General features: G+C 61.3%; 46 protein-coding genes and 1 pseudogene (1 of these 47 cut by a window edge). 28 read left to right on the top strand and 19 right to left on the bottom strand.

Annotation, left to right across the window (positions count from 1 at the left end; all coding sequences use genetic code 11):
- Nucleotides 1–473, bottom strand: partial view of a TraX family protein gene (locus tag PCOSP_RS26875; protein WP_464709863.1) — the 5' portion only. It extends 232 nt beyond the left edge of the window; 473 of the gene's 705 nt are visible here — the first part of the coding sequence; its start codon is at nt 471–473; its stop codon lies off the left edge, out of view.
- A 192-nt stretch (nt 474–665) separates the two neighbouring features.
- Here PCOSP_RS26875 and PCOSP_RS26880 point away from each other — a divergent pair, with 192 nt between their 5' ends.
- Nucleotides 666–1,706: a threonine aldolase family protein gene (locus tag PCOSP_RS26880; RefSeq protein ID WP_139640710.1), complete on the top strand. Its 1,041-nt coding sequence runs from the start codon at nt 666–668 to the stop codon at nt 1,704–1,706.
- A 343-nt stretch (nt 1,707–2,049) separates the two neighbouring features.
- Here PCOSP_RS26880 and gbcB read toward each other — a convergent pair whose 3' ends face one another.
- Nucleotides 2,050–3,150 carry a glycine-betaine demethylase subunit GbcB gene (gene gbcB / locus PCOSP_RS26885; RefSeq protein ID WP_175362378.1) on the bottom strand — a complete coding sequence of 367 codons (1,101 nt, stop codon included), beginning with the start codon at nt 3,148–3,150 and terminating at the stop codon, nt 2,050–2,052.
- Nucleotides 3,151–3,433: 283 nt separating this feature from the next.
- Between gbcB and gbcA the strand changes: the two genes are divergently transcribed.
- A complete protein-coding gene (gene gbcA / locus PCOSP_RS26890; protein WP_139640716.1) occupies nt 3,434–4,729 on the top strand; it encodes a glycine-betaine demethylase subunit GbcA in 1,296 nt (431 codons plus the stop codon).
- 241 nt (nt 4,730–4,970) lie between these two features.
- Here the strand turns inward: gbcA and PCOSP_RS26895 are convergent, their stop codons facing one another.
- The 10 genes from PCOSP_RS26895 to PCOSP_RS26940 form a co-directional block, all read right to left on the bottom strand.
- Complete coding sequence (locus PCOSP_RS26895; protein WP_464709864.1) at nt 4,971–6,215, bottom strand: metallophosphoesterase family protein; 1,245 nt, start codon at nt 6,213–6,215, stop codon at nt 4,971–4,973.
- Nucleotides 6,216–6,242: 27 nt separating this feature from the next.
- On the bottom strand, nt 6,243–8,111 hold the full coding sequence (locus tag PCOSP_RS26900) for a c-type cytochrome (protein WP_464709865.1): 1,869 nt from the start codon (nt 8,109–8,111) through the stop codon (nt 6,243–6,245).
- Nucleotides 8,112–8,143: 32 nt separating this feature from the next.
- Nucleotides 8,144–11,596, bottom strand: a complete 3,453-nt coding sequence (locus tag PCOSP_RS26905) for a GMC oxidoreductase (protein ID WP_139640722.1) — start codon at nt 11,594–11,596, stop codon at nt 8,144–8,146.
- 1,038 nt (nt 11,597–12,634) lie between these two features.
- On the bottom strand, nt 12,635–13,201 hold the full coding sequence (locus tag PCOSP_RS26910) for an N-acetyltransferase family protein (protein ID WP_464709866.1): 567 nt from the start codon (nt 13,199–13,201) through the stop codon (nt 12,635–12,637).
- A gap of 198 nt (nt 13,202–13,399) precedes the next feature.
- A complete protein-coding gene (gene etfB / locus PCOSP_RS26915; protein ID WP_175362373.1) occupies nt 13,400–14,170 on the bottom strand; it encodes an electron transfer flavoprotein subunit beta in 771 nt (256 codons plus the stop codon).
- A 15-nt stretch (nt 14,171–14,185) separates the two neighbouring features.
- Complete coding sequence (etfA, locus tag PCOSP_RS26920; protein WP_139640727.1) at nt 14,186–15,406, bottom strand: electron transfer flavoprotein subunit alpha; 1,221 nt, start codon at nt 15,404–15,406, stop codon at nt 14,186–14,188.
- Nucleotides 15,406–17,355, bottom strand: a complete 1,950-nt coding sequence (dgcB, locus tag PCOSP_RS26925; protein WP_175362372.1) for a dimethylglycine demethylation protein DgcB — start codon at nt 17,353–17,355, stop codon at nt 15,406–15,408. Before dgcB ends, etfA begins: the two co-directional genes overlap by 1 nt.
- Nucleotides 17,356–17,524: 169 nt before the next feature.
- Nucleotides 17,525–19,585 carry a dimethylglycine demethylation protein DgcA gene (gene dgcA, locus PCOSP_RS26930; RefSeq protein ID WP_047702362.1) on the bottom strand — a complete coding sequence of 687 codons (2,061 nt, stop codon included), beginning with the start codon at nt 19,583–19,585 and terminating at the stop codon, nt 17,525–17,527.
- A gap of 15 nt (nt 19,586–19,600) precedes the next feature.
- Nucleotides 19,601–20,131: a DUF5943 domain-containing protein gene (locus PCOSP_RS26935; RefSeq protein WP_024776567.1), complete on the bottom strand. Its 531-nt coding sequence runs from the start codon at nt 20,129–20,131 to the stop codon at nt 19,601–19,603.
- Between the two features lie 80 nt (nt 20,132–20,211).
- Nucleotides 20,212–21,189: a dipeptidase gene (locus PCOSP_RS26940; protein ID WP_024776566.1), complete on the bottom strand. Its 978-nt coding sequence runs from the start codon at nt 21,187–21,189 to the stop codon at nt 20,212–20,214.
- Between the two features lie 234 nt (nt 21,190–21,423).
- Here PCOSP_RS26940 and PCOSP_RS26945 point away from each other — a divergent pair, with 234 nt between their 5' ends.
- The 6 genes and pseudogenes from PCOSP_RS26945 to PCOSP_RS26970 all read left to right on the top strand — a co-directional run bounded on the left by PCOSP_RS26945 (nt 21,424) and on the right by PCOSP_RS26970 (nt 24,418).
- Nucleotides 21,424–21,825 (top strand): lysozyme inhibitor LprI family protein, encoded by a 402-nt coding sequence (locus PCOSP_RS26945; protein WP_175362371.1) that lies wholly within the window; start codon nt 21,424–21,426, stop codon nt 21,823–21,825.
- Nucleotides 21,826–21,918: 93 nt separating this feature from the next.
- Nucleotides 21,919–22,172: pseudogene (locus PCOSP_RS26950) on the top strand (type II toxin-antitoxin system RelE family toxin).
- Nucleotides 22,156–22,479 (top strand): helix-turn-helix domain-containing protein, encoded by a 324-nt coding sequence (locus PCOSP_RS26955; RefSeq protein ID WP_464709868.1) that lies wholly within the window; start codon nt 22,156–22,158, stop codon nt 22,477–22,479. The pseudogene PCOSP_RS26950 and the gene PCOSP_RS26955 overlap by 17 nt, the downstream one beginning before the upstream one ends.
- Before the next feature lie 235 nt (nt 22,480–22,714).
- On the top strand, nt 22,715–23,077 hold the full coding sequence (locus PCOSP_RS26960) for a hypothetical protein (RefSeq protein ID WP_464709869.1): 363 nt from the start codon (nt 22,715–22,717) through the stop codon (nt 23,075–23,077).
- Between the two features lie 69 nt (nt 23,078–23,146).
- Nucleotides 23,147–23,923, top strand: a complete 777-nt coding sequence (locus PCOSP_RS26965; protein WP_464709870.1) for a bestrophin-like domain — start codon at nt 23,147–23,149, stop codon at nt 23,921–23,923.
- A 78-nt stretch (nt 23,924–24,001) separates the two neighbouring features.
- Nucleotides 24,002–24,418 carry a DUF3010 family protein gene (locus tag PCOSP_RS26970; protein WP_139640740.1) on the top strand — a complete coding sequence of 139 codons (417 nt, stop codon included), beginning with the start codon at nt 24,002–24,004 and terminating at the stop codon, nt 24,416–24,418.
- Nucleotides 24,419–24,535: 117 nt separating this feature from the next.
- On the opposite strand, the gene PCOSP_RS26975 is transcribed toward PCOSP_RS26970, so the two are convergent.
- Nucleotides 24,536–25,477, bottom strand: a complete 942-nt coding sequence (locus PCOSP_RS26975) for a GlxA family transcriptional regulator (RefSeq protein WP_139640742.1) — start codon at nt 25,475–25,477, stop codon at nt 24,536–24,538.
- Between the two features lie 185 nt (nt 25,478–25,662).
- Between PCOSP_RS26975 and PCOSP_RS26980 the strand changes: the two genes are divergently transcribed.
- From PCOSP_RS26980 to PCOSP_RS27005, 6 genes are all read left to right on the top strand, one after another.
- A complete protein-coding gene (locus tag PCOSP_RS26980; RefSeq protein ID WP_041021085.1) occupies nt 25,663–26,613 on the top strand; it encodes a choline ABC transporter substrate-binding protein in 951 nt (316 codons plus the stop codon).
- A gap of 72 nt (nt 26,614–26,685) precedes the next feature.
- The gene (cdhC, locus tag PCOSP_RS26985; RefSeq protein WP_139640747.1) at nt 26,686–27,573 is read left to right on the top strand and encodes a 3-dehydrocarnitine:acetyl-CoA trimethylamine transferase CdhC; all 888 of its coding nucleotides are present in this window, start codon (nt 26,686–26,688) and stop codon (nt 27,571–27,573) included.
- Nucleotides 27,574–27,714: 141 nt separating this feature from the next.
- Nucleotides 27,715–28,680: an L-carnitine dehydrogenase gene (locus PCOSP_RS26990; RefSeq protein ID WP_464709872.1), complete on the top strand. Its 966-nt coding sequence runs from the start codon at nt 27,715–27,717 to the stop codon at nt 28,678–28,680.
- 164 nt (nt 28,681–28,844) lie between these two features.
- Nucleotides 28,845–29,327, top strand: a complete 483-nt coding sequence (locus PCOSP_RS26995) for a thioesterase family protein (protein WP_139640751.1) — start codon at nt 28,845–28,847, stop codon at nt 29,325–29,327.
- A 14-nt stretch (nt 29,328–29,341) separates the two neighbouring features.
- Nucleotides 29,342–30,505 carry a gamma-butyrobetaine dioxygenase gene (locus PCOSP_RS27000; protein WP_464709873.1) on the top strand — a complete coding sequence of 388 codons (1,164 nt, stop codon included), beginning with the start codon at nt 29,342–29,344 and terminating at the stop codon, nt 30,503–30,505.
- Between the two features lie 350 nt (nt 30,506–30,855).
- Nucleotides 30,856–31,119, top strand: a complete 264-nt coding sequence (locus PCOSP_RS27005; RefSeq protein WP_024776555.1) for a hypothetical protein — start codon at nt 30,856–30,858, stop codon at nt 31,117–31,119.
- 142 nt (nt 31,120–31,261) lie between these two features.
- On the opposite strand, the gene gbdR is transcribed toward PCOSP_RS27005, so the two are convergent.
- Both gbdR and PCOSP_RS27015 read right to left on the bottom strand, forming a co-directional pair.
- Nucleotides 31,262–32,365 carry a choline metabolism transcriptional regulator GbdR gene (gene gbdR, locus PCOSP_RS27010; protein WP_024776554.1) on the bottom strand — a complete coding sequence of 368 codons (1,104 nt, stop codon included), beginning with the start codon at nt 32,363–32,365 and terminating at the stop codon, nt 31,262–31,264.
- Between the two features lie 563 nt (nt 32,366–32,928).
- Entirely contained in the window at nt 32,929–34,305 is a 1,377-nt protein-coding gene (locus tag PCOSP_RS27015) for an L-serine ammonia-lyase (RefSeq protein WP_024776553.1), read from the bottom strand.
- Nucleotides 34,306–34,730: 425 nt separating this feature from the next.
- Here PCOSP_RS27015 and PCOSP_RS27020 point away from each other — a divergent pair, with 425 nt between their 5' ends.
- The 12 genes from PCOSP_RS27020 to yccS all read left to right on the top strand — a co-directional run bounded on the left by PCOSP_RS27020 (nt 34,731) and on the right by yccS (nt 51,943).
- On the top strand, nt 34,731–35,678 hold the full coding sequence (locus tag PCOSP_RS27020) for a choline ABC transporter substrate-binding protein (RefSeq protein ID WP_041021079.1): 948 nt from the start codon (nt 34,731–34,733) through the stop codon (nt 35,676–35,678).
- 64 nt (nt 35,679–35,742) lie between these two features.
- Nucleotides 35,743–36,588, top strand: a complete 846-nt coding sequence (choW, locus tag PCOSP_RS27025) for a choline ABC transporter permease subunit (RefSeq protein WP_139640754.1) — start codon at nt 35,743–35,745, stop codon at nt 36,586–36,588.
- Nucleotides 36,585–37,763 carry a choline ABC transporter ATP-binding protein gene (gene choV / locus PCOSP_RS27030; RefSeq protein ID WP_041021077.1) on the top strand — a complete coding sequence of 393 codons (1,179 nt, stop codon included), beginning with the start codon at nt 36,585–36,587 and terminating at the stop codon, nt 37,761–37,763. The genes choW and choV overlap by 4 nt, the downstream gene beginning before the upstream one ends.
- A 274-nt stretch (nt 37,764–38,037) precedes the next feature.
- The gene (betI, locus tag PCOSP_RS27035; RefSeq protein WP_139640756.1) at nt 38,038–38,658 is read left to right on the top strand and encodes a transcriptional regulator BetI; all 621 of its coding nucleotides are present in this window, start codon (nt 38,038–38,040) and stop codon (nt 38,656–38,658) included.
- Nucleotides 38,659–38,736: 78 nt separating this feature from the next.
- Nucleotides 38,737–40,209: a betaine-aldehyde dehydrogenase gene (gene betB / locus PCOSP_RS27040; RefSeq protein ID WP_139640758.1), complete on the top strand. Its 1,473-nt coding sequence runs from the start codon at nt 38,737–38,739 to the stop codon at nt 40,207–40,209.
- Between the two features lie 180 nt (nt 40,210–40,389).
- Nucleotides 40,390–42,093: a choline dehydrogenase gene (betA, locus tag PCOSP_RS27045; RefSeq protein WP_139640760.1), complete on the top strand. Its 1,704-nt coding sequence runs from the start codon at nt 40,390–40,392 to the stop codon at nt 42,091–42,093.
- 250 nt (nt 42,094–42,343) lie between these two features.
- Nucleotides 42,344–43,786, top strand: a complete 1,443-nt coding sequence (locus PCOSP_RS27050; protein ID WP_139640763.1) for a TldD/PmbA family protein — start codon at nt 42,344–42,346, stop codon at nt 43,784–43,786.
- Entirely contained in the window at nt 43,786–45,123 is a 1,338-nt protein-coding gene (locus PCOSP_RS27055; protein WP_175362362.1) for a TldD/PmbA family protein, read from the top strand. Before PCOSP_RS27050 ends, PCOSP_RS27055 begins: the two co-directional genes overlap by 1 nt.
- A 108-nt stretch (nt 45,124–45,231) precedes the next feature.
- Nucleotides 45,232–46,659: a multidrug transporter subunit MdtD gene (gene mdtD, locus PCOSP_RS27060; RefSeq protein WP_139640767.1), complete on the top strand. Its 1,428-nt coding sequence runs from the start codon at nt 45,232–45,234 to the stop codon at nt 46,657–46,659.
- A 223-nt stretch (nt 46,660–46,882) separates the two neighbouring features.
- The gene (gene dbpA, locus PCOSP_RS27065) at nt 46,883–48,220 is read left to right on the top strand and encodes an ATP-dependent RNA helicase DbpA (RefSeq protein ID WP_231995077.1); all 1,338 of its coding nucleotides are present in this window, start codon (nt 46,883–46,885) and stop codon (nt 48,218–48,220) included.
- 147 nt (nt 48,221–48,367) lie between these two features.
- A complete protein-coding gene (locus PCOSP_RS27070; RefSeq protein ID WP_139640770.1) occupies nt 48,368–49,546 on the top strand; it encodes a BaiN/RdsA family NAD(P)/FAD-dependent oxidoreductase in 1,179 nt (392 codons plus the stop codon).
- A gap of 213 nt (nt 49,547–49,759) precedes the next feature.
- Nucleotides 49,760–51,943, top strand: a complete 2,184-nt coding sequence (yccS, locus tag PCOSP_RS27075; protein WP_175362360.1) for a YccS family putative transporter — start codon at nt 49,760–49,762, stop codon at nt 51,941–51,943.
- Nucleotides 51,944–52,061: 118 nt separating this feature from the next.
- Here the strand turns inward: yccS and PCOSP_RS27080 are convergent, their stop codons facing one another.
- Nucleotides 52,062–52,799: a substrate-binding periplasmic protein gene (locus PCOSP_RS27080; protein WP_175362359.1), complete on the bottom strand. Its 738-nt coding sequence runs from the start codon at nt 52,797–52,799 to the stop codon at nt 52,062–52,064.
- 255 nt (nt 52,800–53,054) lie between these two features.
- On the opposite strand from PCOSP_RS27080, the gene PCOSP_RS27085 reads away from it, so the two are divergent.
- The gene (locus tag PCOSP_RS27085) at nt 53,055–53,507 is read left to right on the top strand and encodes a GNAT family N-acetyltransferase (protein WP_139640777.1); all 453 of its coding nucleotides are present in this window, start codon (nt 53,055–53,057) and stop codon (nt 53,505–53,507) included.
- Nucleotides 53,508–53,604: 97 nt separating this feature from the next.
- Here PCOSP_RS27085 and PCOSP_RS27090 read toward each other — a convergent pair whose 3' ends face one another.
- From PCOSP_RS27090 to PCOSP_RS27100, 3 genes are read right to left on the bottom strand one after another with little or no spacing between them, the layout of a single operon-like run.
- The gene (locus tag PCOSP_RS27090) at nt 53,605–53,901 is read right to left on the bottom strand and encodes a winged helix-turn-helix domain-containing protein (protein ID WP_175362358.1); all 297 of its coding nucleotides are present in this window, start codon (nt 53,899–53,901) and stop codon (nt 53,605–53,607) included.
- Nucleotides 53,902–53,905: 4 nt separating this feature from the next.
- Entirely contained in the window at nt 53,906–54,409 is a 504-nt protein-coding gene (locus tag PCOSP_RS27095) for a M48 metallopeptidase family protein (protein ID WP_464709875.1), read from the bottom strand.
- A gap of 42 nt (nt 54,410–54,451) precedes the next feature.
- Nucleotides 54,452–56,575 (bottom strand): putative bifunctional diguanylate cyclase/phosphodiesterase, encoded by a 2,124-nt coding sequence (locus tag PCOSP_RS27100; protein WP_464709876.1) that lies wholly within the window; start codon nt 56,573–56,575, stop codon nt 54,452–54,454.
- 312 nt (nt 56,576–56,887) lie between these two features.
- Here PCOSP_RS27100 and PCOSP_RS27105 point away from each other — a divergent pair, with 312 nt between their 5' ends.
- Nucleotides 56,888–57,559 (top strand): polysaccharide lyase family 7 protein, encoded by a 672-nt coding sequence (locus PCOSP_RS27105; protein ID WP_464709877.1) that lies wholly within the window; start codon nt 56,888–56,890, stop codon nt 57,557–57,559.
- The last annotated feature ends 112 nt before the right edge of the window (nt 57,560–57,671 follow it).

The raw sequence follows: 57,671 nt of genomic DNA on the forward strand, positions 1-57,671 counted from the left end.
GGTAACCATGCGAAGTACCAGGGCCGACGAAACACCACCAACATCGCCAAGGGCAGCAGCACGCCGAAGAAACCGAACATCAGGTGTGAAGCGCACAGTGCCGCCAGCAGCAATGCCCCCAACGCCAGGCACCGGGCCTCCCATTGCGATGCCTGCCAACCACGCGCCACCAACAGCCCCAGGATCAGTGTCGGCAATACATTCAACGTAGAGGGGTCGGGGATGAACAATCGATAAGGTATTTCACTGATCGCGCTGAACAGTAACAGCCAGCCCAGATAACGCCACGGCATGAAACCGGCCCCGTTCCGCGCCAGGTTCGCCGCCATCGCCAGGCAGAACCCGGGAAACGCCAGGCGTCCCGGCACGTAGAGCCAATCGGCGGAAAAACCGACATATCGCAGATGATCGAGCACCATCGCCAACAAAGCCAGCCACTTGAGCATGTCCAACGCCCCGTCGCGCCGACTCATGTAAAGGGCGATCCACTGAAGTTGAGATTTCCTGACAGAAACATCCGGTGTGTTCCCTCGCTAATCTTGGGTAAAGTGCGCACCAACATCGACCACGGCGCCGTTGATCAAACACGCCGAACCATGAAGCTCCCCACCCGGGAATTTCTGCCAGGGATCTTTACCCAGGACCTCTACTTCAGGAGCAAGGCCATGACCGACAAGAGTCAACAGTTCGCCAGCGACAACTATTCCGGCATTTGCCCCGAAGCCTGGGCGGCCATGGAAGAAGCCAACCAGGGCCACCAGCGCGCCTACGGCGACGACGAATGGACCCACCGGGCGGCCGACGATTTCCGCGCCCTGTTCGAAACCGACTGCGAAGTGTTCTTCGCGTTCAACGGCACCGCGGCCAACTCCCTGGCACTGTCCTCGTTGTGCCAGAGTTACCACAGCGTGATCTGCTCGGAAACCGCCCACGTCGAAACCGACGAATGCGGCGCACCGGAGTTCTTTTCCAACGGCTCCAAACTGCTGGTGGCTCGCACTGAAAACGGCAAGCTGACGCCTGACTCGATCCGCGAAATCGCCCTCAAGCGCCAGGACATCCACTACCCCAAGCCCCGGGTCGTGACCCTGACCCAGGCGACGGAAGTCGGTAGCGTCTATACACCGGACGAAATCCGCGCCATCAGCACCACCTGCAAGGAACTGGGGCTGAACCTGCACATGGACGGCGCGCGCTTTTCCAATGCCTGCGCCTTCCTCGGCTGCTCACCGGCAGACCTGACCTGGAAGGTGGGCGTGGACGTGTTGTGCTTCGGCGGCACGAAAAACGGCATGGCGGTGGGTGAAGCCATTCTGTTCTTCAACCACGACCTGGCGGTGGACTTCGACTATCGCTGCAAACAGGCCGGGCAACTGGCATCGAAAATGCGCTTCCTCTCCGCCCCCTGGGTCGGCCTCCTGCAAAACGACGCCTGGCTCAAGCATGCCCGCCATGCCAACCACTGCGCCCAACTGCTGGCGCAACTGGTGAGCGATATCCCTGGCGTGGAACTGATGTTCCCGGTCCAGGCCAACGGCGTGTTCCTGCAACTCTCGGAACCCGCCATCGCTGCCCTCACCGCCCGCGGCTGGCGCTTCTACACCTTCATCGGCAAGGGCGGCGCACGGTTCATGTGCTCGTGGGATACCGAAGAGGCGCGGGTAAGGGAATTGGCGGCGGATATTCGGGAAGTGATGAGCGCCTAAAGCCAGGCGCCCGGGCTACTGATCGTTCCCACGCAGAACGAGGGAACGATCAGCAGGAAGGCTGTCGACATCACACCGATCGTTCCCACGCTCTGCGTGGGAACGCCTCCACGGACGCTCCGCGTTCGGCGCCTGAAAAACGAACTGCTCTCACCTGCCACGCACTCTTTTCGCCTATCAACATTGGCGGTATTCCAATGCGCAATTACGCGGGATGGAAGGCTTGATCGGATTCAACGACGGTAGCGTGCAGACGACCGGGGAGCTGGGACGCGGAGCGTCCCTGGCGGCATTCCCACGCAGAGCGTGGGAACGATCAGCAGGAAGACCTGGATGTTCCGGATCAGAACTCGATCCGCACATCTCCCTTCGGCACGCTGCAGCACGACAGGATGTAGCCTTCGGCTTCGTCGTCCTCGGTGATCCCGCCGTTGTGGTCCATCTCCACTTCCCCACCCAGCTTCAACACCTTGCAGGTGCCGCAGATGCCCATGCCGCAGGCCTTGGGGATCATCATGCCGAGCTTGGCGGCGGCGGCGTGGACGGTTTCGCCCGGTGCCACGCGGATGCTCTTGCCGGAGGAGGTGAATTCCACCAGGTGCAGGTCCGCCGCATCGACCTCAGGGGCGTCGGCGGCTTGCTCAGCCTGTTCCACCGCGTCGGCACGGGCTTCCGGTGGCGTGGCGCCGAAGGACTCCTCGTGGTAACGCTTCATGTCGAAGCCGGCGGCTTCCAGCAGGCGCTTGACCGCGTTCATGTACGGCGTCGGGCCGCAGCAGAACACTTCGCGCTCCATGAAGTCTGGCGCCATCAGCTCCAGCATCTTGTGGTTCAGGTAGCCGCGATAGCCGGCCCAGGGTTCGCCCAGGCCATGTTTTTCACAGATCAGGTGCAGGCTGAAGTTGTCGATCCGCGACGCCATGTGCTCCAGCTCGCGGTGATAGATGATGTCTTTGGGCGAACGGGCGCTGTGGATGAACACCATGTCGACGTTGCCGTTGGTATCGTAGTACCAGCGCGCCATGGACATGACCGGGGTGATGCCGACGCCGCCGCTGAGGTAGAGCACCTTCGGGCTGGAGAAGTCGATGGCATTGAACAGCCCTACCGGCCCGTGCACCGCCAGTTCCTGACCTTCGTGCAGGGTGTCGTGCAGCCAATTGGAGACCTTGCCCCCTGGCACACGCTTGATGGTCACCGAAAAGCTGTAGGGAACCGACGGCGAGCTGGAAATGGTGTAGGAGCGCATGATCGGCTGGCCATCGATTTCCAGCTCCAGGGTGACGAACTGCCCGGGCTTGAAAAAGAACATGATCGGCTGGTCAGCCATGAAGCAGAATGTGCGCACATCCCAGGTTTCCTGGATGACTTTGACGCAACGTACGATATGTCGGCCATTGGCCCAGGTCTGGGTGGTGACCGGGTTCAGGAAATTATTGGACATGTTGATCTCCACGGCCGACTGCCGGCCTTCATGGTGGCGATTGTGCGCAGGCGCCAGAACGGCCATTTACCTATCTGCGACATTCACATACTTATCGCGACCAGCCCCTAACTACCGGCTCTGGCGCGTCGGGAACAGATTGGGCCATGTCGCCCATGGATAAGGTTCCAGCCTGGCGCGGCCCCACACTCGCCCCAACAGACAAACAACGTTTTCTGCCTTGCGTAGCACAACCGATTAGCCATATTTCGCCGGCCACACAGATGGCCATGAGGATACAACGATGGACGTGACCACAACCCTGAGCCTGGGCGATCCACTGGAACCCGCACGCAAGGCCACCGTGCAGATGCTACAGGAACGCGAGCGTACCTATTCGCTGCCGCAGCCATTCTATAGCGACGAGCGCCTGTTCGACATCGACATGCAGGAGATCTTCCAGAAGGAATGGCTGATCGCCGGCATGACCTGCGAGATACCGACCAAGGGCAACTACCTGACCCTGCAAGTGGGCAAGAACCCGATCATCGTGATCCGTGGCGCCGACGGTGTGGTTCACGCTTTCCACAACGTCTGCCGCCACCGTGGTTCACGCCTGTGCACCAGCGACAAGGGCAAGGTTGCCAAGCTGGTCTGCCATTATCACCAGTGGACCTACGAGCTGGACGGTCGCCTGCTGTTCGCCGGCACCGAAATGGGCGCCGACTTCGACATGAAGGAATACGGCCTCAAGCCTGTGAACGTGAAGACCGCTGGTGGCTACATCTTCATCAGTCTGGCGGAGAACCCACCGGCCATCGATGATTTCCTGTCGACCCTGAGCCATTACATGGAACCCTACGACATGGAAAACACCAAGGTGGCGGTGCAAACCACCTTGATGGAGAAGGCCAACTGGAAACTGGTGCTGGAAAACAACCGCGAGTGCTACCACTGCGGCGGTTCGCACCCGGAACTGCTCAAGACCCTGCTGGAATGGGACGACGTCACCGACCCGCGCGCCGACCAGGCGTTCAAGGACCACGTGGCCGCTTCCGCCGCCGCCTGGGAAGCCGAGAAGATCCCTTACGCCCACGCCAGCTTCGGCCTGCGTAACCGCATCGTGCGCATGCCGCTGCTCAAGGGCACCGTCTCGATGACCATGGACGGCAAGCAGGGCTGCGCCAAGCTGATGGGCCGCATCAAGAACCCGGACCTGGGCTCGATGCGTATCCTGCACCTGCCGCACTCGTGGAACCACTGCATGGGCGACCACATCATCGTGTTCACCGTGTGGCCGATCAGCGCCCAGGAAACCATGGTCACCACCAAGTGGATCGTGCACAAGGACGCGGTCGAAGGCGTGGACTACGACGTGGCGCGCATGCGCGAAGTCTGGGACGCCACCAACGACCAGGACCGTCGCCTGGCCGAAGAAAACCAGCGCGGCATCAACTCCACCGCCTACCAGCCGGGCCCATACTCCAAGACCTATGAGTTCGGCGTGGTTAACTTCGTGGACTGGTACAGCGGCCGCATGCTGAACAACCTGGGCGCCGAGCCTGCACCGTACCTCAAGGGCATCAAGGTCCAGGCCTAAGGCAAAAAGCATCGCGAGCAGGCTCGCTCCCACATTCGATCTTCGGTCCGCCAAAGATCCCCTGTGGGAGCGAGCCTGCTCGCGATAGCGTTGGATCAACTCGCATCAATGTTGTTTGTACCACCGTCTTCGCGGGCAAGCCCGGCTCCCACAGGTCCCGCATCATGCGTAAATATCGCATACACCACAAATTCACTGTGGGAGCGAGCCTGCTCGCGATAGCGGCCTGACTATCAACCTATTACTTCGAAGACCACCGCACCGAGCCATCCTCCCCGTAGAACGTCTCTTCGATGTTCTCGCCCACCAGCCGCACCTTCACATACCCGTTCAGCACCCGCTCCGGATACACCTCATCCCCGGCCAGTTCCGTTTCCGACCACAATATCCGCGCATGCCCATTCAGCTCGCTGGTGGTGCCATAGGGAATCGCCCCATGCCCGGCGCAACGCGCGTGCAACCCGCCTTGGGTGGCGTAGCAGATGCCGTTGTGCAGATGGCCCCAGTACCAATAGTCCGGCTCACGCCCCAGCGCATCGCACACCGGTTGGTATAGCGCGGTCTTGTTGTGCCCGGAAATATCGAATCCCTGGTGGTGACTGAGCACCATCAGCTTCTTGCGCTTGGGCAGGCTTTTCATCCATTCGATCTGCTGGCTGTTGAGCGTGCCGTCCATGTACAGGTTCATGGCGTCCGAGGCGTAGGCGCTGTCGAGGCCGACCACCAGCCAGTCGTCGTTGTACAAGGCGAAGTAACTGGTGCCCTGCTGTCCCGGAAAACGCTTGGCCAGCTCCTTGAAATAACCATGGGCGCCGCTGTACATCTCGTGGTTGGAATTGAGAGTGAACGAGCCATGCTTGCCCTGGGGCCAGCCGACCATGTCGACGTCTTCCTGGGAATGTGAACCGGCGTAGTAGACATCCCCCAGGTGAATGGTGAAATCAGCCTGGGCCAGTTGCATCTGATTGGCCACCGCCACCGCCGGGGCGTGGCTGTCGAACGGTCCGGTGCCCCAGTCGCCAGCGATGGCCAGCACCACGTCGCTGTCCATTTTCACCAGTGCCGGCGTGGTGCCGAACGTCGCGTGGTGGCGCAGGTTCTCGATCCACTTGAGCAGCGCCTCGCTCCACAACAGGTCCAGCAGTTCCCATTTGCGACAGCCCAACAAAGTGCCGTCCTTGAGCACCCGTGTCGGCAATTCGTCTTCGCTTTGCGGCAACGGCGTGGCGTTGCCGATCTTCAGGATCGACAGGCCGTGGGACAGCTCCCACGGCACGGCCGGTTCGTCGTCCGGCAGGTCGCCATGTTCGATCGTGTACCGAGCCTGGTCGTGGCCCCGTTGCAACAGCTTGACGATGGCCTCGAACTCCTCGGGCTCCAGATCGTTGACGAGCTTTTTCCAGGACATTTCCAGCCGCGTGACCAACCCATGCAGGCGGACCTTGACCTTGTCGAACTCATGTTCCCAATGATGCAGTAATGACATGTGGACGCTCCTTCGCAGTGCCCTGGACTACAGGGTCTTCATGAATTCGATCAGGGCCCGTTTGTCGGTGTCCGACAGTTGCGTGCCATACAGATGACCGCCGTTGTGGTTGCCTTCCAGGCGGGTGTCGTATTTGAAATCCGCCGACGCCTTCATCTGCGCGCCGCTGGTGATAAAGCCGACCTTCTGCGGGTCGTAGATATCGGAGCCGGTGTAGAACACTTGCGGACGCTGCTCCGGCGGCAGCAACAGGTCCCACAAGGTCGGCACCGAGCCGTTGTGCAGGTACGGCGCACGCAACCAGACGCCGTCGGTGGGGGTGTTGCTGTAGCTTTGGGTCTTGCGGTAAGCGTTAAAATCGAATGGCGGCTTCTTGAAGCCGTGGAACGCCGTCACCAACCCGGTGGTGAAGGAATTCAGGCGATGGGGATCGGTGCCCAACTGGTCGATGTTGGTGGTGACCTGACCCGTGTCGGTACGACCGAAGTCGTGGCAACCGGCACAGTTCTTCTCCCAGATCGGTTTGCCCTGGGCCACCTTCGCCTGATCCAGGGCGAACGGCCAGGCCGGCGCCTTGTGCCCCAGCAACCAGTTGGTCACCCGGTTGAAGCTGGGCGGCAGCACCGACTCCGGCGTCGCGCCCACGGCCATGGCGGCGGCGTAGTTGCGCTCGTGAATGTTGTTGTTATTGCCGTCCCAGTGCAGATACATCGACTCGCGAGGCTTCTGGTTCCAGACCTGCGGCAGATCCACAGTGCCGATGGTCGAGTCGTCCGGGAAGCCGAACACCACCATTTTGGTCGGGTTGAAGGTGTCGGTCCGCCCGGGGCCCTGAGCCGGGCGCAGTTTCTGCCAGGCGTAGGCCTGCTTCTGCTTGAGCAGCGCGCTCTTGGCCATCGGGATGATCAGGTAGCGGTTGTACAGCTTCTCGAAAAAGCCCAGTTGGAACTTGCCGTTGATCGCGGCCATGATCGCATCGGGGGTGAATTTCGGGTCGCTGGCACAATCGTAGGCAAACCACTGGAAGGCTTGCAGTTGCAAGGTATTGGCCGGCGCGGTGGCGACCGGAACCGCTACGTCGGTGGCGTTGGCCCGGTATGAGCCGGTATGGCACAGGGCGCAGTTCGGCTCCACGGTGGGGTAGCCCAGTTGTCGCTTGGCCATGCCGATGGGCAGGTCCTTACCGTTTTCATAAAGGAAACCGAACACTTCGTAGCCACCCGGCTTGGGCATCTTTTCCGGGCACATCTGCGGCAGCACGGCGAACAGGTAGTAGGGAATCCGCGCCTCGATACCGAGGCCGATGGCCGCGTACTTGTAGTGGTCTTCGTCGGAAGCGAAGTCCGGTTGCGGGACTTCGCGGATCATCTGGTACCAGGTCTGGTAACCGATGAAGCCCAGCACCAGTACCACGACCAGCACACCGGTCCTGAAGCGCGGACTGTGCCAGTGCCGCGTCCAGCCTTCACGCCACTCCCGGCACCCCGTACAGAGCAAGGCCAGCGGGCGATGGGCAACCGGGCTGCCCAGGTACAGCAGCACGCCCAGTATCAGGAACATGCTCAGGTCACCCACCAGCATTGGAACGAACAACGAGCCCTGGTTGTTGGTGTTGATCAGGTAGATCCAGAACGCCACCGCCACCAGCCGCGAGAGCACGCACAACCACGAATTCACCACGAAACGCGGCGCATTGAACCCCGAGGGCATGTAGAACAGGCTGATCCCCACCAGCAACATGCCGGTGTTTTCCAGCCAGGGATCGGACAGCACAGGGGGCAGGCCGAGCATGGACGTCAACAATGCCGGCGCGAACAGCGCCGGAATCGCGAAGAACATGTTCATGACAATCCCGACCCAGATGATGCGTTGGTACCAGCGGATGTAAGTGTTCATGGCATTTCCCCAGAGCGTGGGAACGATCCCGGCTAGCCGAGCGCGGTCTTCTCCAAGTGCTGGAGGATGATTGGATACACGTCCATCACCGCATCCTTGCCGAAGATGCAGTCGATATGACCGTAGCCCGGTACCTCGTGGCGGCTGAACAGTTGCGGACCATGCATGTCGCACAGCCGCTCATAGGTCTTGAGGGTGCTTTGCGGCAAGTAGCACTGGTTGTCGGCGCCGCTGATGAAGCAGATCGGCAATTTCAACCGATCGAAATGCGGCATGTAGACATCATTGCCCTTGAAGTCCACCAGATGCCCCTTGCGCACGATCAGCGCCAGGTGCTCGAAGGTGTGCATGTTCGATTCGCCGAACAGTTCATGCAGGTTGTCGTGCAGGGTTTCGTTGAGAGTGTCGTGGCGGTACAGCGACGCATACATGAAAGTGATGCGATGGCAGACCGGGTTGGTGCAGTAGCCCTGGGCTTCGATCCGGGCATAGCCGTTCAGCGCTTTGTCATAGAGTTTGTTGAACCAGTTCTCCTTGGTGTCGGCGTAGGCGGTAAGGGACTTGATGCCAATGGCGTCGAGCATGCCCGGCAGGTGCAGGCCAGCCTTCAGGCCGGTGGCAGTGGCGACCACCGTATCGGCGGCAATCTGCGAGCAGACCACCGAGCGCACGCCTTGCAACCCCGCCAGCATCGACATGAAGAAGGTCGTCGCACCGTAGCAATGCACCACGCATTGCACGTCGCGGGCGAGGGTCGCCTGCTGGATCTGTTCGATGGCCGCCTTGAAGTCGTACTGGGCCACCTGGTCGCCGTTCCACTCATGCTTGCTGGCGGGCAGCAGGATGCTCACCCGCAGGTCCAGCAACCAGACGTCGTACTCGTGCTTGCACAGGTACTCCAGCAAGTTGGTGTGAATGGTATCGGTGGAGAAGATGTTCGAGCCCACGCCCAGGCCGTGAACCAGCATTACCGGGCCCTTGCTGCCCGCCTGATAGCGGGTCAAACGCAGTTGGACGTTGTCTTCGGTTTCGAAGAAATGCACGGTCGGCGCCGGTGCGTCCAGCGGCCGCTTGATCCGCGGTGGCGCATCCGGGTTGAAGTAGATATCGCCGGCGAACACCCCACCGTAGCTCTCCCACAGGATGCCGGCAAAGAACTTGCCGAACCGCGCCAGGGCCTCGACCCGCTCGCGTTCATTGCGGGCGTTGAGCACCTTCATGGTGGTCATCTGCTTGGCGAAGTCCGCCGGCAGGATGTGCATCACCCCCGAGCCGAGTACCGCGCCGGTCTTGTCCGGCCCGCGATAGAGGGTGACATAGAGGGTGCTGGTGTCATGCCAGATGTTCAGCACGCCATTGTCCTCGGGCACGGTCTTGAAGGCACTGAAGTAATAATCGCTGCCGTCCTCGGCGGTCAGCTTCATGTCGTAGTTCATGTGCCGCACGCCCACCTGCTCCTGGTATTGCTCGAACAGGTTGAATACGCCGTTACTGGCGACCAGCGGCTGTGGCGAAAGCATGGGAGCATCCAGAGTCCCCACCAGCGTGGCGGCGTGTTCCGGCTCCTTGATCATCCGATTGAGGTCATCGGCGGTGATGGTCAGAGTGAACTCGATGGTCGAGTTGTCGGTTTTTCCGCGTTTGGCTGCCGCTTCGTAAAGCGTGAGATCGGTGCCTTGGGCCTGGGTGAAGGCCGTGGAGAAATAGCCCGTCATGGTTTCGGTGAACTGCACGCCGAGGGTGGGCGCTGCCACCGACTTGCGCGGGGCCGAAGGCAATGTGTAATCGATCAACCAGCCGCGATCCGCCGCCAGCAGCCCCATGTTGCGCTCGCTCACAGCCGAAATGGTCAGCAGTGGGTTTACCGCCAGGGAAGTCGGAATCACCGCACCGTCGGCCACGTACAGGCCGGGATAGACATCCGTGCCGCTGGCGCCACTGAACACCTGGCCCTTGTGGTTGACCACGCCTTGCGTCGCGTCTTCGCCCATCACGCAACCACCCAGAGGGTGGACCGAGACAATGCTGTGCTTGAGCAACTTGGTCCAGATCGGGTTTTCGACCCAGATCCCTCCCAGCGCCTTGGTACTCTGGTGCAGACGCTCATTGCCGAGGGTGACGTTCTCCTGTTCGCCGACACCGGGCCAGTCGATGCGCAACTGGTCCTTGCTGTCGAGCACCATGCGGCCCTTGCCGTTGTCGTGGCTCATGATCAGGTAGGTTTGCATGTTATGCAGCGCGCCGTGATACGGGCCGCGCAAGAAGCTTTCGGCTTCCCGCCCCTTGTATTTGAGGCTGGCGCCGAAGCCGGTGTCGGTGGGCACGCCAATCATTTCGGCGAACGCCGCCATGCTCGGCACCATCGGCCGGCCGAGCGCGCCGGGAATCGAGCCTTCCTCGATGACCATGCGGCTGCGCCAGTCGCCCTCGGTGCGCATGTCGATGACCGAGGTGATGCACGGCCCCACCGGCTCCAGTTCCTTGGCCGAATGGGCACCGAAACCGATGCCGTTGATAGTCTGATCGCAGTTGTGGCCGAACCCGAGGATGTCGCCGTTACCGCTCATGTTCTCGCCCAGTTGACTGGACATCGACAGGCCTTTGTCCCGGGAGCGCAGCATGATCTCGGTGGAACCCAGGGTGCCGGCGGACACCACCACGATGTCGGCCCGCACGAACAGTGTCGGCGCCGAGAACAGTTCGCGGCCGCTGTCCAGGTACTGGAAGTGCACGATCCAACCGTTGCCGTCGCGCTCCAGGTGCCGCACCTCGGCCTGGCAGAAAATTTCCGCGCCGTGGTTCCAGGCATCCGGCAGGTAATTCATCAGCGTGGTGTTCTTGGCCTTGTTGTTACACCCGGAGACGCAGTCGCCACAGCCGTTGCACGGCAATTGTTCGACGCCGACGTGGTTGAGGTTGTTAGGCAGCCTGTCGAACGTGACGTTGATGGGCGGTTTGTAGAAATGCGCGCCTTGCTTGAGGTAATCAGCCGACTTCTTGTGGGCGTCGAGCTTGGGCAGATTCGGCTCCGAGGCCGGGTAAGGGTTGGGCTTGAGCATTTCGCGAGCGCGCTCGTAACCCTCCTTGAGCAGCGTGTCACGGTGTTCACGCACCGCCAACGGCCAGCGTGGATCCTCGAACACGCCGGGCTCCGGCTCCAGCGCGACGTTGGCGTTGATCAGCGAAGTACCACCCAGACCACAGCCCACCACCACGTTCTGTTGAGCATTGACGTGCAGGTCGAACATCCCGGTGCGCGAGCCGATGTGCCCGTCCGGGTCATGCACCTGCAACTCTTCCGTGGCCGCCAGCATGGTGTTGGGGTATTCGCCGGGTTGCATCTCCCGGCCCCGCTCCAGCAGACACACCTTGCGCCCGGCCCGGGACAGCCGTGAAGCGGCAATACCGCCGCCATAACCGGAGCCGATGACGATAACGTCGTAATGCTCCTTGATATCACTGATGGGGGTCGAGATCCGTGTCATGTCCAAGTCCTCTCAGGCAGAAGGGGCAACTCTGCGGTTGCCTGTAAATCCAAGGCGTACAGACGCCTGGCCGCTGTCCCCTGGAGGTACGCGCGGCAGTCAACGGTGTTACGGAGGAAACGAGGTGCGGGGGAACGCTATTGACGCGCACGCTGGTTAGCGGCGCGACGACGAATGCGTCGGGGCAACAACATGGGCGGCGTCGGGGTGCAATTCACCGATGAGGGGAGGTACGCGTGAGGGTGTCGGCTATCCATCCTGTGCTCTCCCTGAACCGGATGTGGATAAAAACGCTGAGTCCTTGTGGTTTGGAGTGAAGACACACGACCGCCACGCGTCAAGGCAGTTCCTTAGAACTGTATGAAATTTGATCTATCGCGTTTCGGACTATGCCCGCCGGGGTCTGGAGCCTTTCGCAAACAAGTTATCCACATGACCACCCACAGTTAATGGGGACAAGTACACCTTGGCAAGACAGTTCTTGGGGATAAAGCCATGAAAAACCGTGGCTTATGCATAAAGAAGGTTTTTCTGTCATATCGGTTATTTTTTGAACAAATGCCTGTAGGCCCTTATCCATAAGGCCTACAGCTGGAAGCGAACACCTTATCCACAGAAGCGCCAACAGTGTTTGGGGGTAATTTTGACGTCTTGTGGAAAAGCGTTGCCAGGCCCTGTAAATAAAGGTTTTTCGAGCAATTTTCCAATCCAGAAGACAAATTGATCATTTAATGATCAACCGAGCGAAAAGCCCGTCTCGCGTGGCTTGCAGAGGATAGCGAACATCTTATCCACAGAGGCACCAACAAGTATTGGGGGCAAAAATGTGGATCAGTCTTTCCTCATTGGTCAAAAAAACCAATAAAAACCGTGGGTTGGACTGATCACTTTTTGAGCGAAGCCTTGGAGGGCTTGATTGGCAAGGGGTATGGCAAGGGACGAACAGGTTATCCACAAGACGGTGTACAGCAATTGTGAGTAACCACCAAACTCCTGTGAAGAAGCCGCTCGTTTCCCACGAGTTCCATCCTGCAGCGGTCAGGGCCGATACATCAGATACGCTTCTCCCGTTACCCGAATCATCGGGTGCGGGACAATCCGACAGGTTTTAACAATGCCAAAGCCATGGCGCTCATAGAAACGCCGGGCGCCGGTGTTCGCAGCGTAGTCGATCAGGCTCAACCCCTTGAGCTTCAATTCAACGGCCCGCTGCTGCGCCAGCTCGAGGAAGCGCACGCCCAACCCCTTGTTACGCCAACCTTCATGCAGCGCCAGGCTCGATATATAGAGCGTATCGGGAATTTCCATATCAGCGTAGGGCGCCAGGACCGGATCCGTGACCGGAGTCGCCAGTGGATCATGACGCATCACATAGCAGTGCATCATCCCGATGACCCGCCCCTCAGCCTCTGCAATGACGCAGTTCTGGTAGGAGAAATCAACATCCTCACGTGCGTAGCGAGCTGCGCCCACCTCCACGAGATCCTGTCCAGGCTCCGCCAGCTGGCTCCAGATGTAATCGGAAGCACCTTCGGAGGAAATCTGGAACAAGCGAGCAATCTCGGGCGTATCCGCGGGTAAAGCCGGACGAAATGCAATGTCCATGAAAGGGGATTCCAATAGCTATCAGACGCCTTTTTTGGCTTATCCACAGAGGCGCACACGGGAGTTGTGGGTAAACCCGAATCCCTTGTGGGAGCGAGCCTGCTCGCGATAGCGGCGTATCCGCGACAACAGTGTCACCTGATACCCAGCCATCGCGAGCAGGCTCGCTCCCACATGGGGTTTTGCGGGGATGTGGGGTTAGCGAACCACCCCTTCCTCCACCAACAGCTTGAGAATCGCCTCGGCACCGGCCTCCGGGCTCAGGCCCTTGAGCACTTGCCCGCCTCCACCGCTGGCCTTGGCCGTGGCGGCTTTCATGCGGTCGGCGCCGCTCTTGGCCTTGATGACTTTCAAGCGCTTGGGGCGTGGTTTGGCCGGCTGCAGGGTCGCCACCGCCAGCAGAGCGTCGTCGATCACTTCCACTTCTTCAGCGTGCAACGCGCCGCGCCGCGCCGGGCCGTAGGCGCTTTGCCGTGGTTTCGGCGCAGCGTTATCCACAGTGGCCAGGAATGGCAGGCGCACTTTCAGGCGCCGACGCTGCCCGCGAGGTAGGGCTTGCAGCACCAGGGCCACGCCATTGTCGAGAGACTCGACCTGGGCCAGGCCCACCACCAGCGGCCAACCGAGGTTTTCCGCCAGCAGGAACGGCAGCATGCCTGAGCCTTCGCCGGTTTCCGCCTGGCTACCGGTCAGCACCACCTGAGCACCGGCGTCGCGCAGATAGTCGGTCAGTGCTGGCAGCGCATCGGCACCCACAGGGTTTTCCAGCACATGCAATTCGTCCAGCCCCATGCCCAGGTAGGCACGCAGGGCCGGCTCGGCCACGTCGCCCGCGTGCAGCACTTGCAGGTCGTTACCGGCCAGTTGCAGGCCCAGCTCCACGGCGCGGGCGTCCTGCTCGGCGCGCCGGGGCCGACCGGAGGTGGGGTGCGCGCCGATGGACACCAGGCTGATCACTTGAGTACTCATGGTTGAATCCTTAGCTTAAGCCGCATCACGCTTGGCCTCGTTGCGGTAAGCCTCTACCGCCGCGATCAAGGCTTGAAGAATCGCCGCGCTGTCGCCGATCACCGACAGGTCTGCCCGTTTGATCATGTCGCAACCCGGGTCGAGGTTGATCGCCACCACCTTGTCGCAGGCACCGATGCCTTGCAGGTGCTGGATCGCCCCGGAAATCCCCACGGCCACATAAACCCGTGCGGTGACCCAGGTACCACTGGCGCCGACCTGACGGTCCCGGGCCATGAAACCATCGTCCACCGCCACCCGCGAAGCACCTTCGGTGGCGCCCAGGGCCGCAGCGGTCTGATGGAACAGCGCCCAGTCCTTGACCCCGTTGCCCCCCGAGAAGATGAACTCGGCTTCGGCCATCGGGATCGCGCCCGGATCCACCGCCACCGCGCCCAGGTCCTCGATGCGCGTCAGGCTACGGGCCACGCTTGTGGATAACTCAACCGGCAACGCTTCGTGTCGGGTTTCGCTGACCGGCTCGGCACATTCGGCCGCCGCCAGGATCAACCGGGCCAAAGGCCGGGCCAAGTCCTGCAGGCCCGCGCCGGCACGACCGATGCACTCCTCGCCCTTGACCTGCCAGACACGGGTAGCCGGGCGTTCGCCCAGAGCCGCGGCGAAGCGCCGGCCCAGTTCAGCGCCACCGCTGCGGCTGTCGGGCAGCAACCAGTGCCGCGGATTGAACTGGTTATCTACAGCGCGCAGACCTTGCACACGTTGCTCCGGTGCATAACCGCTGAATTCTTCGCCATCCAGCACCAACAGCCGATCGACGCCGGCCGTGGCGAACGCGCTTTCCTTATGCTCGCCGAAGACCACTGCCAGCACGGCACCGTCCGTACCGGCCAGCTGATGAGCCAGACCCAGCAGATCGCGGTCGTGACTGCTGAGACGTCCGCCCACCATGTCCGGCACCACACAGATGTGGAACGCCGGTTGCGGCACTTGATGCAACGGCAGTTGCACCTCAGTCGCGGCGCTGCGCTTGGCCGTGCCGCCCTGCTGGGCGCCGCTGCGGTCGATACGCTTGATACCGTTGGGGCCGATGAAGCCGACGCCATGGACATTCTTGCGAACGATGCCGTTGGGCCCCATCCAGCTGTGCTGTACCGGTTGCATGGCCGCGTGCAACGGGTGCAGGCGGTTGCGGGCGATCCACTCGGCGCGAGGGTCGCGGCGGATGATGTCGCTCATTAATGCACCTCCGCAGGTTCACGTTTGGCCGGGGCCGCAGACTTGCTCGGCACCGCCTCTTCGAGCAGGGCATCGGCCACCAGCTCGGCGATGTCCTTGATCATCGGCCGGGGCTCGACCACACCCTCGAGCATCGCGGTGCACTGTGGGCAACCTACCGCCACCAGCTCGGCGCCGGTTTCGCGGATATCTTCCATGCGCATGTCAGGGATCCGCTGTTTGCCCGGGATGTCGGTGATCGGCGCACCGCCGCCGCCGCCGCAGCAACGCGAACGGAAACCGGAACGCTGCATTTCCTTGACCTCGATGCCCAGGGCACGCAGCACCTGGCGTGGCGCCTCGTATTCGCCGTTGTAGCGACCCAGGTAGCACGGGTCGTGATACGTCACGCTGTCACCCTTGTGCTGACCGAGGTTGAGGGCGCCGGCGTCGATGATTTCCGCCAGGTAGGTGCTGTGGTGCTGCACCAGGTAGTTGCCATCGAAGGCGCCGTATTCGTTTTTCAGCACGTGGAAACTGTGAGGGTCGCAGGTCACGATGCGGTTGAACTTGTATTTGGCCAGGGTCTGGATATTGCGCTTGGCCAACAGTTGGAACGTCGCTTCGTCACCGAGGCGCCGGGCCACGTCGCCACTGTCGCGTTCCTCGAGACCGAGCACGGCGAAGTCGATATTCGCGGCTTTCAGCACTTTGACGAAGGCGCGCAAGGTACGCTGGTTGCGCATGTCGAAGGCGCCGTCACCGACCCAGAACAGTACGTCGGTGGATTTCTTCTCGCTGAGCAGGTTCAGGTTCAGATCCGCCGCCCAGTTCATCCGTCCGCCGGGGGCGAAGCCGCCCGGGTTATCGGTGGCGATGAGATTTTCCAGTACCTCGGCGCCCTTGTTTGGCGTAGCGCCTTTTTCCAGGGTCAGGTGCCGACGCATGTCGACGATGGCGTCGACGTGCTCGATCATCATCGGGCATTCCTCGACGCAGGCACGACAAGTGGTGCAAGACCACAGCGTCTCGGCGTCCACCAGGCCGTTGACGATCGGCTGGTGAGGATTGCCGCCGTGCTCGCCCACCGGCTTGCCCGGATACGGGCTGCCGGCGAACTTCGCATCGGTGCCGCCAGCCAGGCCGACGACCATGTCCTGGATGAGCTTCTTCGGGTTCAGCGGCTGACCGGCGGCGAACGCCGGGCAGGCTGCTTCACACTTGCCGCACTGCACGCAGGCGTCGAAACCGAGCAACTGGTTCCAGGTGAAATCCTTGGGTTTCTCCACGCCCAACGGCGCAGTGGGATCGTTCAGGTCCAACGGCTTCAGGCCGGTGGAGCGACCACCGCCAAAGCGCTCGGCACGACGGTGCCAGGCCAGGTGCAAGGCACCGGCGAAGGCATGCTTCATCGGCCCGCCCCAGGTCATGCCGAACAACAGTTCCGACACACCCCACAGCACGCCGACGCCCAGGATCGCTGCCAACAGCCAGCCACCGAAGTTTTCCGGGAGAATACCGGCCACCGGCAGGGTCACCAGGAAGAACGATGCCGAGAACGCCAACAGGCTTTTCGGCAGGCGCATCCACGGGCCTTTGGACAGGCGCGCCGGCGGATTGCGCCGACGCAGGTAGACAAAGATCGCACCGACGAACATCACCGCCGACATCAACAGCAGTGCATAGCCAAGGATACGGTTATGCAGGCCGAAACCGTGCACCAGGATCGCCAGCACGAGCGATGCCACCGCACCACCGGCCGTGGCAACGTGGGTGTTGGCAATGTATTTGTCCCGCGCCACCACGTGGTGCAAATCCACCATGTAGCGCTTGGGCATGGCAAAGAGGCCGCCGATCAGGTTGACCTTGGACGGTCGCCCCCGGCGCCACATGTTCACCCGCCGCAAGGCGCCAAGGACCGCGAGGCCCAAAGCGGCGAACAGCAGGATGGGAAGAAGGGTGTTCAGCATGGTGAAGCTCCCAAAGACCTCAGGTCTTGCAGGCACAGAAACCTGGATGTCTTGCTCGATTCCTGTGGGAGCAAGGCTTGCCCGCGATGGGATTGACTCGGTCAGTCAGATGCTCCGTATCGCTGCTATCGCGGGCAAGCCTTGCTCCCACTGGGTTATCCACAAGCCGTTAGAAATCCTTGCACAGCCGCAGGGCGTCATAGATGGCGGCGTGAGTATTACGCTGCGCCACACAGTCACCGATGCGGAACAGCAGGTAGCCATCGCCGCTCTGCTCCAGGCACGGTTGAGGCTTGATCGCGAACAGAGCTTCGACGTCGATCTGGCCCTTGTTGCGCGAACCTTCCTTGAGGGCGTAGTAGATTTCCTCGTCCGGCCGCACGCCGTTCTCCACCACCACCTGGTCAACCACGCGTTCTTCCTTGGCCCCGGTGTATTCGTTCTCCAGCACCGCCACCAGCTTGTCGCCTTCGCGGTAGACCTTCTCCAGCATCATGTCCCCGGTCATGATCACTTCTTTCGGGTACATGCTGCGGTAGTAGGTGGGGAACGACGTCCCGCCAATGGCCACGCCCGGCTTGATATCGTCGGTGACGATCTCGACCTGGCTGCCCTTGTCGGCGAGGAAGTCGGCCACCGACATGCCGGTGAACTCACAGATGGTGTCGTAGACCAGCACGTTCTTGCCCGGTGCGACCTTGCCGTCGAGCACGTCCCAGCTGCTGACCACCAGCCCTTCGGCGGCGCCCCAGTGCTCGTTCTGCTCCAGGTTCGGATGACCACCCACCGCCAGCACCACCACATCCGGACGCAAGTCCATGATGGTCGCCGCGTCGGCCGCCACGCCCAGGCGCAGGTCGACTTTCAGCCGCGCCAGTTCCAGTTGGAACCAACGGGTGATACCGGCGATCTGGTCCCGTTGCGGGGCTTTCGAAGCGGTGGTGATCTGCCCACCGATGAATTCTTTCTTCTCGAACAGGGTCACGTCGTGCCCACGTTCAGCCGCCACGCGAGCGGCTTCCATCCCGGCCGGGCCGGCACCGACCACCACCACCTTGCGTTTCGGCCCGGTGGATTTCTCGATGATGTGCGGCACGCCCATGTATTCACGGGAGGTCGCGGCGTTCTGGATGCACAGGACGTCCAGGCCTTGGTACTGACGGTCGATGCAGTAGTTGGCGCCGACGCACTGTTTGATCTGGTCGACCTGGCCCATCTTGATCTTGGCGATCAGGTGCGGGTCGGCGATGTGGGCACGGGTCATGCCGACCATGTCGACATAACCGCCCTCCAGAATCCGCGTGGCCTGGTTCGGGTCCTTGATGTTCTGCGCGTGCAGCACCGGAACCTTGACCACTTCCTTGATACCGGCGGCCAGGTGCAGGAACGGCTCCGGTGGATAACTCATGTTCGGGATGACGTTGGCCAGGGTGTTGTGGGTGTCGCAACCCGAACCCACGACGCCGATGAAGTCCAGCATGCCAGTGTCGTCGTAGTACTTGGCGATCTGCTTCATGTCTTCATGGGACAGGCCGTCCGGGTGGAACTCGTCACCGCAGATGCGCATGCCCACGCAGAAGTCGTCGCCCACTTCGGCGCGCACGGCCTTGAGCACTTCCAGGCCGAACTTCATCCGGCCTTCGAAACTGCCGCCCCATTCGTCGGTACGCTTGTTGACCCGCGGGCTCCAGAACTGGTCGATCATGTGCTGGTGCACGGCTGACAGCTCGACGCCGTCCAGGCCACCGGCCTTGGCCCGGCGCGCGGCCTGGGCGTAGTTGCCGATCACCCGCCAGATTTCTTCCGGCTCGATGGTCTTGCACGTAGCGCGGTGCACCGGCTCACGGACACCGGACGGCGACATCAGGGTCGGCCAGTTGAAGCCGTCCCAACGCGAGCGACGGCCCATGTGGGTAATCTGGATCATGATCTTGGCGCCATGCTTGTGCATGGCGTCGGCCAGGTTCTGGAAGTGCGGAATGATGCGGTCGGTGGACAGGTTCACCGAGCTCCACCACTCCTGCGGGCTGTCGATGGCAACCACCGACGAGCCACCACAAATCGCCAGGCCGATGCCGCCCTTGGCCTTCTCTTCGTAATACTTCACGTACCGGTCGGTGGTCATCCCGCCGTCAGTGGCATAGACCTCGGCGTGAGCGGTGCTGAGCACGCGGTTGCGGATGGTCAGTTTGCCGATCTGGATCGGCTGGAACATTGCTTCAAAAGCCATGGCGCAATCCTCGACTTACAACGGCTTGACGATGAACAGGCCGTCGTCGTGGCCTTCTTCGGAACCACCGTAGACCTGCTCGGCCACGGTACGGATCGAACTGCCGCGAGCAGCGAGAATCTGGTCCATGGCACCGGCGAACCAGCCGGTGAACATGTAGTCGACCTTGCGTCCGACCTTGCCGTACACGTACACGAATGCCGAGTGTTCGAGCTTGACGCTGCAGGTGCCTTTGTCGAGGTCGATGTCCTGGATCTTGAACAGGCCCCAACCACGTTGCGACAGACGCTTCATGTAGTGTTCGAACACCGCGACGCCTTCCAGGCCGTGGCATTCGGCTTCTTTTTCACACCAGTGCCAGGCGGATTTGTAGCCGGCCTTGTAGAGGATCTCGGCGTAGGCGTCGGCGCCCAGCACTTCCTCGATGCCCATGTGGTTGTTGACGAAGAAGTGACGCGGTACATAGAGCATCGGCAGGGCGTCGGAGGTCCAGACACCGGTTTCGCTGTCGACTTCGATAGGCAGTTGAGGGGCGATTTTGGCCATTGAAACTTGACTCCGGAAATTCGTGATGTTGCCCGCGGCGCGGATGGCCGCAGGTAAAGGATTCAGTGCAGCAGCGGCGTTTATTCGCCCCAGACGTCTTTCAAAACGTTCACCCAGTTCTCACCCATGATCTTGCGCACCACTCGCTCGGAATGACCGCGCTTGAGCAGCGTTTCGGTGAGGTTCGGGAACTCGCCCACGGTGCGGATACCCAGGGGGTTGATGATCTTGCCGAAGCTGGTCAGACGACGGGCGTAGCCCTTGTCGTGGGTCAGCATTTCGAAGAACGCCTGATCGTGGCCCTGGGTGAAGTCGGTACCGATGCCAATGGCGTCCTCACCGACGATGTTCATGGTGTATTCGATGGCTTCGGCGTAGTCGTCGATGGTCGAATCGATGCCCTTGGCCAGGAACGGCGCGAACATGGTCACGCCGACGAAACCGCCATGATCGGCAATGAATTTCAGTTCTTCATCGGACTTGTTGCGTGGGTGCTCTTTCAGGCCGGACGGCAGGCAGTGGGAGTAGCAGACCGGCTTCTTCGACTCGAGGATGACCTCTTCGGAGGTCTTGGAACCGACATGGGACAGATCGCACATGATGCCGACACGGTTCATCTCGGCAACGATTTCACGACCGAAGCCCGACAGGCCGCCGTCGCGCTCGTAGCAGCCGGTGCCGACCAGGTTCTGGGTGTTGTAGCACATCTGCACCACACCGACGCCGAGCTGCTTGAAGATCTCGACGTAACCGAGCTGGTCTTCGAAGGCGTGGGCGTTCTGGAAGCCGAAGATGATGCCGGTCTTGCCCTGTTCCTTGGCGAGGCGGATGTCCGCAGTGGTTTTCACCGGGATCACCAGGTCGCTATTCTCGCGGATCAGTTTCTGGCTGGCTGCGATGTTGTTGATGGTGGCCTGGAAGCCTTCCCATACCGACACGGTGCAGTTGGCAGCGGTCAGGCCGCCCTTGCGCATGTCTTCGAACAGGTCGCGGTTCCATTTGGCAATGATCAGCCCGTCGATAACGATGCTGTCGGCGTGCAATTCGGCTGGGCTCATCAGGCAGTCCCCTCTTATCGGATTTCATGCGCCGAATCGTCTGCCGGCGCTTTGGGGCCAGCATATGCCTGAGGGCCGTGGCGACCCGGTGCAAAAACGACAGGGGAATTGCCGAAAGCGTCAATCCGCGACAAAGGGCTGCGACAGGCCCACCCTCCCCGTCTGTTCTTTGCCCGGCGCTTGCGCCAGAATCCGCTGCATCACTGGTTTTCACTGGACTCGAGCGGCACCGCAATGAAATCAATCCTCCTGGCTTTGGCACTGATCAGCACCGTCGCCCATGCGACCGAAGACACCGAACAGAACCCCTGCGACGCCGTCGAAAACGACGTCCAGACCCTGGCCTGCTCGGCCTATGGCAAGACGGCCGCCGAACAGCTGTTGAGCGAAAACCTGCAAAGCCTCAACGAACGCCTGCAGACCCGCTACGGCAGCGACAAGGCCCAGCTCAACGACATCACCGGCAAGATCAAGGCCGCCCAGCAACTGTGGCAAAAACAGCGCGACGCCGACTGCGCCATCGCCGCCTTCCCGGCCAAACCGGGCAGCGAAGCGTACAAAATCGCCGAAAACGACTGCATGGCCCAGGTGAGCGATGATCGGTCGGAGTTTTTGGAGTCGATTGGGCAGGAGTGATGACGGGGCAATATCCAGACACCGTTCATGCATTGGCTTCGGAAAAAATATAAGTCAGGATTCGCAAATCTTATAAAAGACTTATATTCTTTCATGAACACTATCTACTGGACCCGAAAAGCCGTTAAGCAGCTTCTGAAATTGCATTCTCTCCATCAGACTCAGGTCCGGACGCCATCTCGGCTCTCGTTGAAATGCCTGATGTGGTGAATGTCAAAGCGCTTGTCGGCCATGGCTACGCTTACCGCCTTCGAGTTGGGAGCTATCGAGTCATGTTCGATTGGGACGGGGCGATCAAGGTCGTCAGCATTCAAGAGGTCAAGAAACGCGATGAACGTACCTACTGATATTCAGATCATCAACGATGCCGAGGGAAATCCGGCATTTGTGGTGATTCCGTATTCACAATACGTTGCACAAAAGCTGGAGCCAGAGCTAATCCCCCATGAGGTGGTCAGCCGCATCGTTGACGGCGCAACCCCCATCCGCGCCTGGCGCGAACATCTGAACCTGACCCAGGACGACGTCGCCAAGCGCCTGGGCATTTCGCAACCGGCCTTTGCCCAGCAGGAGTCCGTTGCCAAACCCCGCCGGGCCACTCGCGAAAAAATCGCCACGGCCTTTGGTATCCATGCCGATCAACTTGGACTCTAGTGTTCGAGTCCCCGAACCAGCCACACAGTCCACTAGCCGCCAACTGTCAACTCTGACAGTAGGCGGGCCAAAAAGAGAAGCCTAGGATCAGCACGTGACAGGAATTCACGTTACTTCGGCCTAATCGCCAGGAGCTGATCATGCTGACTCAACATACTTTGCCCCAGACCCGGCAAACCCCATCATCCGGTAATGTTGTCGCCCAGTTGGAGGATGGTGCCCCTTCCAATCCAACATGATCAATTTTGCCTACGACTATTACACGACGGACCGACAGCTACGCCTGACGCTTTCCGCCGTCCAGGTGCCGGACACGGCCGCCGAACGGGTCATTCGCGGAATCGAAATGGTGTTCAGCCCAGAAGTGACCAATGAGACCCTGGTGATCGGGGAGCGGAAAGTGCACGTCACTTACTGGACAATGTGGGCGGAGAATGGCCAGACACGCTTCCTGACCAACGACGCCGACAACGGCTCGGTCTCGGTGATTTTCAATCACGAGGAAGAAACCTACCTCGGTAGTTTCACTTTCGGACCCGCCGGAAGCGTTATCCAGGGCAGTTTCTCCATCCAGGGACGGGATAACTTCACCCTTTGAGGGACTCACCGGTCATCGTCCGGTCTGGCCGTACAGACGAGTCGGGCACGACATTCAAGGGATTTTCGTATGCACGCGCTTACCGTCCTGCCCTTCTACGGCGTGGCCATTTTCATCGCCATCGTGCTGGGCATCGAGGCCGGTCGCCGGATCGGCAACCGCCATCTTGCCCTGGACCCGGAGGGTGCCCGCCAGGGCGTTGGAGCGATTGAAGGCGCAGTGTTCGGCCTGCTGGCGCTGCTGATTGCCTTTACCTTCTCCGGTGCCGCCTCGCGCCTGGATCAGCAGCGAACGCTGATCGTCGCCGAAACCAACGCGATGGGCACCGCATGGCTGCGCCTGGACCTGCTGCCGGCCGCCGAGCAACCGGCGGTGCGCCAGGCATTCAGGGATTATGTCGACGCCCGAATCGACTACTACCGCGACTTGCGCGAGGATGAGATCGACGAAGCCGCCCATGACCGGGCCAACGAGTTGCAGCAAACCATCTGGAAACGCACCGTCGCCGCCCTGCAGCAGATGCCCACGCCGACCCTGGGCGTCAGCGTGCTGCAGGCGCAGAACGAAATGATCGACATCACCACTACCCGCGCCGTGGCCCACGAAACCCACCCACCACTGATCATCTACCTGATGCTGGTGACCATGACCCTGGTCAGTGCCGTACTGATCGGCTACGGCATGGCCGGCACGGCGCAGCGTCTCTGGCTGCACAGCCTGGGCTACGCGGTGGTCATGGTCTGCGTGTTGTATGTGATTCTGGACTTCGAGTACCCCCGCTTCGGCGTTATCCGAGTCGACTACTTCGACAAAATCATGCTGGATTTGCGCAAGTCCCTGGACTGAGGCGATAAAAATCACCACGTCCCCCGGCTCCGATATGGATAGACTTGGACCTCATACCTCCCCACTCCGAAGGCTCGAATGATTATCTGCGGCATCGAAATCAAAGGCAGCGAAGCGATCATCGCCGTCGCTTCGCTGGATCAACAGGCATTGAGCCACGTCGCGCTGAACACCCGGAAAATCGCCCTGGACGATGATGACGAAGCCGCCAACGTCAAGGCTTTCGCGGCCCGGGTACGGGCGTTCGTCGCCGAGAACGCGATCGAGCGCATTGCGATCAAGAAACGCAGCAAGAAAGGCGAGTTCGCTGGCGGCCCGACAACCTTCAAGATTGAAGGGGTCTTGCAGTTGCTGGAAGGTTGCGACGTGACGCTGCTGTCACCGCAGACGATCAACGCGCAACACAAAAAACACGACTTCGCCCTGCCAGCGACGCTGAACAAATATCAGCATGAGGCTTACAAGACGGCGTGTGCGGCGTTGATGAAGCAATAAGCAGATTTCCTGTGGGAGCGAGCCTGCTCGCGAAGGCGGTGGATCAGTAGGTATCCATGTTGGATTTGCCACCGTCATCGCGAGCAGGCTCGCTCCCACAGGGCCTGTGTTCGGCCCTCAGACCACCTTGCGCCGATCCTCCCGAGGGCAGCGTTCGAACCTCGCCCGATAACTGCGGGTGAAGTACGACGGTGACTCGAACCCGCAGGCGATGCTCACTTCCAGTACGCTCATGTCGGTCTGGCGCAGCAGTTGCCGGGCCTTTTCCAGGCGCAGGCGCAGGTAGAAATTGCTGGGGGTGTCGTTCAGGTGCAGGCGGAACAGCCGTTCGAGCTGGCGACGGGTAACCCCGATGGAATCGGCCAGTTCAAGGGTACTCAGGGGCGGCTCGCTGTGGGTTTCCATCTCACCGATGACATGCACCAGCTTCTTGTTGCGGATGCCGTAGCGGCTGGCGATTTCCATGCGCTGGTGATCCTTGCGCGGCCGGATGCGACCGAGCACGAATTGTTCGCTGACCTGAATCGCCAGGTCCGCGCCGTGGGCCTGGCCGATCAGGTCCAGCATGAGATCGATGGAGGCAGTGCCCCCGGCGCAGGTGATGCGGCGGCGGTCGATTTCGAAGAGCTCCTGGGTCACGCTGAGCTGTGGATAGGACTCCTTGAACGCCTCGATGGCCTCCCAGTGCAGGGTCACGCGGTGCCCCTCCAGCAATCCCGCATCGGCCAGGACCACACTGCCTGTATCGATGCCGCCCAGGGTCACGCCTTCCTTGTCCAGTCGGTGCAACCAGCGCTCCAATGCCGGTGTGGCGAACTTCAGCGGTTCGAACCCCGCCACCACCCACAGGGTCGCGCCTTTTTTCAACGGCTCCAGCGCAGCGTCGGCGTTGACCGACATGCCATTGCTGGCCAGGACCGCGCCGCCATCGGCACTCAGCACATGCCAGCGGTACAGTTCGCCACGAAAGCGATTGGCGACCCGCAACGGTTCGATGGCCGAAATGAAGCCGATGGCCGAAAAACCCGGCATCAGCAAAAAATAGAAATCCTGGGACATGGCGCACTCGGTCGACGGGTAGCGTGGGAGTCTTGATACGCCACTTGCAGGGGCCATTCAAGAGGTCGCTGCAGTGCAAGTGCGAGTCGCCGCAGTGCGTTTTGCGAAAGGGCCGGCTGCGTAACTTGGCATCACCGGCGCGCAGACACCGGAACCCATAACAATAAGCTGCCGAGGAACCCGACATGAAACGACTGATCAGCTACTGCGTTCTTGCACTCAGCGGTACCACCTTTCTGGGCATGAGCTCCACCACCCTGGCAGCCGAACCGGCCGCGTGCCAGAACGTGCGCCTGGGCGTGGTCAACTGGACCGACGTCATCGCCACCAGCGCCTTGACCCAGGTGATGCTCGACGGCCTCGGCTACCAGACCAAACAGACCAGCGCTTCCCAACAGATCATCTTCGCTGGCATCCGCGATCAACGACTGGACATGTTCCTGGGCTATTGGAACCCGCTGATGACCCAGACCATCACACCGTTCGTCGAGGCCAAGCAGGTGAAGGTGCTGGAGCAACCTAGCCTGAAAGATGCCCGCGCCACCCTGGCCGTGCCGACTTACCTGGCCGACAAGGGCCTGAAGACCTTCGCCGACATCGCCAAGTTCGAAAAGGAACTGGGCGGCAAGATCTATGGCATCGAACCCGGCTCCGGCGCCAATACCCAGATCAAGGCAATGATCGCCAAGAACCAGTTCGGCCTGGGCAAATTCCAACTGGTGGAGTCCAGCGAGGCCGGCATGCTCGCCGCCGTGGACCGTGCCGTGCGGCGCAAGGAAGCCGTGGTGTTCTTCGGCTGGGCACCGCACCCGATGAACGTCAACGTACAGATGACCTACCTCACCGGCAGCGACGACGCCCTCGGCCCGAATGAAGGCATGGCCACCGTTTGGACCGTCACGGCGCCGAACTACGCCGAACAATGCCCGAACGTCAGCCGGTTGCTGAGCAACCTGACCTTCAGCGCCGAAGACGAGAGCCGGATGATGCAGCCGCTGCTGGATCACAAGGACCCGCTCGAATCGGCCCGGCAATGGCTCAAGGACCATCCGCAGGACAAGCAGCGCTGGCTCGAAGGCGTGACCACCTTCGACGGCAAGCCGGCCGCCGACAACCTGAAACTGACCAGTAACTGATCGAACGTTATTCCTCTGCGCGGCACTCAACTGGCTGCGCAGTGACTCACTACGCCTGAAGGAAACCGCACCATGAACCACGACGTCATCATCACCTGCGCACTCACCGGTGCTGGCGACACGACCGCCAAGAGCCCTCACGTACCGGTCACGCCGAAACAGATCGCCGAGGCCGCTGTAGAAGCCGCCAAGGCCGGGGCTACAGTGGTCCATTGCCACGTCCGCGACCCTCAGACCGGCAAGTTCAGCCGCGACGTGGCGCTGTATCGCGAAGTGATGGAACGCATCCGCGAGGCTGACGTGGACATCATCGTCAACCTCACCGCCGGCATGGGTGGCGACCTGGAGATTGGCAGCGGCGAGCGGCCCATGGAGTTCGGTCCCAACACCGATCTGGTGGGACCGCTGACCCGCCTGGCCCATGTCGAAGAATTGCTGCCGGAAATCTGCACCCTGGATTGCGGCACCCTGAATTTCGGCGACGGCGACACCATCTACGTCTCCACTCCGGCGCAACTGCGGGCCGGGGCTCGGCGCATCACCGAGCTGGGGGTCAAGGCCGAACTGGAAATCTTCGACACCGGCCACCTGTGGTTCGCCAAGCAAATGATCAAGGAAGGTCTGCTGGACAACCCCCTGTTCCAACTCTGCCTGGGCATCCCATGGGGCGCTCCGGCCGACACCACCACCATGAAAGCCATGGTCGACAACCTGCCGGCGGACGCGGTGTGGGCCGGCTTCGGCATCGGGCGCATGCAGATGCCAATGGCCGCCCAGGCGGTGCTGCTGGGCGGCAACGTACGGGTCGGACTGGAAGACAACCTGTGGCTGGACAAAGGCGTGCTCGCCACCAACGGCCAACTGGTGGAACGAGCCGGCGAAATCCTCAGCCGCCTCGGTGCCCGCGTGCTCACGCCCGCTGAAGGCCGCAAGAAAATGGGCCTGACCAAGCGCAGCTGACCCGAGCCTTTGCATATCCCTGTGGGAGCGAGCCCGCTCGCGATAGCGGTACAACAGCCTATCGATGTGCCGACTGACACTCCGCCATCGCGAGCAGGCTCGCTCCCACATTCAGTTCATCGCACTCTTCAGGAAACCACCATGAGCTTTATCACCGACATCAAGACCTTCGCCGCCCTGGGCAGTGGCGTCATCGGCAGCGGCTGGATCAGCCGGGCCCTGGCCCATGGCCTGGACGTCGTGGCCTGGGACCCGGCACCGGGTGCCGAGGCAGCGCTGCGCAAACGCGTCGCCAGTGCCTGGGGCGCACTGGAGCAACAAGGCCTGGCGCCTGGCGCTTCCCAGGACCGACTGCGCTTTGTCGCGACCATCGAAGAATGCGTGCGCGATGCCGACTTCATCCAGGAGAGCGCCCCCGAGCGCCTGGAACTCAAACTCCAACTGCACAGCCAGATCAGCGCTGCCGCCAAGCCCAATGCGCTGATCGGCTCCAGCACGTCGGGACTGCTGCCGAGCGAGTTCTACGAAGGTTCCACCCATCCGGAACGCTGCGTAGTCGGTCACCCGTTCAACCCGGTGTACCTGCTGCCGCTGGTGGAAGTGGTCGGTGGCAAGAACACCGCGCCCGAAGCCATCCAGGCCGCCATGCAGGTCTATGAATCGCTCGGCATGCGCCCCCTGCACGTGCGCAAGGAAGTCCCCGGCTTCATCGCCGATCGCCTGCTTGAAGCGCTCTGGCGCGAAGCCCTGCACCTGGTCAACGACGGCGTGGCGACCACCGGGGAAATCGATGATGCCATTCGTTTTGGTGCCGGCCTGCGCTGGTCGTTCATGGGTACGTTCCTGACGTACACCTTGGCTGGCGGCGATGCCGGGATGCGCCATTTCATGGCCCAGTTCGGCCCGGCGCTGCAATTGCCGTGGACCTACCTGCCGGCGCCGGAACTGACCGAGAAACTGATCGACGACGTGGTGGAAGGCACCAGCGATCAGTTGGGCAGCCACAGCATTTCGGCGCTGGAGCGCTATCGTGACGATTGCCTGCTGGCGGTGCTGGAAGCGGTAAGGACCACCAAGGCCAGGCATGGCATGTCCTTCACTGAGTAAACCTTGATTTCCGGGCCTGTCCCTCTGGCCTCATCGCGAGCAGGCTCGCTCCCACAGGTATCTGGCGGTGTGAACATGGTTGATTTCACTCAGTAGAACCCTGTGGGAGCGAGCCTGCTCGCGATAGCGTCCGCCCAGCCAACATAATTGTCGGAACCTGAACCATGCCCACCCTCACCACCTACCAAACCCACATCCGCCCCGAATGGGTCGATTACAACGGTCACCTGCGCGACGCCTACTACCTGCTGATTTTCAGCTACGCCACCGACGCACTGATGGACATGCTCGACATGGACAGCCAGAACCGCGACGCCAGCGGCCACTCGTTGTTCACCCTCGAACTGCACCTCAATTACCTGCACGAAGTGAAGGTCGACGCCAACGTCGAGGTGCATACGCAGATCATCGGTCACGACGCCAAACGCTTGCATCTCTACCACAGCCTGCACCTGGTTGGCGGCGACAAGGAGCTGGCGGGCAACGAACAGATGCTGCTGCACGTCGATTTGGCGGGCCCGCGTTCGGCGCCTTTCACGGAACCTACCCTGGGCAAACTCAAGGCCTTGATCAGCGAACAGTCCGAGCTGCCGCCGTCGGCTTGCATCGGTCGGGTCATCGCCCTGCCGCCTGCCCGCCAAGCCTAGAAAAGGAGATCGCCATGAACACCGCCGCCGCTGTGGCCGACTTCCGTCGCTATCCCCGGGTTTGCGCGTTGACCGCGGCAAGTCCCTTCGCCGACCGGATACAGGTCACCTGGGCCGATGGCCGGATCAGCCCGTTTCATCATCAATGGCTGCGGGATAACTGTCCGTGCTCCCACTGCGTCTATACCGTTACCCGGGAACAGGTGCTGGAAATCGTCGATGTGCCCGAAGACCTGGCGCCTGGCGCAATCCGCCTCGACGACGAAGGCAGCCTGTGGGTGGATTGGCAAGACGGCCACCAAAGCCGTTTCGACCCGGGCTGGCTGCGCGCCCACGCCTACGACGATGAATCCAGGGCCGAGCGCCTGGCGGGCAAGGCCAAGCGCCAACTTTGGAAACACGATCTGCAACTGCCGGTGTTCGATTATCCGGCGCTGATGGAGGATGACAGCGCGCTGCTGCAATGGCTGCTCGCGGTACGAGACATCGGTCTGACCCAGGTGCGCGGCGTGCCCACCGAACCCGGCTCGCTGAAACAGATTGCCCAGCGCATCTCATTCATCCGCGAGAGCAACTTCGGCGTGCTGTTCAATGTGCAATCCAAGGCCAACGCCGACAGTAACGCCTACACCGCCTTCAACCTGCCACTGCACAGCGACTTGCCGACCCGGGAGTTGCAACCGGGGTTGCAGTTCCTGCATTGCCTGGTCAACGACGCGGATGGCGGCGAGAGTATTTTCGTCGATGGTTTCGCCATTGCCGAAGCCCTGCGCCAGGAAGACCCGGAGGCTTTTGCGGCGCTGTGCACGATCCCGGTGGAGTTTCGCAACAAGGATCGCCACAGCGATTACCGCTGCCTGGCGCCCATCATCGCGCTGGACGCGCTGGGGCAGGTTTCCGAAATCCGCATGGCGAACTTCCTGCGTGGGCCGTTCGACACCTCAGTCGAGCAGATGCCCGACCTCTACCGCGCCTACCGACGCTTCATCGCCTTGACCCGCGAACCTTCGTTTCGCCTGACACAGCGGCTGGAGCCCGGCCAGTTGTGGTGCTTCGACAACCGCCGCACCCTCCACGCTCGCAACGCCTTCGACCCGACCACCGGGGCGCGGCATTTCCAGGGCTGCTATGTGGACCGGGATGAGTTGCTGTCGCGGATTCTGGTATTGCAGCGCTAGACCGCGTCGTAGCCATCGCGAGCAGGCTCGCTCCCACAGAAGCCCCCGCTCCCCTGTGGGATCGGGCCTGCTCGCGAAGGCGTCGGCACGGACACGCAGGCAAAAAAATCCCCGATCAAGCCGTGACATGATCGGGGCAGGAGGCGTTACTGGAGGAGCTGTCAGCGCGAGGGTGACCAAACCATCGTGATTCAGCTTGAGGCCAGTGTGCCCAGTCCCGGTCAGCGTCAGTTAGCCGAAAACGACACGCTCATAGCCATATAGGTCATCGCGACGATTTGCCCTTGCCGCAGCTTCGGGTGGCTACCAGAATCGAGTCACGCCCCCATCCATGAACAAGGAAAAGCGTCATGATGCACGCCGATTTGATCGACCAGGAAGACCTGCTGGGCCAGCTCAAGGCTCTCGGCCTCCAGATACCCAGCGGCTCTACCGCCGAGCAGGCCTGCGAGTGTGCGGTGCGCGGCCTGGACAAGGCTCGTGCCAATGAACTGCGCCGGATGGTCAAGGAAATGTACACCAGCAGCGCTACCATCCTGCCGGCCGTGCGCCAGGCGATCGATAAGCAACTGTTGCCGGCACTGGCGCAATACCAGCAGAACCACAGCGCCTGAAAAATCTATCGCGAGCAAGCTTTGCTCCCACAGGCCTGGACTGCCCCTAAGGATTGGATTTGTGTCCAACTTCTTGGGGGTAGTCCAGGCATGTCGATAAGCCTGTGGGAGCAAAGCTTGCTCGCGACGAAAGCGCCTCGGTTTAGAGCCTTACGCTGGCAAACGTCGACTCGTTACGCGCCTGGCTCAACGCCGACAGCGGACCGGACAACGGCGACAGCACCAGGGCCTGCGGCAACGGCATCATCGCCACCTGTTGCGTGGTGTTGGAACCGACGCGCTCGTCCCGCGGTGGAATGCCGAAGTATTCGCGGTAGCACTTGGAGAAGTGCGGCGTGGAGACGAAGCCGCACACCGATGCCACTTCGATGATCGACATCGGCGTCTGCTTGAGCAGTTGCCGTGCACGGATCAATCGCAGTTTGAGGTAATAGCGCGACGGCGAGCAGTGCAGGTATTTCTGGAACAACCGCTCGAGCTGACGCCGGGACACGGCGACGTACACCGCCAGTTCGTCCAGGTCGATCGGTTCTTCGAGGTTGGCCTCCATCAGCGCGACGATTTCCTGCAACTTCGGCTGGTTGGTGCCAAGCATGTGCTTGAGCGGCACACGCTGGTGATCCTGCTCGTTGCGGATGCGCTCATAGACAAACATTTCCGAGATGGCCGCCGACAACTCGCGACCATGATCGCGGCTGATCAGGTGCAGCATCATGTCCAGCGGAGCGGTGCCACCGGAGCTGGTGAAACGGTTACGGTCGAGGGTGAACAGGCGGGTACTCATCGACACTCGCGGGAACGCTTCCTGCATCGCCGCCAGGCATTCCCAGTGCACGCTGCAGTCGAACCCATCGAGCAGACCGGCGCAGGCCAATGCCCAACTGCCGGTGCAGACCGCGCCAAGGCGACGGGACTGACGGGCCTGGCCTTGCAGCCAAGACACGTGTTCACGGGTAACGGTGCGCTGGATGCCGATGCCGCCACAGACGATGACGGTATCCAGGGCCGGCGCCTTGTGCATGGAGGCGTCCGGGGTGATCTGCAGACCGTCACTGGCCCAGACCTGCCCGCCATCCACGGTGAGGGTGGTCCAGCGATACAGCTCGCGCCCGGATAGCTGGTTGGCCATGCGCAGGGGTTCCACAGCGGACGCCAGGGAAATCAGCGTGAAATTGTCCAGCAGCAGAAAGCCGATGGACTGAGGCGCACGGTTCTGGGGTTGGGCCCCGGAGTGGGTCGACGTCATCGCGGTATCTCCTCACACAAAGCGGTGATGGCCTCAGGCGGAGGCTCTTTTTATTGGTGATGCCCTCGGTCTCTACACAGGAGACGGGCTTTGTATTGGTAGAGCAATTGCCGTGCCTAAATTTGAATAGGCATTCAATAAATCCTGAAAACGACATGCCGAGCCGTCTATATAAGGCGCATAACGCGTGTGGATTATCGGTGTCTTCAAGGGCGGCTGGCGCCTACCACTGCGGGCAGTGAGCACTTCGGTAGCACTTGTGGGAACTGGGCTGCGCCACTTTCGGAACAGTGTCACCCCAAGCGCGGTGGACGAACGGTTGATAGCTGCGCAACGGCTAACCCGACGAACGGGTCTTATCTGATTGCGACGCGCTAAAAAGTGGCGGGACTATGGCGTAATGTTCATTTATTGAGCAGTTTCAGAGCGCTTGTGGCGAGGGGATTTTATCCCCGCCGGGCTGCGAAGCAGCCCTGAATACAGACAACTCGGTGTATCAAAAGTACCTGAAGGGCCGCTTCGCGACCCAGCGGGGATAAAATCCCCTCGCCACAAGGCTTCTATCAGCATTCCACCGCGCTGACCGCCAACCCACCGCGCGACGTCTCTTTGTACTTGTCGTGCATGTCGGCACCGGTATCGCGCATGGTGCGGATCACCCGGTCCAGGGAGATGAAATGCTGGCCGTCGCCGCGCAGTGCCATTTGCGCCGCATTGATCGCTTTTACCGCGGCGATCGCGTTGCGCTCGATGCAAGGCACCTGGACCAGACCGCCCACCGGGTCGCAGGTCAGGCCAAGGTTGTGTTCCAAGCCGATTTCCGCCGCGTTGCACAGTTGCTCCGGCGTGGCACCGAGGATCTCCGCCAGACCTGCCGCCGCCATGGCACAGGCCGAGCCCACTTCGCCCTGGCAACCGACTTCGGCACCGGAAATCGAAGCGTTCTTCTTGCACAGGATGCCCACCGCCGCCGCACCGAGGAAATAATCCACCACGTTGGCGTCGGTAACGGCCTCGCTGAACTTCATGAAATAGTGCAGCACCGCCGGAATGATCCCCGCCGCGCCATTGGTCGGCGCCGTCACCATGCGTCCACCGGCGGCGTTTTCCTCGTTGACCGCCAAGGCGAAGAGGTTGACCCACTCCATTGCGCTCAGGGTCGAACCGATGACATTCGGCTTGTTCAACTCTTGCAGGCTGCGGTGCAACTTGGCTGCACGCCGGCGCACGTTCAGGCCGCCGGGCAGGATGCCTTCATGCTTGAGGCCATGCTCGACACATTCCTGCATCGCCCGCCAAAGCTTCATCAGCCCGCTGCGGATTTCTTCTTCCGAGCGCCAGGCCTTTTCGTTGGCCATCATCAGTTCGGCCACACGCAGGTTATGGGTGCGACACAGCGTGAGCAGCTCTTCGGCGCTGGAGAAATCGTAAGGCAGCCGGGTGGTGTCCAGGTCCGCCACGCCGCTGGAAGCCTGGGCCTCATCGACGACAAAGCCGCCGCCGACTGAATAATAGGTGTCGCGAAACAGCTCACCGCTGGCGCCTTCGGCCACCAGCGTCATGGCATTGGGATGGAACGGCAGGTTTTCGTCGATCAGGCGCATGTCCCGGGCCCATACGAAAGGCACTGGCAAGCGACCGTCCAGTTGCAGGGTCTCGGTTTCGCGCAACAATGCGATGCGCGGCGCAATCTGCGACGGATCGATCGCATCTGGCCACTCGCCCATCAGGCCCATGATGACGGCGGTATCGCTACCGTGACCGATGCCGGTGGCCGACAGCGAACCATAGAGCTGCACCTCGACCCGTCGCACGTCGTTCAGCAGCGCCTTTGCCCGCAACGCCTCGACAAACAGCGCCGCGGCGCGCATCGGGCCGACCGTGTGAGAGCTGGACGGGCCAATACCGATTTTGAACAGGTCGAACACACTGATTGCCATTGCCTAGAACCTCCAGAACGGGCATATCCGGGCGCAGGAGCGCCCGGTGACGGAGCTGCTACGCTCAACGCCGGGATGGCCGCATCATCCGGTTTTTGCCTCTGGGGTCGACGTCTGACACCGACGCAATTATGCCCACCAACGCCGCCGGCCTCATGGCGGGGTTCCACGCCGTTTTTTTGCGTGTCAGTGACCTGTCAGAGGCGGAAAAAATCTGTAAACGACGTCACCGACACTGGATGCGACCCTCCCTGTACTGGATACGACTCACCCTGTAGGCGACAGATTTGCGCTGGTACATGATCGGTTACGGCTCGTTTTCAAGGCCGCGTGTCGAGACAGTGTTCACGCGCCCCAACCGCAACACCCAATACAAAGCGCGGTTGTCCGACCGGACCCGCCGATAAAACACCAGGAGTCCACTCATGAAAGGTTCCAAGTCGTTGTTGTTGGCCGCCATGCTGAGTCTTCCCATGCTGGCCAACGCTGCTGAACCCGCACAATGCAGCACTGTTAACTTCTCCGACGTCGGCTGGACCGACATCACCGTGACCACCGCCACCACCAGCGTGATTCTTGACGCCCTCGGCTACAAGACCAAGACCACCATGATTTCCGTACCGGTGACCTACAAGTCCCTGGCCGACGGTAAGAACATGGACGTGTTCCTCGGCAACTGGATGCCGACCATGGAAAACGACATCAAGGCCTACCGCGACGCCGGCACCGTGGAAACCGTGCGCACCAACCTCAAAGGCGCCAAGTACACACTGGCCGTGCCGAAGGCCCTCTACGACAAAGGCCTGCACGACTTCTCCGACATTGCCAAGTTCAAGAAGGAACTCGACGGCAAGATCTACGGCATCGAGCCGGGCAACGACGGCAATCGCCTGATCCAAAGCATGATCGACAAGAATGCCTTCGGCCTGAAGGACGCCGGCTTCAAGGTTGTCGAGTCGAGCGAAGCGGGCATGCTGTCCCAGGTCGACCGTGCTTCCAAGCGCGGTACCGACGTAGTGTTCCTCGGCTGGGCACCGCATCCGATGAACACCCGTTTCAGTATTGAATACCTGACCGGTGGCGACGAGTTCTTCGGTCCGGACTTCGGCGCCGCTACCGTGGCGACGAACACCCGCAAGGGTTACACCCAGGAATGCAGCAACGTTGGCCAGCTGTTGAAGAACCTCGAGTTCACGGTCGACATGGAAAGCAAACTGATGGGCAACGTCTTGGACGACAAGATGAAGCCTGAAGCTGCCGCCAAGGCGTGGCTGCAGAAAAACCCACAGGTACTCGATACCTGGCTCGCTGGCGTGACCACCATTGACGGTAAACCTGGCCTGGAAGCCGTGAAAGCCAAGCTCGCACAGTAATAGTTATGCCGGGCGGGTTCACCCGCCCGGGCTGTTTATCCCTTGCATGCGGACGTTCACTACCATGCTGATTGATCAGAAAATACCCTTGGGCCAGTACATTGCGGGCTTCGTCGAATGGTTGACGCAACATGGCGCCAGCACCTTTGACGCCATCGCACTGTTCCTGGAAACGATGATTCACGGCGTGACATTTGCGCTGACCTGGTTCAACCCGTTGGCCTTGATTGGCATCATTGCCCTGCTGGCGCATTTCATCCAGCGTAAATGGGGCCTCACCGTATTCGTCATTGCCTCCTTCCTGCTGATCCTCAACCTCGGTTACTGGCAGGAAACCATGGAAACCCTGGCCCAGGTGATGTTCGCCACCCTGGTCTGCGTCGTAATCGGCGTGCCGCTGGGCATTGTTGCCGCGCACAAGCCGATGTTCTACACCATGATGCGTCCGGTACTCGATCTGATGCAGACCGTACCGACCTTCGTCTACCTCATTCCTACCCTGACCCTCTTCGGTCTGGGTGTGGTCCCGGGCCTGATCTCCACGGTGGTGTTCGCGATTGCCGCGCCTATCCGTCTGACTTACCTGGGCATCTGCGACGTTCCGGAAGAACTGATGGACGCCGGCAAGGCCTTTGGCTGCTCCCGTCGCCAGCTCCTGTCGCGTATCGAACTGCCCCATGCGATGCCAAGCATCGCGGCCGGTGTCACACAGTGCATCATGCTGTCGTTGTCGATGGTGGTGATCGCCGCACTGGTAGGCGCCGACGGCCTGGGCAAACCCGTGGTCAACGCACTGAACACCGCCGATATCGCCCTGGGCTTCGAAGCCGGCCTGGCGATCGTACTGCTGGCGATCATGCTCGACCGTATCTGCAAACAACCCGACGCAAAAGCAGGGGGTGACGCATGAGCATAATCCGCTTCGACCAGGTCGACGTGATCTTCGCCAAGGATCCACGCGAAGCCCTCAAACTGCTCGACCAAGGCATGACCCGCAACGAGATCCTGAAGAAGACCGGGCAAATCGTCGGCGTGGAAAAAGCCAGCCTGGATATCGAGAAAGGCGAAATCTGCGTCCTGATGGGCCTGTCCGGCTCCGGCAAATCCAGCCTGCTGCGCTGCATCAACGGCCTGAACACCGTGAGCCGTGGCAAGTTGTTCGTCGAGCATGAAGGCCGGCAGATCGACATTGCCTCCTGCAGCCCCGCTGAACTGAAGATGATGCGCACCAAACGTATCGCCATGGTGTTCCAGAAGTTCGCTCTGATGCCTTGGCTGACGGTGCGCGAGAACATCAGCTTCGGCCTGGAAATGCAGGGCCGTCCGGAAAAGGAACGGCGCAAGCTGGTGGATGAGAAACTTGAGCTGGTGGGCCTGGCCCAGTGGCGCAACAAGAAGCCCGACGAACTGTCAGGCGGCATGCAGCAACGGGTCGGTCTGGCCCGCGCCCTGGCGATGGACGCCGACATCCTGTTGATGGACGAACCGTTCTCGGCCCTCGACCCGCTGATCCGCCAAGGCCTGCAGGACGAACTGCTGGAGCTGCAACGCAAGTTGAGCAAGACCATCGTGTTCGTCAGCCATGACCTCGACGAAGCCCTGAAACTGGGCAGCCGGATCGCGATCATGAAAGACGGCCGGATCATCCAGTACAGCAAGCCGGAAGAAATCGTGTTGAACCCGGCGGACGACTATGTGCGCACCTTCGTCGCCCATACCAACCCGCTCAACGTCCTCTGCGGCCGCAGCCTGATGCGCACGCTGGACAACTGCAAGCGCATCAACGGTTCGGTGTGCCTGGATCCGGGTGGCGATTCCTGGCTCGACCTGGCCGAAGGCAACACCATCAAGGGTGCACGCCAGAACGGCGCGGCACTGGACCTGCAGAACTGGGTCCAGGGGCAACCTGTCGAAGGCCTGGGCCGTCGCCCGACGCTGGTGGATTCCAACATCGGCATGCGCGACGCGTTGCAGATCCGCTACCAGACCGGCAACAAACTGGTGCTCCACGATAACCAGAAAGTGGTCGGGATCCTCGGCGACAGCGAGCTGTACCACGCGCTGCTCGGCAAGAACCTGGGTTAAACCTCAACCCTGTGGGAACGAGCCTGTAGGAGCCGAGCCTGCTCGCGATGGAATCGACACGGTTCAACTGCAAACCGCGTCATCGTTCATCGCGAGCAAGCTCGGCTCCCACAGGTCTCGCTCCCACAGGGTTTTGCATTCCTGGAAAGCGACCTTTGAGCCTAGACGTACGCCCGATTTTTTATTGATTGAACGTTCAATCAAAACAAAATAGACTGTTTCTCGCTCCGCCGGACAATTTCTGTCCGCCGAATGATCCGAGGAAATGCACCCAATGCCCAAGGTCGGTATGCAACCCATTCGCCGCCAGCAATTGATCGAAGCCACGTTGCAGGCCGTCGATCAGGTCGGTATGGGGGACGCCAGCATTGCGCTGATCGCCCGTTTGGCCGGGGTGTCCAACGGCATCATCAGTCACTATTTCCAGGACAAGAATGGCCTGATCGCGGCTACGGCTCAGTATCTGATGACGGTGCTGAGCGAGAACGTCACCGCGCGCCGGCTGGCACTTGAGGACAAGAGCCCGCGGGCACACCTGAAAGTGATCATCGCGGCCAACTTCGACGCCAGCCAGGTCAATGGCCCGGCAATGAAAACCTGGCTGGCCTTCTGGGCCACCAGCATGCATCACCCGTCATTACACAGGTTGCAGCGGATCAACGATCACCGTCTGTATTCCAACCTGTGTTGCCAGTTCCGTCGCGCCCTGCCCCTTGATGAGGCACGCAGTGCGGCACGGGGTCTGGCCGCGCTGATTGACGGTTTGTGGCTGCGCGGGGCGCTGTCGGGAGACGCATTCGACACCGCCCAGGCACACCGGATCGCTTACGAATACATGGATTTCCAACTGGGCAAAGCAGGGGCGCCAGAGCACACAGAACCGCTCGACTCCTGAACCGCCGCCGAACCGCGTAGTCAGCTTTAGAAGACGCGCACGGAGGCAGCCAACCACTTATGCACTTGCGAGGACTTTATGGCCCGTTTCGAACTGCAAAAACTCTACATCGATGGCGCGTACAGCGATGCCAGCGGCGACGCCACTTTCGAAGCCATCAACCCTGCCAACGGTGAAGTGCTTGCCCAAGTGCAGCGTGCGACGAAAGAAGACGTCGAGCGCGCCGTGGTCAGTGCCGAAAAGGGCCAGAAAATCTGGGCCGCCATGACCGCCATGCAGCGCTCGCGGATCCTGCGTCGCGCCGTGGACATCCTGCGCGAGCGCAACGATGAGTTGGCCGCCCTGGAAACCCTGGACACTGGCAAGGCCTACTCCGAAACCCGCTACGTCGACATCGTCACCGGCGCCGACGTGCTGGAATACTACGCCGGCCTGGTGCCCGCCATCGAAGGTGAACAGATCCCGTTGCGCGACACCTCGTTCGTCTACACCCGTCGCGAGCCCCTGGGCATCGTGGCCGGGATCGGCGCGTGGAACTACCCGATCCAGATCGCGCTGTGGAAGTCCGCACCAGCCCTGGCCGCCGGCAACGCAATGATCTTCAAGCCAAGCGAAGTCACTTCGCTGACCACCTTGAAGCTGGCCGAGATCTACACCGAAGCCGGCGTTCCGCCCGGAGTCTTCAACGTGTTGACCGGCAGCGGCCGTGAAGTCGGCACCTGGCTGACCGAGCACCCGCGCATCGAGAAAGTCTCGTTCACCGGCGGCACCGACACTGGCAAGAAAGTCATGGCCAGCGCCTCGAGTTCATCGCTCAAGGACGTGACCATGGAACTGGGCGGCAAGTCGCCACTGATCATCTGCGACGACGCCGATCTGGATCGCGCCGCCGACACTGCGATGATGGCCAACTTCTACAGCTCCGGCCAGGTCTGCACCAACGGCACCCGCGTGTTCGTACCAAGCCATCTCAAAGCTGCGTTCGAAGCCAAGATCGCCGAGCGCGTGGCGCGCATCCGCATCGGCAACCCAGAGGACGAAAACACCAACTTCGGCCCGCTGGTGAGTTTCGCCCACATGGAGAGCGTGCTGGGCTACATCGAGAAGGGCAAGGCCGAAGGCGCACGCCTGCTGTGTGGCGGCAAGCGCCTGACCGACGGCGAGTTCGCCAAGGGCGCGTTCGTCGCTCCGACCGTGTTCACCGATTGCACCGACGAGATGACCATCGTGCGGGAAGAAATCTTCGGCCCGGTGATGTCGATCCTCAGCTACGAGACCGAAGAAGAAGTGATCCGCCGCGCCAATGACACCGAGTTCGGCCTGGCCGCCGGCGTCGTGACCCGCGACCTGAACCGCGCCCACCGCGTGATCCACCAACTGGAAGCCGGTATCTGCTGGATCAACGCCTGGGGCGAGTCCGACGCGAAGATGCCGGTCGGTGGCTACAAACAATCGGGCGTGGGCCGCGAAAACGGGATCAGTTCGCTGAACAACTTCACGCGCATCAAATCGGTACAGGTCGAGTTGGGCGATTACGCGTCGGTGTTCTAAAGCCCGGCTTCTGCGGTGCCTGCGAGGCCGTCATCGCGGGCAAGCCATGCTCCCACAAGGAATCTGCTGTAACACAACTGCTGTGTCTATCAGAAACCTGTGGGGGCAAAGCTTGCTCGCGATGGAGTGAAAGACACTCACCGGCCACGACCTGAACCCAATTAAAAGAGGGTGCATTTCATGTCCCAAGAATTCGATTACATCATCATCGGTGCCGGCTCCGCCGGTAACACCCTGGCCACCCGTCTGACCGAAGACGAAGGCGTCACCGTCCTGCTGCTCGAAGCCGGCGGCCCGGACTATCGCCTGGACTTTCGCACGCAGATGCCCGCCGCCCTGGCGTTCCCGCTGCAAGGTCGACGCTACAACTGGGCCTACGAAACCGATCCCGAGCCGCACATGAACGGCCGTCGCATGGAATGCGGACGCGGCAAAGGCCTGGGCGGCTCTTCGCTGATCAACGGCATGTGCTACATCCGTGGCAACGCCCTGGACTACGACAACTGGGCAAAACTGCCCGGCCTCGAAGATTGGACGTACCTGGACTGCCTGCCCTATTTCAGGAAAGCCGAAACCCGGGACATCGGCCCGAACGATTACCACGGCGGCGATGGCCCGGTCAGCGTGACCACACCCAAGCCCGGCAACAACCCGCTGTTCCACGCCATGGTCGAGGCCGGCGTGCAGGCCGGTTATCCGCGTACCGAAGATCTCAATGGCTATCAGCAGGAAGGTTTCGGCCCGATGGACCGCACCGTCACGCCGAATGGCCGACGCGCCAGCACCGCGCGCGGGTATCTGGACGTGGCCAAGAAGCGTTCGACCCTGACCATCGTCACCCATGCCCTGACCGACAAGATCCTGTTCGAAGGCAAGCGTGCCGTGGGCGTGCGTTATCTGGTGGGCGCCGCTGAAGAGCGCGTCGAAGCCCGGGCACGCAAGGAAGTGCTGTTGTGCTCAGGCGCCATCGCCTCGCCGCAGATCCTGCAACGCTCCGGCGTCGGCCCGGCCAAACTGCTGGAAAGCCTCGACATCCCGGTGGTGCACGACCTGCCGGGTGTCGGCGAAAACCTCCAGGACCACTTGGAGCTCTACCTGCAATACGCCTGCACCCAACCGGTCTCGCTGTACCCGTCGCTGCTCTGGTACAACCAACCGGCCATCGGCGCCGAGTGGTTGTTCAACGGCACCGGCATCGGTGCCAGCAACCAGTTCGAAGCCGGTGGTTTCATCCGCAGCCGTCCGGAGTTCGAATGGCCGAACATCCAGTATCACTTCCTGCCGGTGGCGATTAACTACAACGGCAGCAACGGTGTGAAGGAGCACGGTTTCCAGGCGCACATGGGTTCCATGCGCTCGCCAAGCCGTGGCCGGATCCAGGCGAAGTCCAAGGATCCCCGCCAACACCCGAGCATCCTGTTCAACTACATGGCCACCGAGCAGGACTGGCAGGAGTTCCGCGACGGCATCCGCCTGACCCGCGAGATCATGCAACAGCCGGCGCTGGACCCGTTCCGTGGACGCGAAATCAGCCCGGGCATCGAAGTGCAGACCGACGAGCAACTGGACCAGTTCATCCGCGAACACGCCGAAACCGCCTTCCATCCGTCCTGCTCGTGCAAGATGGGCACCGACGACATGGCGGTGGTGGACGGCGAAGGCCGCGTGCATGGCATGCAAGGCCTGCGAGTGGTGGATGCCTCGATCATGCCGATCATCACCACCGGCAACCTGAACGCGCCGACGATCATGATCGCAGAGAAAATCGCCGACAAGATCCGCGGCCGCAAGCCACTGCCACGCAGCACCGCGCCGTACTATGTGGCCGGCGATGCGCCGGTCAAAGGCAAGCCGGTGCGCGAGGTGGCGCCAGCCGTGCAGTAACACCCCAGCGCGGCTATCGCGAGCAGGCTCGCTCCCACACTGGATTTCGGCGGACACAAGTTTCGTGCCCGACACAGATCCCATGTGGGAGCGAGCCTGCTCGCGATGGCGCCCGACCAGACGCTGAAGCATTCCCACTCTATCCAGCCTCAAGCCTTGATCCCGCCCCGCCCCAAGCCTAATCTAGCCTCACGCAAACGTTTCACCCTCCCCCCGCAGCACCGATGCACCCTACCAAGGAGGTTCCCCGATGTTCGACTTCCACCCCCAGCTCAAGCAGCGTTTTGCTGCCTTGCGCACGGGCGCTGAATTCTTTTCCCTGCGTTATGTGCGCGAGTCCGGCCAGCATCTGTCGGTGCGCAAGAACATCGCCGAACCGCCCAGCCTGGGCCGTGACGAAGGGGCGATGCTCACCGTGCGGGTCAACGGTGTCGAAGCCTATGCGGCCACCAATGACCTGTCCCAGGCCGGTCTGCAAGCAGCCCTGGAACGGGCCGAGCAACAGGCCCGCCGGCTCAAGCCCCACGCCCTGCTCGACCTGCGCGAACAGGCGGTTGCCAGCGACCGCGCCGATTACTTCTCGCCGCATTTCGACCAGGCGTTCCCCGCCCTGAGCGATTGCTACCAATTACTCGGCGACGAATCGGCGGCGGTGCCCCAGGACGAGCGCCTGGTGAATTGGCAGGTGAGCATCGGCCTGACCCAGGTCGAACAGATCTACCTCAACAGTGCCGGTGCCGAGTTGCGCCAGGCCCAGCGTTTCATCTACCCGGCTCTGGACGTCACCGCCTTCGACGGTCATGACAGCCAGACCCGCACCCTGGGCCGCGAGAACTTCGGCCAGCAAGGCGGCTTCGATGTGATCAACCGCTGCGGTCTCATCGGGGCCGGGCCGAAAATTGCCGATCAGGCCCTGCAATTGCTGATGGCGCCGAACACGCCGCAAGGCCCGCGGGACCTGCTGTTGATGCCCGACCAGATGATGTTGCAGATCCACGAGTCCATCGGCCACCCACTGGAGCTGGACCGCATCCTGGGGGACGAGCGCAACTACGCCGGCACCAGCTTCGTCAAGACCAGCGACTTCGGCCATTTGCAGTACGGCTCCAAGCTGCTGAACGTGACGTTCGACCCGGACATTCCCGAGGAACTGGCGAGTTACAGCCATGACGACGACGGCAGCCTCGCCAGCAAGCAGTTCCTCATCCGCGAAGGCTTGCTGCTGCGCCCATTGGGCGGCGCGCTGTCACAGTTTCGCGCAGGCCTGGACGGCGTCGCCAACAGCCGCGCCTGCGGCTGGAACCGCCCGCCCATCGACCGCATGGCGAACCTGAACATCGAACCGGGCGATCAGTCCCTGGAGCAGTTGATCCAGGGCATCGAACACGGCGTGCTGATGCGCACCAACCGCTCCTGGTCCATCGACGATGCCCGCAACAAATTCCAGTTCGGCTGCGAATGGGGCCAGTTGATCGAGAACGGTGAGCTCAAGGGTGTGGTGAAGAATCCCAACTACCGCGGCATTTCCGCGCAATTCTGGAAGAGCCTGCGGGCCGTGGGCGATGCCAGTACCTCCCAGGTGCTGGGCACGCCGAACTGCGGCAAGGGCGAGCCGAACCAGGTCATCCGCGTCGGCCATGCGTCGCCAGCCTGCGTGTTCAGAGACGTTGATGTGTTTGGGGGGGACGCTTGATGAGTACCGTCAACAATCAGGCCGAGGCATTCAAGACGCTGGTCGACTGGCTACGCGCTGCGTTGCATGGGTCCGAACAATTCACCTTGGGCTACGCCGCTGAGTCCTCGGCCTTCGTGCGTTTCAACCATGGCAAGGTGCGTCAGGCCGGGCAGGTGCAACAGGCCAATGTGAATTTCAAACTGATCGACGACGGGCGCCATGCCGACCTGCAGATCACCTTGTCCGGCGAAACCGAGACAGACCTGCAACGTTTGAGCGAAGGCCTGCAACAGCTGCGCGATACCCTGCCGCTATTGCCCCGGGATCCTTATCTACTGCTCAACCATAATCACTGGCAGAGCAACAATGTGCAGGACCATCCGTTGCCGGAGACCGAACAGGCCGTGGACGAAATCGCCCGAGCCGCCGAAGGCCTGGACCTGGTGGGGATCTACGCCGCCGGCCCCATCAGCCGCGGTTTCGCCAGTTCTTCGGGGGCATTTGGCTGGCATCAGGCCAACAGTTTCAACTTCGACTTCAGCCTGTTCCACGAAAACGGCCAGGCAGTGAAAGCCAGCTACGCCGGCCATGAGTGGAGCAGCGAAGGATTTGCCAAGCGCTTTGCCCAGGCCCGCGAGCAACTGGCGTTTCTCGGCCGGCCGCTGCGCACACTGCCACCCGGTGAGTATCGTGCCTACCTGGCACCGGCCGCGCTGGAAGAGATCATGGGCATGCTCAGTTGGGGCGGGTTCTCGGCCCGGGCAATTGCCAGCAAACAGAGCCCGTTGCAGAAGTTCTACGCCGACGAGTCCACCTTCAGCCCCGTCGTAGGGCTGAGCGAGCAGGTGAGTGGCTCCTTGAGCCCGGCGTTTTCCGATGAAGGCTATCCGCGCGATGACCTGACGCTGATCGCCAAGGGCAAGGCCAACGCCCGGTTGGTCAATTCACGCAGCGCCGCCGAATACGGCCTCACCGCCAACGGCGCGAGCAGCTACGAATACCCTTCGGCGCTGGTCATGCAGGAAGGCCAGTTGGAGCAGGAGGACATTCTCGAGCGCCTCGGCACCGGTTTGTACATCAGCAACCTCTGGTACCTGAACTACTCGGACCAGCCAGCGGCACGCATGACCGGCATGACTCGCTTCGCCACGTTCTGGGTCGAGAACGGCCAGATCCAGGCACCGGTCAGCACCATGCGCTTCGACGACAGCGTCTATAGCCTGCTCGGCTCGCAACTCGAAGGCCTGACCCGGGAGCGGGAACTTCTACTCTCGGCCAGCACCTACAGCCAGCGGGCCACAGCCTCGATGCTGTTGCCGGGGGCGTTGGTCAAGCGGTTGACGTTGACCCTGTAAAGCATCGCGGGCAAGCCTTGCTCCCACAAGGGCAATGACATCCGGTGGGAGCAAGGCTTGCCCGCGATAAAGCCACCACGAACACCCTGAGACACAGCAAGAGGCCCCATGCCCAACCGTGCACCGCTCGACGCAACCACCGCCCGCTGGCTTCCGTGGGTCGTGGCGATCGCTTTCTTCATGCAGTCCCTCGACGGGACGATCCTCAATACCGCCCTGCCCGCCATGGCCAGTGACCTGGCAGAGAACCCGCTGCGCATGCAGGGCGTGATCATCGCCTACATGCTCACAGTGGCGCTGTTGATCCCGGCCTCGGGCTGGATCGCCGACCGCTTCGGCACCAAGAAAATCTTCTTCGGCGCGATCCTGTTGTTCAGCTTCGGCTCGCTGCTGTGTGCCTTGTCCAGCTCCCTGACGATGCTGGTCGGCGCCCGGGTCATTCAGGGCCTGGGCGGCGCACTGATGCTGCCAGTCGGCAGGCTGGTAGTGCTGCGGGCCTATCCGCGCTCGGAACTGGTGCGGATCATGGGTTTCATCACCATTCCTGGCCTGCTCGGCCCGCTGATCGGCCCGACCATGGGCGGCTGGATGGTGCAATACCTGACCTGGCACTGGATCTTCATCATCAACCTGCCGGTAGGGGTGATCGGCTGCTACGCGGTGTGGAAATTCATCCCGGACCTGCGCGGCAGCGAGCGCACCCGCTTTGACGGCGTGGGTTTCCTGCTGTTCGGCGCGGCGATGGTGCTGATCACCATTGCCATGGAGGGCCTCGGCGAGCTGCACTTGCCACACCTGCGGGTGATGTTGCTGCTGTTCGGCGGCCTGGCCTGCCTGGCGGCTTATTGGCTGCGAGCCGGACATGTCGAGAATCCGCTGTTCGCGCCGTCGCTATTCAAGACTCGGACCTTCGCGGTGGGCATCCTTGGCAATCTGTTCGCCCGCCTGGGCAGCGGCGCCCTGCCCTTCCTGGTGCCGCTGCTGCTGCAAGTGGCCCTGGGTTATTCACCGTCCCAGGCCGGGATGAGCATGCTGCCCCTGGCGGCGGCGGCCATGGTCGCCAAATCCGTGGCCCGGCCATTGATCGAGCGGCTGGGCTATCGCATCGTCCTGACCGGAAATACCCTGGCCCTGGGCGTGATGCTGGCGAGCATGGGGTTGGTCAGCGAACAGACCCCGTACTGGCTGCTGTTGGCGCAACTGGCGGTACTGGGGGCGATCAACTCGCTGCAATTCACAGCGATGAACACCGTGACCCTGATCGACCTGGACGATGCCAGCGCCAGCAGCGGCAACAGCCTGCTGTCCGTGGTGGCGCAACTGTCCTTGAGCCTCGGCGTCGCCTGTGCCGGCGCCCTGCTCGGCGGTTTTACGGCCCAGGTGGGTAACGATGGGGTCGACACGGTGCTGGGCGCGTTCCAACTGACGTTCGTGACGGTGGGGGTCATGGCGATGCTGGCGGCGACGATTTTCTCCCAGTTGTCGAAGCAGGACGGGCGGCGGCAGAAACGTCACGATGAGCATATCGAGCATTAACCCAAGCTTGAGTGGCTTCGGTAAGTTTTTGTGGCGAGGGGATAAATCCCCTCGCCACAGGTTAATCACCCAGCCTTCCAAGAGCCCCATGGCTCGCACAGCTCGTCCAGAACTTTCGAAGAAAGTGGCACGAGGCTGCTACACTGCGCGACATTTTGTTTTGCAGGCCTGTCCCGTGACCACCATTGCCACCGCTTTCAACACTTTGCCGCTGTCCGCCGCCATGCTGGCTAACCTCGAATCTCTCGGTTATGCCCAGATGACGCCGATCCAGGCGCAGAGCTTGCCGGTGATCCTCAAGGGCCTGGACCTGATTGCCCAGGCCAAGACCGGCAGCGGCAAGACTGCGGCGTTCGGTATCGGCCTGCTGAATCCGATCAATCCGCGCTACTTCGGCTGCCAGGCGCTGGTCATGTGCCCGACCCGCGAATTGGCCGACCAGGTCGCCAAGGAAATCCGCCGCCTGGCCCGTGCCGAGGACAACATCAAGGTCCTGACCCTGTGTGGCGGCGTATCCTTCGGCCCGCAGATCGCCTCCCTCGAACATGGCGCCCACATCATTGTCGGCACGCCGGGACGCATCCAGCAGCACCTGCGCAAAGGCTCGCTGGTACTCGACGGCCTCAACACGCTGATCCTCGACGAAGCCGACCGCATGCTCGACATGGGTTTCTACGACGCCATCGAAGACATCATCCAGCAGACCCCGGAGCGTCGCCAGACGCTGCTGTTTTCCGCCACGTACCCGGTGGGCATCAAGCAGCTGTCGTCCAAGTTCATGCGTGATCCGCAACAGGTGAAGGCCGAGGCACTGCATTCCGACGCGCAGATCGAGCAGCGTTTCTACGAGATCTCTCCCGAGGAGCGCATGGACGCGGTGGTCAAGGTACTGGCGCACTTCCGTCCGGCCTCTTGCGTGGCGTTCTGCTTCACCAAGCAACAGGTCCAGGAAACCGTCGACCATCTGACGTCCAAAGGCATTTCCGCCGTCGGCCTGCATGGCGACCTGGAGCAGCGCGACCGCGACCAGGTGCTGGCGATGTTCGCCAACCGCAGTACGTCGGTGCTGGTGGCCACCGACGTGGCGGCCCGTGGCCTCGATATCGATGCCCTGGACATGGTGATCAACGTCGAGCTGGCCCGGGACTCGGAAATCCATATCCACCGCGTCGGCCGCACCGGCCGCGCCGGGGAAACCGGTGTTGCCATCAGCCTGGTAGCGCCCTCCGAAGCCCACCGCGCCCAGGCCATCGAGCAACTGCAAAAGGCACCGCTGAGCTGGGACCAGCTGGACAACCTCAAGCCCCAGGGCGGCGGCCCACTGCTGCCAGCCATGAGCACCCTGTGCATCGCCGCCGGTCGCAAGGACAAGGTTCGCCCCGGCGACATCCTCGGCGCCCTGACTGGCGACGCGGGCATCCCCGGCACCCAGGTCGGCAAGATCGCGATTTTCGATTTCCAGGCTTACGTGGCCGTTGAACGCGGGATCGCCAAACAGGCACTCAAGCGCCTGAACGAAGGCAAGATCAAGGGACGTTCGTTGCGGGTGCGAATCCTGTAACCATCCCAACCAACGAAGTTCCCCTGTGGGAGCGAGCCTGCTCGCGATTGCGGCGGGTCAGCCAACCTTTATTTGACTGACACACCGCAATCGCGAGCAGGCTCGCTCCCACAATGGGTTTTGTGGCGAGACTGAGAGGACACCGTTTTGCGCTCTACCGAAGTCGTGATCATTGGCGCTGGCGCCGCAGGGTTGATGTGCGCGTTGACCGCTGCGGGGCGCGGACGGCAGGTGATGTTGCTGGACCATGCCAACAAGGCCGGCAAGAAAATCCTCATGTCCGGCGGTGGACGCTGCAATTTCACCAATATGTACACCGAGCCGGGCAACTTCCTCTCGCAGAACCCGCACTTCTGCAAATCGGCCCTGGCCCGCTACACCCAATGGGACTTCATCGCTCTGGTGGCCAAGCACGGCGTGCCGTATCACGAGAAAAAACTCGGCCAGTTGTTCTGCGATAACAAGTCCAGCGACATTCTCGGCGTACTTCTGGACGAGTGCGAACAGGTCGGGGTCAATCTGCACCTGGACACCTCGATCGAGCACATCGAGAAAACCGACGGCGGCTATCGGCTGCAAACCACCCTCGGCGTCATCGCCTGCCAATCCCTGGTGATCGCCACCGGCGGCCTGTCGATCCCGACCCTGGGGGCAACCGGCTTTGGCTATCAGGTCGCCAGGCAGTTCGGCCACCAGCTATTGCCAACCCGCGCCGGCCTGGTGCCGTTCACCATTACTGATCAGCTCAAGGCCTTGTGCACCGAACTCTCGGGCACTTCGGTCGATTGCCTGGTGAGCTGCAACGACCAGAGTTTTCGCGAAAACATCCTGTTCACCCATCGTGGCCTCAGCGGTCCGGCCATCCTGCAGATCTCGTCGTTCTGGGAGCCGGGGGACACGGTGCAGATCAACCTGCTGCCGGACCACGACGTGCCCCAATGGCTGCAACAACAGCAGGCCGAGCGCCCCAACAGCGAACTGAAAACCCTCTTGGGCGAGTTGTTCACCAAGAAAATGGCCAACCTGCTGGCCGATACCTGGTTCGTCTCCAAACCCATGAAGCAATACACCCACGCGGAACTGGCGGACATTGCCGAGAAACTGGCGAGCTGGAACGTCATCCCGGCCGGCACCGAAGGCTATCGCACCGCCGAGGTCACCCTGGGTGGCGTCGACACACGGGAAGTCTCATCCAAGACCATGGAATCGCTGAAAAGCCCCGGGCTGTACTTCATCGGCGAAGTGCTGGACGTCACCGGTCACCTGGGCGGGTTCAACTTCCAGTGGGCCTGGGCTTCGGGCTATGCCGCCGCACAATACGTCTGACTACCTGTCCTGTGGGAGCGAGCCTGCTCGCGATAGCGGTGGTTCAGTTGGTAATGAATTGACTGACACGCCGCTATCGCGAGCAGGCTCGCTCCCACAGGGTTAAGTGTCGGATGACGGAACACTTTTTGCTGTCAGATGTGATCGCCGCCATTGCGTCGGCGTCATTACTGCCTCAATTTAGTGTCATCGCCCGTCAGGCCCTTGCATTTCATGTCATCGACCTCGTTCCGCCAGTCTCTGCGTCGCCTTTGGGCGTTGGATAAATTCAGTTATAGCGTGCGGGTGTTCATCGCCCTGACCGGCAGCATGGCGCTGTGCTGGTACCTGGATGAGATGACGCTGCTGATTCCCTTGTTCCTGGGCATCATCGCCAGCGCCCTGGCCGAGACTGACGACAACTGGCAGGGCCGCCTCAATGCGCTCGCTGTGACCCTGGTCTGCTTCACCGTCGCGGCATTGTCGGTGGAGCTGCTGTTTCCCTATCCCATCCTCTTCATCATCGCCTTTGCCCTGGCGAGTTTCGGCCTGACCATGCTCGGCGCCCTGGGCGAGCGCTATGGCGCGATTGCCTCGGCCACCTTGATCCTGTCGGTCTACACCGTGATTGGCGTGGACCAGCGCGGTGGCGCGGTCACCGATTTCTGGCACGAACCCTTGCTGCTGGTGGCCGGCGCGGCGTGGTACGGCATGCTCTCGGTACTGTGGCATGTCTTGTTTTCCAACCAGCCGGTGCAACAGAGCCTGGCACGATTGTTCCGCGAGCTGGGGCGTTACCTGAAGCTCAAGTCGTCGCTGCTCGAACCGGTCCGCCAGTTGGATATCGAAGCACGACGCCTGGAACTGGCCCAACAGAATGGCCGCGTGGTGGCGGCCCTCAACGCGGCGAAGGAAATCATCCTGCATCGCGTCGGCAACGGTCGCCCGGGCTCGAAGGTCAGTCGTTACCTGAAGTTGTACTTCCTGGCCCAGGATATCCATGAGCGTGCCAGTTCCTCCCACTACCCCTACAACGCCCTGGCCGAGGCGTTCTTTCACAGCGACGTACTGTTCCGCTGCCAGCGCCTGCTGCGCCAGCAAGGCAAAGCCTGCCAGGCGCTGGCCGAATCGATCCAGATGCGCCAGCCGTTCGTCTACGATGATCACTTCGCCGAGGCCCTGAACGACCTGCACGCATCCCTGGAACACTTGCGCATCCAGAGCAATCCGGCCTGGCGTGGCCTGTTGCGTTCGTTGCGGGCTTTGTCGGCGAACCTCGGCACGCTTGACCGTTTGCTCAGCGACGCCAGCAACCCCGATGCCCTGGCCGACGCTACTGACAGCAGCCTGCTGGACCGCTCGCCACACAGCCTCAAGGATGTCTGGCTACGCCTGCGCACGCAGCTCACACCGACTTCGCTACTGTTCCGTCATGCCCTGCGCCTGCCCCTGGCGCTGAGCGTTGGCTACGCGATGGTGCACTGGATTCACCCGTCCCAGGGCTACTGGATCGTCCTCACCACACTGTTCGTCTGCCAGCCCAACTACGGCGCCACCCGGCGCAAACTCGGTCAGCGGATCATCGGCACCGCCATTGGCCTGACAGTGGCCTGGGCGCTGTTCGACCTGTTCCCCAACCCGCTGGTGCAGTCGTGCTTCGCCATTGCCGCCGGGGTGGTGTTCTTCACCAACCGCACGACCCGCTACACCCTGGCGACCGCCGCGATCACCGTCATGGTGCTGTTCTGCTTCAACCAGGTCGGCGACGGCTATGGCCTGTTGCTGCCACGGTTGTTCGATACCTTGCTCGGCAGCCTGATCGCCGGCCTGGCGGTGTTCCTCTTCCTGCCGGACTGGCAGGGCCGCCGACTGAACAAGGTCCTGGCCAACACGCTGACCTGCAACAGCATCTACCTGCGCCAGATCATGCACCAGTACGCCGCCGGCAAAAGTGACGACCTGGCCTATCGCCTGGCCCGACGCAATGCCCACAACGCCGACGCGGCGTTGTCCACGACACTGGCGAACATGCTGATGGAGCCGGGGCATTTCCGTAAGGAAGCCGACGTCGGGTTCCGTTTCCTGGTGTTGTCCCACACCTTGCTCAGCTACCTGTCGGGCCTGGGTGCCCACCGGGGGACCGAACTGCCAACGGATGTGCGCGAGCAGTTGATAGACGGCGCAGGGGTGAAGCTGGCCTCCAGCATCGACGAAATCGCCCAGGGACTGGCGACCAAAACGTCGATCGTGATCCAGAGCGACGAGGAAGAAGCCCTGGCCAACGAGCTTGAGCAGATGCCCGACGAAATCGATGAGGGCCAGCGGCTGGTGCAGACGCAACTGGCGTTGATCTGCCGTCAGCTTGGACCGTTGCGGACGCTGGCGGCGCATCTCATCAAGGATACGAGCGAAGCCTGAAAGCTGCGGCGGTCAATCGGGGCCCATCGCGAGCAGGCTCGCTCCCACAGGGTATGCATTCCAATGTGGGAGCGAGCCTGCTTGCGATTGGGACCAGTATGGGCAGCGCAAAACTCGCTCACATACCGTGCATTTCCAGGATCCGCGCATAACTCCCATCCGCCTTCATCGCTGCGATCTCCCGATCGAACCCCGCCACGATCTGCTCATGCTCCGGGTTCTTCAGGCTGACCAGGATATGCAGGCTGTTTTCGCTCAACGGCTTGGGCAGGAACTCCACGGAATTACGCACCTTGGGCGATTCGCGGGCCAGGTAATAACGAGCGACATACTCGTCTTCCAGCGTCAACTTCACGCGGTCGGCAGCCACCATGCGCACCGCCATCGCAAAGTTATGCACGGGGACCTTCTGCATTTGCTGGTCCTCATCGAACGTCTTGGAATAGGCATAACCGCGAACCACGGCGATAGGGTAGTCGTATAGCTGTTGCAGGTTGTCGAACTGGATCGGAGCATCCTTGCGCTTGAGAAAGCGCACGCGATTGAGCAGGTATTCGGCCGAGAACTGGCCTATATGAGTGCGCTCCTCGCTGTACCAGGCGTTGACCAACACGTCATAACGCCCTTCGCCGATGCCCAGCATCGCCCGGGCCCAAGGCACCTGTTCAAACTCGGTGGCATAACCGGCACGCGCCAGGGCGGTGCTGACGATATCGGTCGCCAGGCCACCATTGACCAGCGTTGAGTCGGTAAAGGGTGGCCATCCATCCGCAACCAGGCGCAATTTCTGCGCACAGGCGTTGTGACTCAACAACAGCAACCCAATCAAAACAAGAGCTCGGTGCAATCGCGGCATGCCATACATCCTTGAAGGTTGCGAAGCCCATGTTTTTTGCCGAAATTCGGGAGATAAACAGAGACATCCCACCTAACATTAGCTCATTGAAACCGCTGCGCAGCGCTTGCACGAAGATTACATAAAGACGACAACGCTGCGAAAGCAGAATGATGGCAATTTGGCCTTTATCACATATTTTCGCTCACCCGGAAAAGAGACTTCCAGGCGCAACGCACTTAATATCGGCCTCGGGCTCTTCAGGAAATTCAAAACATGGACATCGATTGGGTCTGCAAACACCACAGTGACCTGAGCAAGGAACAGCTGTACGCCATTCTCAAATTGCGCGCCGACGTGTTCGTCGTCGAGCAGAACTGCGCCTATCCGGACGTCGACGGGCTGGACCTGGAAGGCGACACGTTCCACCTGATGGCCTGGCGGGATAACCACCTCGTGGCCTACCTGCGCCTGCTCGATCCTCATTCCCAGAACAGCGACGTGGTCATCGGCCGCGTGATCATCGCCCCTGAGGCACGGGGACAAGGGCTGGGACATACCTTGATGGAGCACGGGCTCAAGCACGCCGAGAAGAACTGGCCTGGCACGTCGATTTCATTGTCGGCGCAAGCGCATCTGCAGGGGTATTACGGGCGGTATGGATTTGAAGTGGTGGGGGTCGAATACCTGGAGGATGGTATCCCGCACATAGGCATGCATCGACCTTGAGGCTATCGTCGCGAGCAGGCTCGCTCCCGCATTTGAAACACATCCCCCTGTGGGAGCGAGCCTGCTCGCGATGGGGCCAGTACAACCACTATCCCTATCAGGGGTAGTCGAGCACCGCCTTGATCCGTGGCAGATTGGCCTCGATCCACCCTCGATCAATCGCCCCCCAATCGCGGATCCGATAGCCACCGGCATGGTTGCGGGCTCCTTCCTGCTGCTCGAACTCGCACACGATATCCAGGTCCGCCAGCGCCGCGACGGTGTCCTGGGCGGTGCGTCGAGGCATGCCGGTCGCTTCCATGAGCGCCGGGACATTGCTGGCCACGCCGCTGTCGATCAGGTAAGCCACATACAAGCGGCGATAGAAGCTGCTCTTGGTCTTGCTGACATCCATCCGGTCATTCCTTCGGTTGTTGCAGATCGCGCCAGGTCAGGTACACCCGCAGGTCGAATTCCAACTGGTGATACCCCGGGAGCATGTGCTCGCAGAGTTGGTAGAACGCTTTGTTGTGGTCCGATTCCTTGAAGTGGGCCAGTTCATGCACCACGATCATGTTCAGGAACTCGGGCGCTGCGTCCTTGAACAGCGACGCGATGCGGATTTCCTTCTTCGCCTTGAGCTTGCCACCCTGTACCCGCGAAACCGCAGTGTGCAGACCAAGGGCACGATGGGTCAGGTCGAGGCGGTTGTCGAACAACACTTTGTCGATGGCCGGCGCATTACGCAGGTACTGTTGCTTGAGCTCCAGTGCATAACTGTACAGCGCCTTGTCGCTCTGGATCGGATGTCGGCCCGGATAGCGCTGGTGCAGGTAATCCCCCAGGCGATCCTGGGCAATCAACTGCTGCACCTGGGCTTGCAGCGCGGCGGGGTAGGCCTGGAGGTACTTGAGCGCGATCATCGAACGGCAATACTGTGGAAAAAGACCGCCAGTGTAGCGAACTCAGACCGTTAGCGCGCCCCAGTCAAAGGGTCTGGCGAACGCATCGGTGTCTGCCGCCGTCAAGGGTCGCGCTACGAGGAATCCCTGCACATACTCACAGCCATGGTCCTTGAGCCACTGATATTGCTCCAGGGTTTCCACACCTTCGGCGATTACCCGCAAGCCCAATTGCGTGCACAGATCGATCACCGAGGCCGCCAGGGCCGCATCGCGCGGCGAATCCGGCAATCGGGCGATCAGGTGCCGGTCGAGCTTGAGGGTATCGAGCTCAAGGTCACGCAAATGAGTCAGGGAGCACGGTCCCGAGCCGAAGTCATCCAGCGCCACCCGCACCCCGAGATGGCGCAGCAGCCGCAACTGCTTCTGGGTTTCGTCGGGATTGCGCATCAGCGCGTCCTCGGTTACCTCGACCTCCAGTTGCCGGGGCTTCAGGGCATGGCGCTCCAGGACCTGACGCAACTCGGTCACCAGGTTCGGCATGCCGAACTGGGTACTGCTCAAGCTCACCCCCAGCACCAGGTCATCGGCGAAATTTCGCTCCCAGACTTTGCGCTGGGCCGCGCTACGATGGTAAATCCAACTGCCTAGCCGGCTGATCAGCCGCGCTTCCTCCAACAAAGGCAGGAACAGACCCGGCGGCACATCGCCGACGCTCGGGTGCTGCCAGCGCAACAACGCCTCGAAGCCACGAATCCGCCCATCGTGGATATTCACCTGGGGCTGGTAGACCATATTGAAGTCGCGGTTCTCGATGGCCGAGCGCACGCTCTCCTCGAGCATCAGCCGTGAACGGGCTCGACCGTTCATTTCGTGGTCATAAAAACGATATTGCTGGCGGCCGGCACGCTTGGCTTCGTACATGGCAATGTCGGATGCGCGCAACAAACCGTCCAGATTGGCGCCGCAATCCGGGTAGGTCGCAATGCCGATACTGGCCCCCAACGCCACATCCATGCCTTCGATCTGCTGGCAGATCGCGACCCGTTCGATGAGTTTTTCCGCGATCTTGGCCGCCTGCTCCGGGAGCTCCAGGTCCAGCAGGGCCGTGAATTCGTCACCGCCCAACCGCGCCAGGATGTCGAAGGGACGCAGACAGGCTTTCAATTGTTCCGAGACCCAGCGCAACACCCGGTCACCGGCATCGTGCCCCAACGAGTCGTTGACGCGCTTGAAGCCGTCGAGGTCGAGGTACAACAGCACCCAGTTGCTTTCCAGTCGCTCGCTGCGCATCAGCAGGTTTTCGGCGGTCTGATAGAACCCCCTGCGGTTAAGCAAACCGGTCAGCGGATCCGTGACGGCCTGGAATTCGAGTTGCTGGTGCAAGTGCCGGATTACGGACATGTCCTGGAGTGTCACCACCATGGCCTTCTGTTCCGCGGGCAGCGGGGCGCAGGACAAGGCCACCGACACCTGTTGACCGGGCGCGGTGCGCAGGATCGCATCGTGCAGACGCCAGGTCTGGCCACGGCAATAGGCAGCATGAATATCGGAGTCGGCCCATTGTGGAATGTGGGGTTTCTGCAGGTAATCCAGGAAGGGCGTCCCCTGCAACTGCTCGGCCGTTGCATTGAGCAGACGGCAAGTGGATGGGTTGGCGAAACGGATGCAGCCGGCCTCGTCCACCACGAGGATCCCCTCGGCCGCGTTGTCCAGCACCGAGGCGTTGAACGCTCTGGCAGCCTCCAGGTCCTGGCTCAGGCGCTGCAAAGCCCGGCGATTGCGCTGGTGCTCCAGCAACGCTTGCACCTTGGGCTTGAGGATCTGCGGATCGAAGGGTTTGAACAGATAGTCCACCGCGCCACTGGCATAGCCTTTGATCACCGCATCCTGGGATTGCTCATTGGCGGTCAGGAAAATGATCGGCGTGAGGCGCGTGCGCTGGCTGCCGCGCATCAGGCGCGCCACTTCGAAACCGTCCATGTCCGGCATCTGCACATCCAGCAGAACCAGGTCGATGTCATGTTCGAGCAGCAGGTCAAGGGCCTCGACACCCGAGGCTGCGGTCATGACTTGCCAATCCTGACGCTGCAACAACGCTCGCATGCTGAGCAGATTTTCAGGGTAATCATCAACAATCAAAAGGACGGAGTTGTTTTCACCAAGCGTAGGTTGCGCGCATTCCATGCTGCTTCTCTTATCGGGGCGCCATGTCCGTTTTTCGTAGCAAAACGGACAAATACTGTGATCTCACTCTAGACCGTGATTTTGAAAAGCAGTAGGTGTCATCACGCCATCATCCCGACAATGCCCGAAATAGCCGACTAACGGTCACCCTTCTCGGGCACAGAAACTGCAATAGACCACAGTGACGATCACTTGACGTCAATCATTCGCCGCAAAACGACAACAAGCTCAAACCGGTGCTATCAGGACGCCCCAACTCGCGGGCTAGAGCCTCGCGTTGTTGCGCCTAACATTTCACTGCAGGAACTGAACATGATCGACCTTAACACTTGGAACTTGAGCATCCCCGAAGGCAGCCCGGCGATGACTATCGAAACCCCTCGCCTGGCGCAAGGGTTCAAGGATCAGTACTTCAACGCCGAAACCGGCACGGTATTTTTCTGGGCGCCGGTGACCGGCTCCAAGACCGAGAACGCGATCTATCCACGTAGCGAGCTGCGGGAAACCTACAGCGACGGCACGCTGCGAAACTGGCTGTACTCGGCGGCGGACAACATCCTGCGGGCGACGTTGGCCGTCAACCAGGTGCCTAGCAGCGGCAAGGTCGTGATTGGCCAGATCCATACCAAGAACAGCACCAGCCCAATGGTAAAGCTGGAATACCAGTACAAGGCCTATAGCGCCACCGGCAACATCGTTGCCAAGGTACGGATGCGTCCCGATGACGAGACAGGCCAGGTCATTACCATTGCCACCGGCGTGAAGCTCGATCGTAACTTCTCCTACATGATCCATCTCAGCCCGAAGGGTGCCCTGGGTATTACCGCGGCGGGTTACAACTGGAGAACGACCATTGACCCAAGCTGGAAAGACAAGCCCCTGTACTTCAAAGCGGGCGTATATGTGCAGGACAACACCGGCTATGCCACCGAGGGCGGGAAAGTGGCGTTCAGCCTGCTGGAAATCAAACACACCACCCTTTAAAAGTGTTGCGCCACCTTTTTGAAGGCACCCATCTGCGGGTGCCTTTTTTTTGTGCGTGTACGGCAAAGCGCCAAATAGCCATCGCCCAATTGTTCCGAGAAAAATCGGGCTA

The organism is Pseudomonas sp. MAFF 730105 (assembly GCF_055380705.1).

Excerpts from the sequence above, each read along its gene's own strand:
- PCOSP_RS26935 (WP_024776567.1), bottom strand. The coding sequence starts at position 20,131 with ATGGCCAAAATCGCCCCTCAACTGCCTATCGAAGTCGACAGCGAAACC.
- PCOSP_RS26895 (WP_464709864.1), bottom strand. The coding sequence starts at position 6,215 with ATGTCATTACTGCATCATTGGGAACATGAGTTCGACAAGGTCAAGGTC.
- mdtD (WP_139640767.1), top strand. The coding sequence starts at position 45,232 with ATGCCCAACCGTGCACCGCTCGACGCAACCACCGCCCGCTGGCTTCCG.
- PCOSP_RS26910 (WP_464709866.1), bottom strand. The coding sequence starts at position 13,201 with ATGGACATTGCATTTCGTCCGGCTTTACCCGCGGATACGCCCGAGATT.
- gbcA (WP_139640716.1), top strand. The coding sequence starts at position 3,434 with ATGGACGTGACCACAACCCTGAGCCTGGGCGATCCACTGGAACCCGCA.
- gbcB (WP_175362378.1), bottom strand. The coding sequence starts at position 3,150 with ATGTCCAATAATTTCCTGAACCCGGTCACCACCCAGACCTGGGCCAAT.
- choV (WP_041021077.1), top strand. The coding sequence starts at position 36,585 with ATGAGCATAATCCGCTTCGACCAGGTCGACGTGATCTTCGCCAAGGAT.
- etfA (WP_139640727.1), bottom strand. The coding sequence starts at position 15,406 with ATGAGCGACATCATCCGCCGCGACCCTCGCGCCGAGTGGATCGCCCGC.
- PCOSP_RS27100 (WP_464709876.1), bottom strand. The coding sequence starts at position 56,575 with ATGGAATGCGCGCAACCTACGCTTGGTGAAAACAACTCCGTCCTTTTG.
- PCOSP_RS27085 (WP_139640777.1), top strand. The coding sequence starts at position 53,055 with ATGGACATCGATTGGGTCTGCAAACACCACAGTGACCTGAGCAAGGAA.
- cdhC (WP_139640747.1), top strand. The coding sequence starts at position 26,686 with ATGAACCACGACGTCATCATCACCTGCGCACTCACCGGTGCTGGCGAC.
- PCOSP_RS26900 (WP_464709865.1), bottom strand. The coding sequence starts at position 8,111 with ATGAACACTTACATCCGCTGGTACCAACGCATCATCTGGGTCGGGATT.
- PCOSP_RS27015 (WP_024776553.1), bottom strand. The coding sequence starts at position 34,305 with ATGGCAATCAGTGTGTTCGACCTGTTCAAAATCGGTATTGGCCCGTCC.
- PCOSP_RS26965 (WP_464709870.1), top strand. The coding sequence starts at position 23,147 with ATGCACGCGCTTACCGTCCTGCCCTTCTACGGCGTGGCCATTTTCATC.
- PCOSP_RS27055 (WP_175362362.1), top strand. The coding sequence starts at position 43,786 with ATGAGTACCGTCAACAATCAGGCCGAGGCATTCAAGACGCTGGTCGAC.
- PCOSP_RS26980 (WP_041021085.1), top strand. The coding sequence starts at position 25,663 with ATGAAACGACTGATCAGCTACTGCGTTCTTGCACTCAGCGGTACCACC.
- PCOSP_RS26945 (WP_175362371.1), top strand. The coding sequence starts at position 21,424 with ATGAAATCAATCCTCCTGGCTTTGGCACTGATCAGCACCGTCGCCCAT.
- PCOSP_RS27105 (WP_464709877.1), top strand. The coding sequence starts at position 56,888 with ATGATCGACCTTAACACTTGGAACTTGAGCATCCCCGAAGGCAGCCCG.
- PCOSP_RS27090 (WP_175362358.1), bottom strand. The coding sequence starts at position 53,901 with ATGGATGTCAGCAAGACCAAGAGCAGCTTCTATCGCCGCTTGTATGTG.
- betI (WP_139640756.1), top strand. The coding sequence starts at position 38,038 with ATGCCCAAGGTCGGTATGCAACCCATTCGCCGCCAGCAATTGATCGAA.
- etfB (WP_175362373.1), bottom strand. The coding sequence starts at position 14,170 with ATGAGTACTCAAGTGATCAGCCTGGTGTCCATCGGCGCGCACCCCACC.
- PCOSP_RS26990 (WP_464709872.1), top strand. The coding sequence starts at position 27,715 with ATGAGCTTTATCACCGACATCAAGACCTTCGCCGCCCTGGGCAGTGGC.
- dgcB (WP_175362372.1), bottom strand. The coding sequence starts at position 17,355 with ATGCTGAACACCCTTCTTCCCATCCTGCTGTTCGCCGCTTTGGGCCTC.
- dbpA (WP_231995077.1), top strand. The coding sequence starts at position 46,883 with ATGCTGGCTAACCTCGAATCTCTCGGTTATGCCCAGATGACGCCGATC.
- PCOSP_RS27020 (WP_041021079.1), top strand. The coding sequence starts at position 34,731 with ATGAAAGGTTCCAAGTCGTTGTTGTTGGCCGCCATGCTGAGTCTTCCC.
- PCOSP_RS26905 (WP_139640722.1), bottom strand. The coding sequence starts at position 11,596 with ATGACACGGATCTCGACCCCCATCAGTGATATCAAGGAGCATTACGAC.
- PCOSP_RS26880 (WP_139640710.1), top strand. The coding sequence starts at position 666 with ATGACCGACAAGAGTCAACAGTTCGCCAGCGACAACTATTCCGGCATT.
- betB (WP_139640758.1), top strand. The coding sequence starts at position 38,737 with ATGGCCCGTTTCGAACTGCAAAAACTCTACATCGATGGCGCGTACAGC.
- PCOSP_RS26960 (WP_464709869.1), top strand. The coding sequence starts at position 22,715 with ATGATCAATTTTGCCTACGACTATTACACGACGGACCGACAGCTACGC.
- PCOSP_RS26995 (WP_139640751.1), top strand. The coding sequence starts at position 28,845 with ATGCCCACCCTCACCACCTACCAAACCCACATCCGCCCCGAATGGGTC.
- yccS (WP_175362360.1), top strand. The coding sequence starts at position 49,760 with ATGTCATCGACCTCGTTCCGCCAGTCTCTGCGTCGCCTTTGGGCGTTG.
- PCOSP_RS27000 (WP_464709873.1), top strand. The coding sequence starts at position 29,342 with ATGAACACCGCCGCCGCTGTGGCCGACTTCCGTCGCTATCCCCGGGTT.
- betA (WP_139640760.1), top strand. The coding sequence starts at position 40,390 with ATGTCCCAAGAATTCGATTACATCATCATCGGTGCCGGCTCCGCCGGT.
- PCOSP_RS26970 (WP_139640740.1), top strand. The coding sequence starts at position 24,002 with ATGATTATCTGCGGCATCGAAATCAAAGGCAGCGAAGCGATCATCGCC.
- gbdR (WP_024776554.1), bottom strand. The coding sequence starts at position 32,365 with ATGACGTCGACCCACTCCGGGGCCCAACCCCAGAACCGTGCGCCTCAG.
- dgcA (WP_047702362.1), bottom strand. The coding sequence starts at position 19,585 with ATGGCTTTTGAAGCAATGTTCCAGCCGATCCAGATCGGCAAACTGACC.
- choW (WP_139640754.1), top strand. The coding sequence starts at position 35,743 with ATGCTGATTGATCAGAAAATACCCTTGGGCCAGTACATTGCGGGCTTC.
- PCOSP_RS27050 (WP_139640763.1), top strand. The coding sequence starts at position 42,344 with ATGTTCGACTTCCACCCCCAGCTCAAGCAGCGTTTTGCTGCCTTGCGC.
- PCOSP_RS27095 (WP_464709875.1), bottom strand. The coding sequence starts at position 54,409 with ATGATCGCGCTCAAGTACCTCCAGGCCTACCCCGCCGCGCTGCAAGCC.
- PCOSP_RS27080 (WP_175362359.1), bottom strand. The coding sequence starts at position 52,799 with ATGCCGCGATTGCACCGAGCTCTTGTTTTGATTGGGTTGCTGTTGTTG.
- PCOSP_RS27005 (WP_024776555.1), top strand. The coding sequence starts at position 30,856 with ATGATGCACGCCGATTTGATCGACCAGGAAGACCTGCTGGGCCAGCTC.
- PCOSP_RS26940 (WP_024776566.1), bottom strand. The coding sequence starts at position 21,189 with ATGAGCCCAGCCGAATTGCACGCCGACAGCATCGTTATCGACGGGCTG.
- PCOSP_RS26975 (WP_139640742.1), bottom strand. The coding sequence starts at position 25,477 with ATGTCCCAGGATTTCTATTTTTTGCTGATGCCGGGTTTTTCGGCCATC.
- PCOSP_RS26955 (WP_464709868.1), top strand. The coding sequence starts at position 22,156 with ATGAACGTACCTACTGATATTCAGATCATCAACGATGCCGAGGGAAAT.